General features: G+C 50.2%; 53 protein-coding genes and 2 pseudogenes (1 of these 55 running past the window's edge). 23 read left to right on the top strand and 32 right to left on the bottom strand.

The window, feature by feature from the left end:
* Nucleotides 1-1,440 carry the 3' portion of a DNA repair protein RecN gene (gene recN, locus BMX66_RS10145; protein ID WP_090881802.1) on the top strand. It extends 252 nt beyond the left edge of the window, so the window shows 1,440 of its 1,692 coding nt (coding positions 253-1,692); the start codon falls outside the window, past its left edge; it ends in the stop codon at nt 1,438-1,440.
* Nucleotides 1,441-1,512: 72 nt separating this feature from the next.
* Here recN and BMX66_RS10140 read toward each other — a convergent pair whose 3' ends face one another.
* Both BMX66_RS10140 and folE read right to left on the bottom strand, forming a co-directional pair.
* On the bottom strand, nt 1,513-2,406 hold the full coding sequence (locus BMX66_RS10140) for a hypothetical protein (RefSeq protein ID WP_090881800.1): 894 nt from the start codon (nt 2,404-2,406) through the stop codon (nt 1,513-1,515).
* Between the two features lie 321 nt (nt 2,407-2,727).
* Complete coding sequence (folE, locus tag BMX66_RS10135) at nt 2,728-3,300, bottom strand: GTP cyclohydrolase I FolE (RefSeq protein ID WP_090881798.1); 573 nt, start codon at nt 3,298-3,300, stop codon at nt 2,728-2,730.
* 326 nt (nt 3,301-3,626) lie between these two features.
* Here folE and xth point away from each other — a divergent pair.
* Nucleotides 3,627-4,388 (top strand): annotated as a pseudogene (gene xth / locus BMX66_RS10130) (exodeoxyribonuclease III); the annotation flags it as partial.
* A gap of 181 nt (nt 4,389-4,569) precedes the next feature.
* On the opposite strand, the gene BMX66_RS10125 reads toward xth, so the two are convergent.
* From BMX66_RS10125 to pmbA, 3 genes are all read right to left on the bottom strand, one after another.
* A complete protein-coding gene (locus BMX66_RS10125; RefSeq protein WP_090881796.1) occupies nt 4,570-5,304 on the bottom strand; it encodes a LuxR family transcriptional regulator in 735 nt (244 codons plus the stop codon).
* A 570-nt stretch (nt 5,305-5,874) separates the two neighbouring features.
* Nucleotides 5,875-6,936, bottom strand: a complete 1,062-nt coding sequence (locus BMX66_RS10120) for a phosphoglycerate mutase (RefSeq protein ID WP_090882064.1) — start codon at nt 6,934-6,936, stop codon at nt 5,875-5,877.
* 127 nt (nt 6,937-7,063) lie between these two features.
* Nucleotides 7,064-8,422 (bottom strand): metalloprotease PmbA, encoded by a 1,359-nt coding sequence (gene pmbA, locus BMX66_RS10115; RefSeq protein WP_090881794.1) that lies wholly within the window; start codon nt 8,420-8,422, stop codon nt 7,064-7,066.
* 222 nt (nt 8,423-8,644) lie between these two features.
* On the opposite strand from pmbA, the gene yjgA reads away from it, so the two are divergent.
* Nucleotides 8,645-9,205 carry a ribosome biogenesis factor YjgA gene (gene yjgA, locus BMX66_RS10110; RefSeq protein ID WP_090881792.1) on the top strand — a complete coding sequence of 187 codons (561 nt, stop codon included), beginning with the start codon at nt 8,645-8,647 and terminating at the stop codon, nt 9,203-9,205.
* A gap of 142 nt (nt 9,206-9,347) precedes the next feature.
* Here yjgA and BMX66_RS10105 read toward each other — a convergent pair whose 3' ends face one another.
* Nucleotides 9,348-10,439 carry a transglutaminase-like domain-containing protein gene (locus tag BMX66_RS10105; RefSeq protein WP_090881790.1) on the bottom strand — a complete coding sequence of 364 codons (1,092 nt, stop codon included), beginning with the start codon at nt 10,437-10,439 and terminating at the stop codon, nt 9,348-9,350.
* Between the two features lie 105 nt (nt 10,440-10,544).
* Here BMX66_RS10105 and BMX66_RS10100 point away from each other — a divergent pair, with 105 nt between their 5' ends.
* The gene (locus tag BMX66_RS10100) at nt 10,545-11,231 is read left to right on the top strand and encodes an alpha/beta hydrolase (RefSeq protein ID WP_090881788.1); all 687 of its coding nucleotides are present in this window, start codon (nt 10,545-10,547) and stop codon (nt 11,229-11,231) included.
* 175 nt (nt 11,232-11,406) lie between these two features.
* Here the strand turns inward: BMX66_RS10100 and BMX66_RS15810 are convergent, their stop codons facing one another.
* On the bottom strand, nt 11,407-12,114 hold the full coding sequence (locus BMX66_RS15810) for a PEP-CTERM sorting domain-containing protein (RefSeq protein ID WP_090881787.1): 708 nt from the start codon (nt 12,112-12,114) through the stop codon (nt 11,407-11,409).
* 415 nt (nt 12,115-12,529) lie between these two features.
* Here BMX66_RS15810 and BMX66_RS10090 point away from each other — a divergent pair, with 415 nt between their 5' ends.
* Together BMX66_RS10090 and BMX66_RS10085 are read left to right on the top strand one after the other, a co-directional pair.
* On the top strand, nt 12,530-12,991 hold the full coding sequence (locus BMX66_RS10090) for a response regulator (protein WP_090881785.1): 462 nt from the start codon (nt 12,530-12,532) through the stop codon (nt 12,989-12,991).
* A gap of 26 nt (nt 12,992-13,017) precedes the next feature.
* Nucleotides 13,018-14,553 carry a sensor histidine kinase gene (locus BMX66_RS10085; protein ID WP_090881783.1) on the top strand — a complete coding sequence of 512 codons (1,536 nt, stop codon included), beginning with the start codon at nt 13,018-13,020 and terminating at the stop codon, nt 14,551-14,553.
* A gap of 111 nt (nt 14,554-14,664) precedes the next feature.
* Here the strand turns inward: BMX66_RS10085 and arfB are convergent, their stop codons facing one another.
* From arfB to BMX66_RS10040, 9 genes are all read right to left on the bottom strand, one after another.
* The gene (gene arfB / locus BMX66_RS10080; RefSeq protein WP_090881781.1) at nt 14,665-15,099 is read right to left on the bottom strand and encodes an alternative ribosome rescue aminoacyl-tRNA hydrolase ArfB; all 435 of its coding nucleotides are present in this window, start codon (nt 15,097-15,099) and stop codon (nt 14,665-14,667) included.
* Entirely contained in the window at nt 15,093-16,004 is a 912-nt protein-coding gene (locus BMX66_RS10075; RefSeq protein ID WP_090881779.1) for an SDR family oxidoreductase, read from the bottom strand. Before BMX66_RS10075 ends, arfB begins: the two co-directional genes overlap by 7 nt.
* 76 nt (nt 16,005-16,080) lie before the next feature.
* Complete coding sequence (locus BMX66_RS10070; protein WP_090881777.1) at nt 16,081-17,007, bottom strand: glycosyltransferase family 2 protein; 927 nt, start codon at nt 17,005-17,007, stop codon at nt 16,081-16,083.
* Between the two features lie 177 nt (nt 17,008-17,184).
* Nucleotides 17,185-18,297 carry a glycosyltransferase family protein gene (locus tag BMX66_RS10065; protein ID WP_090881775.1) on the bottom strand — a complete coding sequence of 371 codons (1,113 nt, stop codon included), beginning with the start codon at nt 18,295-18,297 and terminating at the stop codon, nt 17,185-17,187.
* Entirely contained in the window at nt 18,288-19,385 is a 1,098-nt protein-coding gene (gene wecB, locus BMX66_RS10060) for a non-hydrolyzing UDP-N-acetylglucosamine 2-epimerase (RefSeq protein ID WP_304528645.1), read from the bottom strand. Before wecB ends, BMX66_RS10065 begins: the two co-directional genes overlap by 10 nt.
* 11 nt (nt 19,386-19,396) lie before the next feature.
* Entirely contained in the window at nt 19,397-20,116 is a 720-nt protein-coding gene (locus BMX66_RS10055) for a methyltransferase domain-containing protein (RefSeq protein WP_090881771.1), read from the bottom strand.
* A gap of 26 nt (nt 20,117-20,142) precedes the next feature.
* Nucleotides 20,143-23,802, bottom strand: coding sequence for a glycosyltransferase (locus tag BMX66_RS10050; RefSeq protein WP_158593413.1), 3,660 nt, complete (start codon nt 23,800-23,802; stop codon nt 20,143-20,145).
* Between the two features lie 60 nt (nt 23,803-23,862).
* Entirely contained in the window at nt 23,863-24,504 is a 642-nt protein-coding gene (locus BMX66_RS10045) for a hypothetical protein (protein WP_090881768.1), read from the bottom strand.
* Nucleotides 24,505-24,663: 159 nt separating this feature from the next.
* On the bottom strand, nt 24,664-25,905 hold the full coding sequence (locus BMX66_RS10040) for an ABC transporter ATP-binding protein (protein ID WP_255398899.1): 1,242 nt from the start codon (nt 25,903-25,905) through the stop codon (nt 24,664-24,666).
* Between the two features lie 548 nt (nt 25,906-26,453).
* On the opposite strand from BMX66_RS10040, the gene BMX66_RS15365 reads away from it, so the two are divergent.
* The gene (locus tag BMX66_RS15365) at nt 26,454-26,792 is read left to right on the top strand and encodes a hypothetical protein (protein ID WP_143058222.1); all 339 of its coding nucleotides are present in this window, start codon (nt 26,454-26,456) and stop codon (nt 26,790-26,792) included.
* Nucleotides 26,793-27,117: 325 nt separating this feature from the next.
* Here BMX66_RS15365 and BMX66_RS10035 read toward each other — a convergent pair whose 3' ends face one another.
* The 8 genes from BMX66_RS10035 to BMX66_RS10000 form a co-directional block, all read right to left on the bottom strand.
* Nucleotides 27,118-28,065, bottom strand: a complete 948-nt coding sequence (locus BMX66_RS10035) for a glycosyltransferase family 2 protein (protein WP_090881764.1) — start codon at nt 28,063-28,065, stop codon at nt 27,118-27,120.
* A 1-nt stretch (nt 28,066) separates the two neighbouring features.
* Complete coding sequence (locus tag BMX66_RS15665; protein WP_147432049.1) at nt 28,067-28,267, bottom strand: hypothetical protein; 201 nt, start codon at nt 28,265-28,267, stop codon at nt 28,067-28,069.
* Between the two features lie 588 nt (nt 28,268-28,855).
* Nucleotides 28,856-29,704: a class I SAM-dependent methyltransferase gene (locus tag BMX66_RS10025; protein WP_090881760.1), complete on the bottom strand. Its 849-nt coding sequence runs from the start codon at nt 29,702-29,704 to the stop codon at nt 28,856-28,858.
* A 15-nt stretch (nt 29,705-29,719) separates the two neighbouring features.
* Complete coding sequence (locus tag BMX66_RS10020) at nt 29,720-30,835, bottom strand: glycosyltransferase family 4 protein (RefSeq protein WP_199679315.1); 1,116 nt, start codon at nt 30,833-30,835, stop codon at nt 29,720-29,722.
* A gap of 1 nt (nt 30,836) precedes the next feature.
* A complete protein-coding gene (locus BMX66_RS10015) occupies nt 30,837-35,081 on the bottom strand; it encodes a glycoside hydrolase family 99-like domain-containing protein (RefSeq protein ID WP_090881758.1) in 4,245 nt (1,414 codons plus the stop codon).
* 21 nt (nt 35,082-35,102) lie between these two features.
* A complete protein-coding gene (locus BMX66_RS10010) occupies nt 35,103-36,575 on the bottom strand; it encodes a methyltransferase domain-containing protein (protein WP_090881756.1) in 1,473 nt (490 codons plus the stop codon).
* 2 nt (nt 36,576-36,577) lie between these two features.
* On the bottom strand, nt 36,578-38,041 hold the full coding sequence (locus BMX66_RS10005; protein WP_090881754.1) for an ABC transporter ATP-binding protein: 1,464 nt from the start codon (nt 38,039-38,041) through the stop codon (nt 36,578-36,580).
* Nucleotides 38,031-38,822, bottom strand: coding sequence for an ABC transporter permease (locus BMX66_RS10000; RefSeq protein ID WP_369826979.1), 792 nt, complete (start codon nt 38,820-38,822; stop codon nt 38,031-38,033). Before BMX66_RS10000 ends, BMX66_RS10005 begins: the two co-directional genes overlap by 11 nt.
* Before the next feature lie 498 nt (nt 38,823-39,320).
* On the opposite strand from BMX66_RS10000, the gene hemP reads away from it, so the two are divergent.
* From hemP to BMX66_RS09950, 10 genes are all read left to right on the top strand, one after another.
* Nucleotides 39,321-39,506 (top strand): hemin uptake protein HemP, encoded by a 186-nt coding sequence (gene hemP / locus BMX66_RS09995; protein WP_090881749.1) that lies wholly within the window; start codon nt 39,321-39,323, stop codon nt 39,504-39,506.
* A 28-nt stretch (nt 39,507-39,534) separates the two neighbouring features.
* Nucleotides 39,535-39,729 (top strand): (2Fe-2S)-binding protein, encoded by a 195-nt coding sequence (locus BMX66_RS09990; RefSeq protein ID WP_090881747.1) that lies wholly within the window; start codon nt 39,535-39,537, stop codon nt 39,727-39,729.
* Between the two features lie 42 nt (nt 39,730-39,771).
* Entirely contained in the window at nt 39,772-40,236 is a 465-nt protein-coding gene (gene bfr / locus BMX66_RS09985) for a bacterioferritin (protein WP_090881745.1), read from the top strand.
* Nucleotides 40,237-40,342: 106 nt separating this feature from the next.
* Complete coding sequence (locus BMX66_RS09980; protein ID WP_090881743.1) at nt 40,343-41,353, top strand: DUF2325 domain-containing protein; 1,011 nt, start codon at nt 40,343-40,345, stop codon at nt 41,351-41,353.
* 187 nt (nt 41,354-41,540) lie between these two features.
* The gene (locus tag BMX66_RS09975) at nt 41,541-42,551 is read left to right on the top strand and encodes a multicopper oxidase domain-containing protein (protein WP_255398898.1); all 1,011 of its coding nucleotides are present in this window, start codon (nt 41,541-41,543) and stop codon (nt 42,549-42,551) included.
* 97 nt (nt 42,552-42,648) lie between these two features.
* Entirely contained in the window at nt 42,649-43,308 is a 660-nt protein-coding gene (locus BMX66_RS09970; protein ID WP_090881741.1) for a DUF4198 domain-containing protein, read from the top strand.
* On the top strand, nt 43,305-44,057 hold the full coding sequence (locus BMX66_RS09965; protein ID WP_090881738.1) for a PepSY-associated TM helix domain-containing protein: 753 nt from the start codon (nt 43,305-43,307) through the stop codon (nt 44,055-44,057). The genes BMX66_RS09970 and BMX66_RS09965 overlap by 4 nt, the downstream gene beginning before the upstream one ends.
* Nucleotides 44,058-44,333: 276 nt before the next feature.
* The gene (locus BMX66_RS09960; protein WP_255398897.1) at nt 44,334-46,433 is read left to right on the top strand and encodes a TonB-dependent receptor; all 2,100 of its coding nucleotides are present in this window, start codon (nt 44,334-44,336) and stop codon (nt 46,431-46,433) included.
* A gap of 725 nt (nt 46,434-47,158) precedes the next feature.
* Nucleotides 47,159-47,773, top strand: a complete 615-nt coding sequence (locus BMX66_RS09955) for an acyl-homoserine-lactone synthase (RefSeq protein WP_199679316.1) — start codon at nt 47,159-47,161, stop codon at nt 47,771-47,773.
* Complete coding sequence (locus tag BMX66_RS09950) at nt 47,770-48,234, top strand: response regulator (RefSeq protein ID WP_090881736.1); 465 nt, start codon at nt 47,770-47,772, stop codon at nt 48,232-48,234. The genes BMX66_RS09955 and BMX66_RS09950 overlap by 4 nt, the downstream gene beginning before the upstream one ends.
* Before the next feature lie 109 nt (nt 48,235-48,343).
* On the opposite strand, the gene BMX66_RS09945 is transcribed toward BMX66_RS09950, so the two are convergent.
* Nucleotides 48,344-48,580 carry a hypothetical protein gene (locus BMX66_RS09945; protein ID WP_090881735.1) on the bottom strand — a complete coding sequence of 79 codons (237 nt, stop codon included), beginning with the start codon at nt 48,578-48,580 and terminating at the stop codon, nt 48,344-48,346.
* A 279-nt stretch (nt 48,581-48,859) separates the two neighbouring features.
* Here BMX66_RS09945 and BMX66_RS09940 point away from each other — a divergent pair, with 279 nt between their 5' ends.
* On the top strand, nt 48,860-49,078 hold the full coding sequence (locus BMX66_RS09940; RefSeq protein WP_090881734.1) for a hypothetical protein: 219 nt from the start codon (nt 48,860-48,862) through the stop codon (nt 49,076-49,078).
* A 202-nt stretch (nt 49,079-49,280) separates the two neighbouring features.
* Here BMX66_RS09940 and BMX66_RS09935 read toward each other — a convergent pair whose 3' ends face one another.
* The 3 genes from BMX66_RS09935 to BMX66_RS09925 all read right to left on the bottom strand — a co-directional run bounded on the left by BMX66_RS09935 (nt 49,281) and on the right by BMX66_RS09925 (nt 52,259).
* Nucleotides 49,281-49,742, bottom strand: coding sequence for a ferritin-like domain-containing protein (locus tag BMX66_RS09935; protein ID WP_090881732.1), 462 nt, complete (start codon nt 49,740-49,742; stop codon nt 49,281-49,283).
* A gap of 139 nt (nt 49,743-49,881) precedes the next feature.
* Entirely contained in the window at nt 49,882-50,484 is a 603-nt protein-coding gene (locus BMX66_RS09930; RefSeq protein WP_090881730.1) for a peroxiredoxin, read from the bottom strand.
* 212 nt (nt 50,485-50,696) lie between these two features.
* A complete protein-coding gene (locus BMX66_RS09925; protein WP_090881728.1) occupies nt 50,697-52,259 on the bottom strand; it encodes an NAD(P)H-hydrate dehydratase in 1,563 nt (520 codons plus the stop codon).
* 657 nt (nt 52,260-52,916) lie between these two features.
* Here BMX66_RS09925 and BMX66_RS09920 point away from each other — a divergent pair.
* From BMX66_RS09920 to BMX66_RS15660, 4 genes are all read left to right on the top strand, one after another.
* Complete coding sequence (locus BMX66_RS09920) at nt 52,917-53,201, top strand: HU family DNA-binding protein (protein WP_090882056.1); 285 nt, start codon at nt 52,917-52,919, stop codon at nt 53,199-53,201.
* 84 nt (nt 53,202-53,285) lie between these two features.
* The gene (locus BMX66_RS09915) at nt 53,286-54,158 is read left to right on the top strand and encodes a GGDEF domain-containing protein (RefSeq protein ID WP_158593414.1); all 873 of its coding nucleotides are present in this window, start codon (nt 53,286-53,288) and stop codon (nt 54,156-54,158) included.
* A 159-nt stretch (nt 54,159-54,317) separates the two neighbouring features.
* Nucleotides 54,318-54,740, top strand: coding sequence for a PRC-barrel domain-containing protein (locus tag BMX66_RS09910; RefSeq protein ID WP_090881724.1), 423 nt, complete (start codon nt 54,318-54,320; stop codon nt 54,738-54,740).
* A 112-nt stretch (nt 54,741-54,852) separates the two neighbouring features.
* Nucleotides 54,853-55,128 carry a hypothetical protein gene (locus tag BMX66_RS15660; protein ID WP_177168777.1) on the top strand — a complete coding sequence of 92 codons (276 nt, stop codon included), beginning with the start codon at nt 54,853-54,855 and terminating at the stop codon, nt 55,126-55,128.
* Here the strand turns inward: BMX66_RS15660 and BMX66_RS09905 are convergent.
* Together BMX66_RS09905 and BMX66_RS09900 are read right to left on the bottom strand one after the other, a co-directional pair.
* Nucleotides 55,119-55,970, bottom strand: a complete 852-nt coding sequence (locus tag BMX66_RS09905) for a hypothetical protein (RefSeq protein WP_090881722.1) — start codon at nt 55,968-55,970, stop codon at nt 55,119-55,121. The genes BMX66_RS15660 and BMX66_RS09905 overlap by 10 nt on opposite strands.
* A gap of 88 nt (nt 55,971-56,058) precedes the next feature.
* Nucleotides 56,059-56,267, bottom strand: a pseudogene (locus tag BMX66_RS09900) (IS3 family transposase); the annotation flags it as partial.
* Nucleotides 56,268-56,627: 360 nt separating this feature from the next.
* Here BMX66_RS09900 and BMX66_RS09895 point away from each other — a divergent pair.
* Complete coding sequence (locus BMX66_RS09895) at nt 56,628-57,155, top strand: carboxymuconolactone decarboxylase family protein (RefSeq protein ID WP_090881720.1); 528 nt, start codon at nt 56,628-56,630, stop codon at nt 57,153-57,155.
* Between the two features lie 21 nt (nt 57,156-57,176).
* On the opposite strand, the gene BMX66_RS16145 is transcribed toward BMX66_RS09895, so the two are convergent.
* Both BMX66_RS16145 and BMX66_RS09890 read right to left on the bottom strand, forming a co-directional pair.
* Nucleotides 57,177-57,362: a zincin-like metallopeptidase domain-containing protein gene (locus BMX66_RS16145; protein WP_158593416.1), complete on the bottom strand. Its 186-nt coding sequence runs from the start codon at nt 57,360-57,362 to the stop codon at nt 57,177-57,179.
* A gap of 3 nt (nt 57,363-57,365) precedes the next feature.
* The coding region (locus BMX66_RS09890; protein WP_143058221.1) for an ArdC-like ssDNA-binding domain-containing protein at nt 57,366-57,671 on the bottom strand (306 nt) is incomplete at its 5' end.

Here is a 57,671-nt window from a genome sequence, read left to right as displayed (position 1 = left end):
TTCGAAAATCAAGGTGATGACGACGGCGTATGTCTGCTGCGCCGTTTAGTGGATGCCAGCGGCCGTTCACGCAGTTTCATCAATGGACGCTCCGCCACCTTGCAGCAATTGCGCGCAGCCGGGGAAAACCTGGTGGATATACAGGGCCAGCATGCACATCAGTTGCTGTTGCGCAGCGAAGCCCAACGTGAACTGCTCGATGCCTATTCAGGTAGTCGGCAGTTAGCGCAACGGGTGACAGAAGCGTATCGCGTCTGGCAGGAAGTGCGTCAGCGGCGCGTGGCCTGGGAGCAGAAGGCGGCTTCGTTTCTTGAGGAACGCGAGCAACTGGAGTGGCAGGTAAACGAGATCTCCGCGTTGAATTTTTCACCCGAGGAGTGGCAGATGCTGCAAGCCGAGCATGGCCGCCTATCCAACGCCGCAAGCCTGATAGAGGCGGCGCAGATGGGGTTTGAAGCGCTGTCAGAAGGTGAATCCGCCGCGCTTCCGCAGCTCAACGGGGTGATTTCGCGCCTGCATCACCTGCTCGATTGCGACAACAGCCTGAAAGTGGTGCTTGATTTACTGGAGCCCGCGCAGATCCAGCTGCAGGAAGCCGTATATGAGCTGGGGCGTTATCAACAGCGCCTCGATCTGGATCCCCAGCGGTTGCAGGAAATGGAAGAGCGGTTGGCTGCGATTCATGCCGCAGCCAGAAAATATCGGGTTATCCCTGATCAATTGCCGGAGTTGTTGAGAACGCTAACAGAGCAACTGGAAGAATTTGGCCATAAGGAAGATGGCGAATTGCTGGCGAGGGAAGAGGCAGCAGCAAGAGATGAATATCTCAAGCTGGCAAAGAAGTTAAGTGCAGAGAGGAAGAAGGCGGCGATAACGCTTGCGCGGCAGGTCACCGGCGCCATGCAAACCCTGGCGATGGCGGGCGGAGAATTCGCGGTGGGCCTGATCCCGCTTGAGCAGGGCAATGCCCACGGTATGGAGCAAATCGAGTTCCAGGTATCCGCGCATCAAGGGCTGCCGCTGCGGCCCTTGGCAAAGGTCGCATCGGGTGGCGAATTGTCGCGTATCGGCCTGGCGATACATATCATTACGAGTAAGCTGGGCGCGACGCCCACACTCATATTCGACGAAGTAGACGCGGGTATCGGCGGGGGGGTCGCGGAAATGGTCGGCAGCTTGTTGAAAAAACTGGGTGCCGAGCGCCAGGTGATGTGCATCACCCATCTGGCGCAAGTGGCTTCGGCGGGAGATCATCAATGGCAGGTCACCAAATCAATTGATCCGGCCACTGGAAAGGTATCGAGCCGGATCGTTGTGCTTGAAAAGCAGGAGCGAGTCGAAGAAATCGCGCGTATGCTGGGCGGCGCAAGAATCACAGACACTACTCGCAAACACGCGGCCGAATTGTTGCTGTCCGCCAGGGAAAACGGCGCGGCCTGATCCCGGTAATCCAGGGGCTGACCAGGTGGCACATTATGAACCAGTCTGATTCAGGCTTGGTTCATGCTTGGTTCAGGCTTTGCAGTACGAGGGTATCCAACTGCGTTCTATCATGCGAGCAGGCAACTCATTAAAATCAAAGGCAACACCGTCCTTGATCATCTGATCGACATCCAGTAACTGTTTTATTTCAGGAATATCGTTAAAAAACAGGGTATAAAAGGGCCTGACCAGCGCTTTGGAAACTCCCATCCCGATGGGGCCGATAAAATTCCTCCGTTGTCCGACATGCGCGACTTCATCAATCGTGATTTCGTCCAGCAGTTCTTTCAGGCGGTCGCGAACTTCGGGTTCTTCGGTCAGTATTTCATCGAAAAGACGGTACAGGTGGCAATAAAAAGTCACTCCCATCAGCTCAGTGATAAAAGCGGGCGAATCCATTAAAAACCCCGGAAACTTCGGGAATTGTTCGTAAATTTTTTCCTTGATCGGTCCCAGGGGAACCCACTCCACCTTGTCCAGACCGCATGTCAATAACATTTCATTAAAGAGTCGTACATGACAGAATTCTTCGGCCAAATGCATGCGGCTGATCTTATCCTCTATTGTGTGTGAGTTTGCCATATCGGGAACGGCGTCCCATGCACCTTTTATTCCTACCCATTCATGTCTCGCGAATTTGTAAATGCAGGTCAGCATCAACGTCAAGCGATCCAGTGACTTTGGATCATCCCGCATCTCAACGTAATTACGGTAAAAGGATTCGGGATCAGCAATCGGCCGCCGCAGCCTGACCGGATGATCGCGAAAATATTTCAGCCGGGCGCGTTTCTTTGCGAGATCTTTGTCATCTTCGATAAGTTGCCCACCATGTTGCTGAGTAAACTCCCAATAGCTTTCGAAATTTTCCTTTCTTTCCTGCTTTGTAGCGGGTGAAAAAATGGACCGGTATTTAGTTGACGTCATATGCTTGGGCTCCGTGATAGGCACGATGATTTATTTCGTGCGGGATAATAACAATTGGGGATGAATGGAATGTGACAGGCCAGGGGCCCGCAAATAAGGGGTCGGGTTGAATGCTCTTATTGAAAGCCAGGTATCAAACAGTACCGGGGGTGCAGAGAAATTTTCTCCGGTGATCAGGGGAGCCTCATCGGCTAGGAGCCCGTATATTCGTTGGGCCCAGCTCGATCAACTACAAGCGGGTAAGCGGCAGGAGCAATGACATTAGTTGAATTATGCCGAAATTCAGCTTGCATCATGCTGCAGACCGGTAAAACATCCGCGCTAGGGCGCCTCTGCCAGTGCCAGGAATTCGGCGCGCTGAGCGGCATTTTCCTTCAGATCTCCAAGCATGGCGGACGTAACCGTTTCTTCGCCAGCGACAGCAATGCCGCGTGATTCCATGCACATATGGCGGCAACGGATAATCACGCCGACGGCCTTGGGCTGCAGATGCTCAATCAGAGACTGTGCAATTTGCTGAGTCAGGCGTTCCTGAACCTGTAAACGCGCGGCAAAGCAGTTGACCAGTCGCGTCAATTTGGACAACCCCACGATGTGTCCGCTCGGGAGATACCCAATGGTCGCATGGCCGAAAAAGGGCGCGAGATGGTGTTCGCAATGAGAGTAAACCGGAATCTGCCTGACAACAATCAGTTCATCGTAGCTTTCGCCGCCATCCGCAAATGTCTTTAAAATTGTTGCCGGGTCCTGGTGGTATCCGCGCGTCCAGTGAGCCCAGGCGCGCGCGACCCGCCCCGGCGTTTCGCGCAGGCCCTGCCGTGTTGGATCTTCACCAATTGACCGCAGTAGCCGCTGCCAGTCGGCTATGCCAAATTCCGAGTCGTTTGAGCTCATGATTACTATGCCTTTGTTTTAGGTAAAGTATGGATGGTATGTTATAAACGCCAAATATCGACAGGGTCCTGATGCACATCGGCACCAATTCCAGTTAAAGCGGCACGCGTGCATGTTGCCAAAAGAGCAACGCGAAATGTCTGGACTAGTGATAGCGGGCGAGACATAGATGATCCTCCGGTCTCGGTGACTGACGCTACGTTGTCTTTCTTCGGTGACAACGGGCGCTGTTCCATAATAGCACAACGCAATTAAGGAATTATCCAGTATTTGAGCTATGGACCTGTTCCGGCACGCATGAGCAGGTAAATTTGGTAAAATAGCTCATGAAAATTGCTACGTGGAATGTAAACTCTCTCAAAGTCCGTTTGCCACATGTGCTGGATTGGCTGGCATTGAATCAACCCGATGTTTTGTGCCTGCAGGAAACGAAGTTGCAGGATGAGAACTTTCCGATAGCAGAAATTGCAGAGGCTGGTTACCAAACGCTCTATAGCGGCCAAAAAACCTATAATGGCGTCGCCTTGCTCAGCAGACAGTCCGGGAATGAAATCATCACCGCCATACCTGGCCTGGAAGATCCTCAAAAGCGTGTTCTAGGGGCGATTTACAATGATGTGAGAGTGATTTGCATCTACGTTCCCAATGGCGAGCACGTCACATCAGAAAAATACCAATACAAGCTGAAGTGGCTGGCTGCGCTCAAGGATTGGGTGCGTGACATGCTGAGTGAACATCGGAAACTGGTGCTGCTGGGAGACTTCAACATCGCTCCCGAGGAGTGCGATGTACACGATGCGAAATTATGGGAAGGGCAGGTTCTGTTCAGTTTGCCGGAGCGCGAGGCGTTTCGCGACGTACTCAACCTGGGTCTTACGGACAGCTTCCGCCTGTTCGAACAACCGGAGAAATCGTATACCTGGTGGGATTATCGCATGATGGCGTTCCGCCGCAATATGGGTTTGCGGATAGACCATATTCTGCTCAGTAACGATCTTGCGAAAACCTGTACCGCCTGCGTCATAGACAAAGAAACACGACGACTGGAGCGGCCTTCCGATCATGCCCCGGTAATGGTGGAACTGGCAGCCTTTGGACCTGAAGAATCGAAGCGAGAAAGCCGATTTTCTCTAATTCCGGCGCACTGCCCGGGAACTTCTGAACAGGCTCCCGGCTTTACGGGAAACGCGGAATCCACCGAGAGTTATCCGCAGAATTCCTGAGTACCGAGCCGTAGAGTTATTCCAAGGCCTCAGCTAATTATGGCGGTTATATAATGTTTTGCGGCTCAATAAGCCCCATGGAAAGGGCGCGGGAGATCGCCTGCTGGCGGTTGACCACGCCCATTTTTTGGGCCGCATTCTGAAGATGAAAGGTCACGGTGCGTTCCGAGATGCTGACAATGTTGGCTATTTCCCAGCCGGTTTTGCCCTCCGCTGCCCATAACAGGCATTCTTTTTCCCGTTCGGTGAGGTTGATTTTTTTCAGGGGAACCGGCCCTTTGCTGAGAACAATTCGCTGCACCGCCTCCTGGAGATAGCAGGTTAATAGCTGGGCCTTGCCCATCATCTCGACAATATCGTCCTGTGCTTCGCGAGATTCCCGCGAGGTAGCAAGGCTTAACATTGCAGTCTCGCCATGCCCGCCGTGAACCGAGAAACTGGCGCCACTCACCAATCCGCAGTCCCTAGCTTCGCTTCTTACCCGCGCCTCCTTCCGTCCCTTGAAAATCTCATTCCTCCAGATAATGGGTATTGACGTTCTCGCACAGTGGGAAACGGTCGGATCAATATTGGCATAGCCTGCTTCATCATAATGCTTGTGCCATACTTCCGGATAACAGCTCAGAATGAAGCGATAAGGACGGGTGAGCGAAGTATTTACCTGCACCCCGTACAGAAAATGCTCGAACCCCATCTGGCGGGCAATAGCAGTGGTACTGGTATGCAGTTCTTCTACCGTTTCGCAATTCAGCAACGATTCGAACAGGTTTAAATTATTCATGATTTTCTCCTCTCATGATATATCCACTTTGTTGCAGTATTCTTACCGCCTTTTACAGTCGCGCGGCATTTTATCAACGTCCGAAGTACAATGCGCTATTTCCGACGCTGGATTATCCCGCAATGTTATTTTATTTAATAATCCTAAATCCGCCGCATAGCGAACTCACCAAAAAGGTGAAGGTCAAGTGATACAAAAAAGCCTGTGTGGATCATTAACCCTAAACTGAAAAATGAGTGATCAACTGCCGGATTTAGGATAATACAGCGATTCAGGTTTTTTGGACTATGACATTTGCTGATAAAGGCACTGGCTTTAACAATGGTTCAGTGACGGATAGTTATTGTCGGGAATAGGGCATCATGGATTATTATGCGCGATTGCGAGATTTTTCAATCTGCTGAAAAGACCATTTAAAACACCGCTTTTCTTGTCCCACTTTCCCCTTATTGATCCGGCCAGAAAATACTATGAGTCTCGTCATTCCGGGCTTGACCCGGAATCCAGCCCAAGCCAACAATGGTGTGCTTTGAACGTCACTGGATACCCGCTTTCGCCGGTATGACGTTTTTACTGTTTGCTCGCCGGATCATAGCCAGCATACGTGGAGATGGGTTTCGTTCTGCGCCAGAATTTCCGAAAATCGGCTCGACCGGCGGTGAAACTCCTGCTTGTTTTTTCGCCAAGTGCAGTGAGGGATATCTGGTCGAATTTACCTAGCTTTGCCATGGCCCACAAAGGAGCAAACCAGTTCCGTTCCAATTCCCTTAAACTTTCGCGCCAGCCATAGGCATCCGCGTACTGGGCCTGGCCATGAAGTGCACCAAGCAAGACAAGATGATTGCCCGCAATGTGGGATTGTTGCCAGATCCCGGCGTCCGGGGGAAGCTGTGCGTGATTGACACCACACGCTAGAGCCAGGGAACCGGAGAGAACATCATTGCTCCATACATGGGTATAGGAGCAGGTCAAAGATTGCGGCACGATTCCACCTCCCCAGAACCAGACGCCGTTAATAGCAGGCTCCCCGCGCGCTTCCCGCAGTTCATTGAGTGGATGCTCATGCAGCAGCATCTGGACTTCATTGAAGAGGCTGCGCCAGAACGCACTGTTTATGCCTGATGGTAATAGTTCGTTGATGCCTTGATTCGCCGCCTCGCTGAGTAAATGTGTTTTTACCGGTTGTGTTTCTGTTGCGCGCAAATACCAGCGATCGGGTCGTAGCGGCAGGAATTCGGTTTCCTGGCCGGCGGCCCGAAAATGCCGGTTAAGCAAAGCGGTAAGCTCATCGGCTTCTTGTGGCGAAATATGGAAAACACGGCTGTCGGCCAGAACGACCTGATTGCGCTCGATGCGCAAATGCACGGGATCCGCGCGGATCCAGTAATCGCTTCCTGCCTTGATATGTTCTGGGCCATCCGTTTGCAGAGTAATAGGTGCCACTGGCCAGTCTTCTTGCTTTGCGATGCCAAACGTGCGGCACAGCCAGGCCTCAACCTCTTGCGGCTCACCGTCAGCGTATGAACATTTTGCCAGCAGGTTTTCCAACGCAGACAGGGGCAGATCTCGGTAAAGTTCGGGAAGGGCGGGTTCCGGCCAGAAGAGTGAGGGAACAAGCAAATGCAGGTTCATTGTAGCGAAATCCCGAAAATCCAGCATTGCGGCCAGCCAATTGAGGCACGAAACGGACGAGGGCCTTATTCGGAAATAGGTTGTGCGGGAATCGGGAAGGGATGGTACAGCTAACAGCGGACGCTTGCTAGCCGCCCGCAACCGTCATCCGGTCTATCAGCAGAGACCCGCATTGTTTTGAACCGCGTACAATCACATCATTACCCACTGCGGAAATGCCGCGCAGCATATTTTTCAGGTTGCCGGCAATAGTGATTTCCTCGACCGCGTGGCGGATCTCGCCATCTTCCACCCAGTAGCCCGCCGCTCCCCGGGAATAATCTCCCGTAACGGGATTCACCCCCTGACCGAGCAATTCGGTTACCAGAACCCCTTTGCCCATTTTCTTGAGCAGCGCGGAGAATTCGAGCCCAGCGCCATTATCCAGAATCAGGTTATGGTTGCCGCCCGCATTTCCCGTTGTGCGCAGCCCAAGCTTGCGAGCGGAATAACTTCCCAGAAAATAGCCTTGTACTACGCCATTCTCTACTACCTTGCGCTCATGGGTGGCCACTCCCTCATTATCAAACGGCTCGCTCGCGAGGCCTTTTTTCAGATGAGGCAGCTCCCGGATCTGAATGTCCGGCGCAAATACCTGTTTGCCGATACTATCCATCAAGAATGACGATTGCCGGTAAAGACTGCCGCCGCTCACAGCACCGACAAAATGGCCTATCAGACTGACGGCAACCGGCGCTTCGAATAGAACAGGTACTTCGCAGGTGGCGATTTTCCTCGCCCCCAGACGCGCAACACTACGAGCTCCTGCTTTCCTGCCGACACTATCGGCCTGTTCGAGATCAGCGGCATCTCGCGCTACACTGTACCAGTAGTCGCGCTGCATCGTGTCATCCTCGCTCGCAATCACCGCACAACTGATGCTGTGACGCGAACCAGGATAACCGCCCATGAACCCCAGGCTGTTTGCATACACAAACTGTGATTCACTGAGCGAGACACTCGCGCCTTCGGAGTTGGTGATACGTTTGTCGACCGCAAATGCGGCAGCTTCGCAGCTCTGGGCAAGCTCTATTGCCCGCTCTACGGGCAGATCCCATGGGAAATACAAATCAAGATCGGGGAATTCTCGCGCCAGTAGATCAGCATCGGCCAGTCCCGCGCAATCGTCCGCCGCTGTGTGACCGGCAATCGACAGTGCTGCTGCTACTGCGGCGCTTATCGCTTCGGGGGCGAAATCCGAGGTGCTTGCATGGCCCCGCTTCTGGCCGATGTATACCGTTACCGACAGTCCCTTGTCGCGGTTGTACTCGATGGTTTCCACTTCCCCCCGCCGCACTGTGACATTCTGCCCGAAGGCATCCGATATATCGGTTTCACAGGCAGTGGCTCCGCTCTTCCTGGCCTGATCCAATACATCCCGCGCGATTTTCTGGAGTACTTCGGAAGGATAGGAAAAACGAGGCGAGGACTTGGCGTTATCGTTCATGAGGGGGCGTTAGTGACATTACGTTGATTAGCTATCAAAATAGCACCTGCGCACTTATTTTCAGGCGAATATAAGCAGGTAGGATTGGCCGAGATTATGTGCGGAATGACGCTATGATAGCAGTTTCTTAACGCGGCATTAAGGAACCTTTCGCATACCTCCCCGCAAAGCTGCTCGTTCCTTACATGGAAACAATTAGCGGATATTCTTAACCAGGACATAATGCAAAAAAATCCCGCAAACGATTCCGAAGAGCTTTCTCGGGAATCCGAAGTGTCTTCTCCACCCAGCAAGACGCGCCGCAAGCAGGAAATGCATGCGCTGCAGGATATTGGCGAACAATTGGTGCAACTCGATCTCAAGCAATTGACCGAACTTGATTTGCCGGACACGCTCACAGACGCCATACTCGAAGCGAGGGGCATGCGGAAACATGGTGCGATTCGCCGGCAGATGCAATTCATCGGCAAATTAATGCGTCATGTGGATGCCAGGCCGATCCAGGAAAAACTCGATTTATGGAGTGGCCTGAACCTGCAGCATTCCGCACGGCTGCACCTGCTGGAACGCTGGCGCGAGCGATTGCTCGCGGATGAGCAGGCGCTCGGCGAGTTTGCGCAAAAATACCCGGGTTCAGACCTGCAACACCTGAGAGCGCTTATGCGCAATGCCCAAAAGGAAAAGCTTGCAAACAAGCCGCCCAAAAGCTTCCGTGCGCTATTCCAGGAATTGCAGAGGATTATTCCGGAAGATTCCGGAAGAAATGATGTAACGGGAGAATGATGGCCAGGAAAAGGCTATATGGAAATAACTGTGCCGCTCGCTGGATCTTGCGCAGTTGGAGAAGAATCTAAACAGCATGGCGAGAAGGTGTCCGGCCCGATAATATCGCCGGGTCTTCCCGCCGTAGCTTCCTGGGTTCCAGCTAAAACTTGATGCCGGTACCGACTAATTGCAATGAAACAATCTTGTAAGTAAACTCTGCCGGCTCCAGGCTATCCTGCTGGTGACCGGAGACTTCAGCCTGGGGATACATGAAAAACGACAGTTCGCCGAGAACACTGTCCCTTGCAAGCGTGATGTCCCTGCCATGATTAAACGCCACCCAGTTCATTTCCCATGAGCCGAACAGTTTTTCGCGCAGATCAGCCACTCGCGGGTGTGTAATCGGCAAGTTTTCGTCCAGCGCCAGTTGGCGCACATCGGCGGGGTCTACCGGCACCCAGCCCAGACCCGCAAGATAAAATTCAGCCCGGCAGTGCTGCGCGGTGCTGACATCGTCGGATTGCCCGAGGCTTTTGTGCGCGGCGGACTCATCTATGCGAATTCCATAATGATCCCTGGCGGGAACGCCTGCTGCGCGTGTCAACCCCACGAACAGAGCGTTGAGGTCGGCGCTTTTTCCGCCTAGATTGCCGCTTTCCAGCATGGACTTGATGTCGCCTCGTCCGCAGCCGCGGGCTGCCGGGTCACGGTAGGAATTATCCACCACCCAGTTGTATACAGCCTGCGCTTTCTGCAAGGGCGACTGGGCATTGGCCTCTTTAACGATCGATAAAGCAGTTTTGCGCACAATACCATCCACCGGAATATGCTTTGTGGGCTGTAGAAAATGCTTGGCATCCGAAGGAATTGTTCCTCGCTCCGAATAACGGCTCAAATCGACGAATCGATCACTAGTCTTGACGACACTGCTCACGGAAACAGTGCGCGGACCGGAGCCGCGCCACTCACCATAAAACATCGGCGAAGTTGTTCCGGGGACGTTGTCGAATCTTGCGATGTCGGCGTTGCCACTCCATACGCTGCCTTGGGAAAATTGGTGGGGAGTGTCGTTGGTATCCGGCAACGGTAGCCATAAGCGCGCTTTTTTCCCTGTGGCGGGAAGATCGATCTTATATGTCAGGCGATAAGTATGTCGCCGTGGCGGGATAACTTCTTGACCGAACACGGATGGTGCAACGGGAAATAATGCGGCGCTTACTCCCGCTAATTTGATAAAATCCCTGCGTTTCATTGCCCTCTCCCGCTATATGTGTTATCTGAAAAATTGTAAGTGCGAATCTAATCCTGTGTTCCTGCCAAGTCAACTAGTTCTATTAGTGAATTTTCATTTCTCCTGATGACCGCTATTCCTGCGGAGTTGCTCCCCGCTATCGAACTTGAAACTGGTGTGCATCCCACTCACAGCATTCTGTGGATGCATGGCCTTGGCGCGGACGGCAGCGATTTTGTTCCCATTGTGGACGAGCTCGCGCTGCCGCCGGCATCCCGCATCCGTTTTCTATTCCCGCATGCACCGATGCGATCGGTAAGCATTAATCGTGGGATGGTAATGCGCGCATGGCATGACTATGACATTATCGTGGAAGCTCCGGGCCTCCGTGAAAATATGGCAAGCTTGCACGATTCGCAACGCGCAATCGAAGCATTGATTGCGCGCGAAATAGAGCGAGGAGTCAAACCGGAGAATATCGTTCTGGCCGGGTTTTCTCAAGGAGGCGCCCTGGCATTGCAGACAGGCTTGCGTTATTCGGAAAAGCTTGCCGGTATCATGGCCTTGTCCTGCTATCTGCCCATGCCGCAAACGCTTGCAGAGGAGGGGCATCGGGCCAATTTCTCCACACCGATATTCATGGCGCATGGCGATTCAGACAGTACCATACCGCTGATATTCGCGTCCGCATCGAAACGGCAGTTGCTTGAATCGGGCTACAAGGTGGAATGGCGTGAGTATCGGATGGCACATTCCGTTTGCAAGGACGAAATGGCTGATATCAGTAAATGGCTACAACGGATATTGGTGTAGCCACAGCCTCAGCGAAGGTATTTCTCGGGGGATCAAATCGGCGCTTCGTATAGTTCTGCCAGCATGATTCCTGAAACATGGCCATGCGGTGCGCGCCCAGAATCTGTTGAGGTGTAGTGCAAATAAAAAACCCCGGCGCAACGTCAGGGCGCCAGGGCTTTGCTTGCCTATCGGGTTATTTTTGTTTGCGGCGGAAAGCGCCCAGACCGGCAAGACCCAAACCCAGGAGAGCGAGGGTGCCGGGTTCGGGAACCTGTGCCACCTGTCCCACCTGGACGACGATGGCAGAGCGGTCAACCTCCACACCTTGCCCGTCATATGCCGCCAAGGCGAAGCTGTACGCACCGGAACTGTTTGGATCAAAAGCGCCGAAACTCGGTGGCAGGAGCCCCGGCATGGCGTTACCCAGGAAATCCATGCCCAGGTTCCATGAATCCTGAAATGAACCTACAAGACTGATCTGGCCATGATCAGATTCCTCGGTATTCAAACCGGGATCAAAATCGTAGAAGAGCTTGTAGCTATAAGAGTCTACATCTGTCCCGTCCACGTAAAATGCGAAATTCCAGGTCCCGTATGGATTTGCGGGAGACGGGGCATGAGTATCTACGCCGGGGCTAGCGAAGAATGTCCCGGCGCCATCATTCGTGAGTTCGGGGTTGAAGTACCGCTGATGGGCTGTCAGGCCCAGCGTCACATCAGTGCCCGCCGCCGGACTTCCAATATTGGTAATCGCAACCGCATCGTTTGGAATACCGGTGCCGCTGAAAGTGGCGCCAGTCAGAGTACCGAATGTATCAAAGCTCTGGGTGATGGGTGCGGCCAGTGCATTACCTGCAAGCAAGCTGGCGGCAAGCAGACTGCACTTTATAGTTCTGTTCATTATTCTTCTCCAAAATAAATATCATCAGTAAGCTCGCGTGACATTATCCACATTTGTATGGTTTAAGTTGCGCGGCTCAGCCCGTTATAAGCAAGCATCGTGCCAGTATCAGGTTAAACAATGGTAATCGTATATGTAATAACGCGTTGGGGTGAATGTAAGGCCAGGACTTCTCTGTTGACTGTAAGTGTTCCCGACATTCCGGTACACATAGCAGGCAATCCCGGGTTGGCGCAAAAGTAGCAGGGCGCTCCCGATCGTTTCCACGTTCCCATGCAAACTCGGCCCGCTCACGTATAAACGGCCATCTTCACAAAATCTTTATACCTGTCTGACACTTCCTTCACACAGACTGCTTTACGCTGTGTATGGTAGGGTAATTCTCACAATTTAAACCTGAAGCGGAGGGAATCCAATGCATGCGCCTATCCAACAAGACACCGATAAGCTGTCGGGCAAATTGCCGAATGCAATATCAGCTAAAGAAAGTGGTGCGGCACAGCGGATTGCGCATATCGATGACGACCCGGATATTCGCGATACCGTCAGGCGTATTTTGATCACAAATGGATATGAAGTTGACAGCTACCAGACAATGAATGATTTCCTGGTCTCACTAAGGGATTCCCGGACGCCGCCCGATCTCGCAATTCTCGACGTGATGGTGGAAACGATGGATACGGGACTGGAAGCTTATGTAGAAGTCCGCAAACGTTTCCCGGAACTTCACATGATATTCATGACCTCTCTTGGCGAAGAAATCCGTCCCTATTTCACGGGTATATCCAACGAGTGGATATTAATCGTCGAGAAGCCGGTCGAGCCGGTCAGTTTCTTGTCCATCATTCGCAGCCGGCTGGACGATTCTGAACCTTAAAGCAGATTTTTCCCGGAGAATTTAACATGGCAATTGCCGAATTTTCCTGGGATGTATCCAAAAAGCGCTTCGCATTCCCTGGCATAGGGGTGACGGGATCGAAGCTGAGCGACGAAGTATTGATTGGCAACGCCCGCTGGTTCATTATTTTTCGGTGGGCCGTCGTCGTCGTTCTCCTTCTTTTTCAGATCTTCGCCCTTATCGCCTCAGATACCCTGACGAAAATCGGCATCACTCACCAGCAAGGATGGCCAATTGCCGTCACGGCGGTGTTATGCGTTGCAAATATTATTTACATCTATGCCCTTGATTTCCGTCGGCAGACAAAATATAACTCTCCCTCCATAAATATCTGGGTGCAAATCATTATCGACCTGCTATGCCTGTCGGTAGTCGTCCATTATGTTGGCAGCACCGCAACCCCCGTCCCGTTTTTTTATGTGTTGCATATCGCCTTATCGTGTATTTTTTTCTCGACCGTAGAAAGCCTGATTGTCACGGCACTGGTTTGCGCGATGTATGCAATTGTTTTGATCATCGAGAATCCGCTTCTCTTTCTGGCGCCTCAATCCGTACTCGTAGATTCCGGCACATCTGTCGTTACCCCGCTTAAAATCAACATTCTCTTATGGATGTTTACACTTAATGTGCTCTTTGTCATTGTCTGGTATGTGGTTTCAAGGCTGTCCATTGTCGTGCGTACCCATGAACGCCATCTCATGGATGCCTACGAGCAGATCAGTCGGGCGCAGGTTGAGAAAGACCGGTATGCCGTGTTGATGACACATCAGCTAAAGGCGCCGCTGGATGCAATCCGCAGCAAGATCAATCTGATAAAAGGAAATTATTGCGGAGAGACGTCGCCCGAGATAAAGGACGTACTGGTAAAGATCGATAATCGCGCTTCCGGCATGGCGGGTCTGATTCTGGATGTGCTCAAGCTCGAACGGCTGAAAGCCGCAGCGCGGGACACTGATAATCTGGAGTGCGTCAATATCGAAATGGTCATTCGCAAGTGCATCGATAAATTAAACCCCATCGCTAATTCACGGCACATCAATATCCAGGCATCGACCGTCGATTTCGCCGTGGAATGTATTCCCAATCAGCTTGAAATTCTTTTCGAGAATATCATTTCAAACGCGGTTGCCTATTCATACGATGGCGCCTCGGTCGAAATCGTATCCTCCGTGAACAAGCAAAGCTTATCCGCTGTGGTTACAGTTATCGATCACGGGATCGGAATCGGGGATAAGGACTTGCCGCATATCTTTGATGAATATTTCTATACTCCCCGAGCTGCCCTGCACAACAGAACGTCGAGCGGAATAGGCTTATCGATAGTCAAAACAGTAGCCGAAAATAACAAGCTGCACATCAAGGTTTCCAGCGAACAAAATGTGGGAACAGCTTTTTCCGTTATCTTTCAGCGTGTAAAAAACGAATCTGTTCCGGAAAAGGATACGCAGCAACCATCAAGTCAGATTGCTCGTCCGGTAAACTCACAAGTGGAATCGCTGGAGTCAGGCAAAAGCGGCGGTCAACTGGCGTCAACGCATTAAAAAGGCGTTGGGATAACAAGGGAACCGCAACGTTATTTTAAACACGGCGGCATCCTTTTTCCGTTCGCGCCTCACCCCAATCTACAACTCAACAGCAATTAGCTTGCCTCGTCACGACACAGGCTCAGTCAGCAATTTTTTTCTCATGATCTTGAGCTGACCCCTGTGTATCTTACTGTCGAGCCGTTTCTTTTGCGAACTACGCGTTGGTTTCGTCGGTTTACGTTTTGCGGGCAGCTCGGCTATGCTATCAACGAGCTCATACAGCCGCCTTACCGCTTCCTCGCGGTTTTTCTCCTGGCTGCGATACTGCTGCGCTTTGATAACGATAACGCCTTCCCTGGTAATCCGGTGGTCGTTCAGTTTCAGCAAACGCTCTTTGAAGTGATCAGGCAGCGAGGAAGCGCCAATGTCGAAGCGCAGATGAATCGCGCTGGATACCTTGTTGACATTTTGTCCGCCGGCTCCCTGAGCTCGAATTGCCCTGATCTCTATCTCGTTTTCTGGAATAGTAACCATATTAGATAGCTTTTCGGCACTCAACATCCTGTCAGACCCTGTTTCCGCAGATCTTCGGGACAAGGCAAAAACGGTCTCGGCGAGAAGCCGAAATCTCGCGTTGCATCAGCGTGGCTAAAGCACAGATCGGCATTCATTCGCATTGCCATTTCCGGAGTCATGCCTCGCTTACCGGGAAGCAGCGTCATGGCACGTATCGCGCCGCGAAACATCCATGTGGGCAGGATTAAAAAATGTACAGGCTTTCCGAGCGAACTAAAAATCCTCTCGACCATTTGCCGGTACGCTAACGTTTCTCCTCCACTCAAATTATATGCCTTGTTAAAGGTGGCCGGCTTCTCAAGCGCCATAAGGCATGCCGCAGCGAGATCATCGGCATGAACGGGTTGACGCAGCCCAGAAGCTTTTCCCAGCAATGGAAAGAAACCATAACGTCTGATAAAGCCAGAAATTCGCCTGACATTTTTATCCCGGACGCCATCGTAGACCAATGTTGGACGAAAGACCGTCCAGTTTATTTCAGAAGTGCTGCAAAGACGGTTTATGGCCTCTTCCGCTCCAGAGAAACGAGCCGCCAAAATCCGTTCACCTGGATCAGCAGAGTTCGCTTTGCTAAACAGACTGGTCGAACCAAAGCCGATCACGCGCCTGGTCTGGAATCTGTCCAAAACAGGCAGCAGCATTGGCAGCAGCCACAGCGGGGCCAGATGAATGAGCGCGTGTGCGTTAATCCCGGGCAGTTGTTCCGGATGACTTATGTCCGCCTGATGCCATGTCAGTTCCTGGCTGATCGTTGCCGGGTTTTTTCCAGCAGTGCGGCTGATGGCATGAACCTCGTAACCGGCATCCAACAGGCGCGGCAGCAAAAAATGTCCAATGATGCTGGTCGCGCCGGTAACAATAATTTTATGTGGGGAGGCACGTTCAGACATCGAGTTGTTCAACGCCGGGTTCAGGCTTCAAATATGAAACATTCTGGCATTCTGGCTCGGGGAGGCCAGCATTATTTTATTCTCGCCTCGGTCCAAGCAACCGCCCAGCTCGGCGAGCGCTATAAAATGCCGCCACTGCTCCAAAGCGCAACCATACTCCCAGCGCCACCAGCCACATAACGACGCCGGGATACTCATGCTGGAAGAACTTGCGGTAGAACCGCATCATCCCCTTGTGCTTGTGCCATTCCACAAAGACAGGGCGAGAGCGGCTGCATGTTCCCTTATAGTGCACAACGGGGGCATCGGGTACAAAAAGAATCTTCCATCCCTTGTTCCGAAAGCGCATGCACCAATCCAGATCCTCGCAATGGAGAAAATAACCCTCGTCCCACAGGCCGACATCCTCAACTGCCTCGCGGCGCACCAGCATGAGGGCGCCCGAAACAGCCTCCACCTCAAGCGTATCATCCGGCAAAGCCTGCTTGTGCAGATGGAAATCAAGAAACAGTTTGGGCCAGTAAGTGCTGAGGCGGTACAGCCCAAAGGCACGAACAAAGGAACGCCAGGGGGTAGGTACCGCGCGCCGGCCACCTGCCTGCTCAGTGCCATTCTCATTGATCAACAACCCGCCCACCATACCCGCCTCGGGGGCCGTTTCCAATACCTGAACCATGCGCTGCAACGAACCGGCGCTCAGAATACAGTCAGGATTGAGGAATAAGAGATAAGGTTTTGTAGCCCGGGCAGCACCGATATTACATGCAGCGGCGAAACCGAGATTGGCAGCGTTGCGAACAATCTTCAGTTTCGGCTCTTCAGGAAAACATTGAGCGCAAAGTTCCAGGCTCAAATCAGAAGACGCATTGTCCACCACAAGCACTTCAGCTGCCTGTGGCAATGCGGATTGAATGCACGCTGCCAGGAATTGCCCCGCATTATAATTTACGATGATGACTGAGACGGGGAGTCGATCCGTATAGGGATTTACCTCAGCAACCATCTATTTTCCATCTTCCTTGGCGATCCTGCTCGACGAGAAAGCGCAGCACAGGAGCACCATAAACCATGCGGGCCGCCCGTGCAAGAGATCAGCTATACCCTTTTCCGGGGAAATAGGGTTCAGGAAATTGGAAATAGATGACACCTGTTTTTCTTTCCTGAAGGTTATCCAGAGATATCAGCTTCCAGAGCGCCGAGCGAAAATATTTGCCTGACTAAATCGGCTCTCCCACGAATTATCCTTTCGGAATTGCGCCGTGATTTCTTGTTCTGTGCAGTTGGACAAGGCTTGCTCCACCACCTTTGCCATATTAGAGTTCCGATCGATAAGGTATACACCATCACTTTCCCCCTTAAACGACATCTCCCCAAAAGCTGAGCTTATTACCGGCATCCCCAGCGCCCGATATTCATAAAACTTGATAGGGTCTACAGAAGCGGTAAGTGTTGTTTTTTTGAATGGGATTAAACCGACGTGGAACTGATTCATGGCCTGTAGTGCTTCCGAGTGAGGAAGCGGAGGCTCCAGGCAAATATTAGGGGGAAGAGCCGGAGACCGCACATACATGGGGCCGATTAGACGAAAACGTGCTTCGGGAGTCGCTTCTGCCAGTGCAATGACAAGCTCCCAGTCGAACCAATGCCCAATCGTTCCGACATAACCAATCGTTGGGACTTGTGCGCCCTTCGTCCATGCTTCTGGCAGTTCAGGCAGTCTATCTGCGGCACATGCGTTCAGAACCAGGCGGACGTCGCCCGCCAAATGCCGCAACCGATCTAGTAACGCAGAAGATGATGTTAAGATCGTTGATACCTTACTTATTATCCTGTCTTCCCTGCTTGCAGTTGCGAGTCGAGACAAGCCTCCATAAAAGGCTGGATAATCGTCCATTGCATCATAAAAAGATGAACTGAAGCACTGTTTTGAGAGCAAGCGCAATGCCAGAGTTGTCGGTTTCCCAATACCCAAAACGGTTGAGTTATCTGCAAAACAATCGGCTGTCAATTCAACATGATCCCACAACAAGCGGTTAACCGCATCGGAAAATGGCAATGGTTCGATGGGTAAGGCCTTGGGTCTTATGACTGTCAGCCAGGTTGGAATATTGCAATCCATGCTGCCCGATTTTGGGCGCTGGTTCAGCAAATCGGACAGCGCCGGGAATCGACCCGGATAAGGATCAACCCAAAGAACTTCGCCATTGGTAAACGAGTGAAAATATCTGACCAGTTCGTGCGGACGCTGCGAAAAACTATTCCAGGGAACCGGGGAAAGATAAATCAAACGCACGCGGCAAAATGGTCCCGCAACACTGCGGCAATGCGTCCTGCCGCCTTGCCATCGCCATAGGGTGAAACGCCACGCGCCATCTCAGCGTAGACCATTTTGTCATCCAGCAAGTGTTGCGCTGTGCTGGTGATTTCATCAAAATCCGGCCCCACCAGCCTTACCACGCCTTCCTGAACTGCTTCAGGCCGCTCGGTCTCGCGTCGAAGAACCAGCACAGGCTTACCCAATGCGGGAGCTTCTTCCTGTACCCCACCCGAATCGCTCAGGATCAGATAAGCATGTTTCATGACCTCGACAAATGGCAGATAGTCCAGAGGTTCGCAAAGGGTGATTCTGGGATGATCACCCAGAATCTGAGAAGCCACCTCACAGACATTAGGGTTGGGGTGCAGCGGATACACAACCTGCACATCTTCATTGCGTTCCGCCAGCGCCAGAATAGCTCGACAAATCTCCCGGAATGGCTCGCCAAAATTTTCCCGGCGATGTGCCGTCACGAGAATCAAGCGCCTATCCGGATCCAGCCTGAATGGAAGGGGGATTTTGCGTTCAGCGGCGCTCAGCAACGCATCAATCACCGTATTGCCAGTCACGAATATATCACGGTTCTCAATGCCTTCCTTCAGCAGATTCTGCCTCGCGCTCTCGGTAGGGGCAAAGTGCCACTTCGTCAATCTGCCCGTCACCACCCGATTCATCTCTTCAGGAAATGGCTTTGCCATATCACCGGTGCGCAAACCCGCTTCAACATGCCCAAATGGGACCTTGTGGTAGAAACAAGCAAGCGCAATTGTCATCACTGTCGTGGTATCGCCTTGAGCAAGCACGACATCCGGCTTCTCGGCTTCAAGCACATCCTCAATGCTAAGCAACAGACGTGCGGTAAGAGCCGGCAACGCCTGATTGGGACGCATGATATCGAGGTCTATATCTGGCTCAACTTCAAAAATTCGCAGAACCTGATCCAGTAGACCTCGATGTTGTGCTGTGGCAAGAACTCGGACGTTTGCCCAAGTTTCGTTTTTCAAAGCCAGAATGACCGGTCCCATCTTAATGGCCTCCGGTCTGGTGCCGGCAACGCAAAGCACCTTCACAGTACTCACCGTAATGACTTGGTGCCCCAGCACATAAAGAAGAACTCGTTATCAGCAGAGGGCTGATTGCTTAGCTCATACTTAACATCCTTACTAACAGCCTGAACCCAAGAATGGATCCGATCAAAAGTCAGCGGGCTAGGATGCATCGACTCGTGCTCTACCGTCCGTTTTAACTCCTTCCTGATCGTGTTGACCTGTATTAAGAAGGCCCCTCCCTCTACGATCTTGGATAGCAACAGATCGAAGCAGGTTCTTGCATCAGGCGTATGATCTAGAACATTAAAGCAAATACCCAGGTCTGCCTTCGGCATTTCATCGAGTTGACTTTCGCATCCAAGATAATCGATATCGCTGCTTCTAGCATTTTTAAACAGCTTGGAATAATGTTGATTCAAGGGATCGAAAGCGTAACGCTTCAAAGCCGGAATATACTCAATCATGCCAAGGGGACCGCACCCTAGCTCAAAAATAGTCTTATTGGAAAAGCGATTTTTAGCCCAACCCGTCTTGTTATAACAGCTCGACATGAATCGCCGCTGGTGCTCAGGAAAACTTCTGGGCGGCTGCCCATTGTAGCCTTCATAGGCAACCCATCGCCAGAAAGCCAATTCCCGCAACTGAGCATTTTCGTTGCTCGTTTCAGGGGCATAGGTACCACCTAAAAGGCGGGAGATCTTATCGAGGGTTTTACGGTCAATATCTTCGCCTAAACATGGATTCATCCTGAAAAAAATCCTTATTTGCTTTATTAATGAGTAAATTTACCCGCCTTTTCTAATGCACGAATTTGAGAGAAGAATGATGCGTAGTCTTTATACGCGATTTCGCGATCCAATTTTTGCCTCAGATGCTCATCTATTTCCAACCGTGGCTTGTCTGCTGCTCTGACCATCGAATCAGCGAGCTGTTTTTCAAACTCAATATTTCTGCCGTAGACATAATTACCAAGATTAAGGTAATTTAGCCGCGTGATGTCACCAAATGGTGGCTTTATGATCTCTACTCTTTCGTACCCGTAAAACTCGTACGATGACCCGACTTCGGTTATTACACAGGGCAAGCCATTTACCATTGCTTCGCCCAAAGATAAGCTCCAACCTTCCCAATATGATGGAAGCACAAAAACGTCTGCAGCGTGATAGTATTTCGCGACACTTCTATCATAACCGGCAAGTATCACTCTGTCCTGTATATCCAGGGCGGCAATTTGTTTTTCAATCTCATCTTGGTATGATGATTCCATAACACTTCCCAATAGAACCAAACGGGCGGAAGGTTTTGTCTTTAGTACTTCTGAGAATGCGCTAACCAAGGCCAGCTGAGCTTTAGTGGCCATTATCGACGCCACATTCAAGAAAACAGGGGATCCAGAATCGATATGCCAGCGATTTCTTAGATTTTTACGATTCAGCTTGAATTTGGTATGCTCAATAGAGTCTGGATCAGTCCCGTTTGGGATAATCTTCATCTTTGAGACGTCGAGTCCCAGGACAATATCTGCATATCGTGCAGCGGTTGCGGATACACAAATATATGCAGATGTATATACGTCTGAATATTTGTATTTTGCCGTAACGTCAGGGTCAAACCAAACATAGGAATTATGAATCGTTTGTAAGAAGGGAATATTCAGAGCCACACATACTTCAGCCCCGAACACGCTGAAATGCGCATTAACTAAGCCAATGTTTCTCTTTTTAAGATAAGCCTCATACGCTTCCTTGGCCGGAGGGCAGCCGAAAGATGTTACATCCAGATCTTGCTCGCGCGCTACAGCCGCAGCGTTGCCCTCCTTTCCGAGGATAGCAATTGACACCTCAGTGCCTAGTTTCTTTAACGATACGGCCAGATCGATGACGACATTTTCCATTCCGCCCTGAGTAAAATTATCCACTTGAAGCAGGACACGATGCCGAGCATTGCTGGAAAATTGCTCCTTGGATGGTAGCCTATGCCGCTCTTCCGCCTTTCTTGTCGTATTCAGGAGACATTTATTTTTATAAAATGCGACCACTGCGGTATGTGCCCGAGCAGAAGTGGCGTCAAATATCGGCAAATCGGTTACCAACCGAACGCGTGCTGCAATTTTCTCGTCGCCCGCGAGAACCATAGTGCTTTCTGGGCATAGACGTTTTAGTTTTACGTAGTCTGCGGCCATATCGTCAAAAATTACAACCAGGTAATTTTCAGCACGATGCGATACAACGAAGTATTTTTCAAGTGTGTTAATTCCGATTATTATCAAGGTCGACTTGGGGGTAGATTGATTATCCACGTCTTCAATATTACTAATGCTGTGGTGGTCGACACCGAATAAGGTCAACCACTTGAAACCAACATCATCTACTGCGTACGCTATCGGCGTTTTATATAGCTTCGCCCGTTCCTTTTCGTACCCTATCAGCGCGCTGACTTTTTCAAAAATCCGGTGTCCATGCGCATTCGCACTCAGGGTATTGTCGTGAACCCTGTACCGATATAGGCATTTCTCTTTTCCTAAATGATCTATTTTGAAGAACGCGTTGATCCGCATCCAATAATCATAATCTTCCACTCCTAGCTGGGGGTCATACTCACCCAGACATCTTCCAATCCACCCCCTATACATAAAACAAGGCCCGATAAAATTATCCTGAACTGTATTTAGCGTTCTGACTGACCTGGGAAGACGTATTTCACCCGTAGTTGGAAAGGGGCGATTATGAGCGCGCCATGTTGGGTCTTGAAGTAACTCCCCGCGGTCATCAATAGCTAGGTAATCCGCATAGACCATATCAACCGTTGGCTCCGACTGTAATTTCTCAACCAACAGTTCCAGCATCGTCGGCTCCATGAGATTATCAGCAGACGTCCAGGTCCAAAATTCACCTTGTGCATAGGCAAATCCATTGGTCAGTGCCTTAGGTAATTTCTGGTTGGGTTGACTATATATCCTCACTTTCAGATTATCGGCATAACGCTCAAGAACAGCCTCTACGTCGTCTGTCGAGCCATCATTTATTACGATGAGTTCAAATTGCTTGTAAGTCTGCGCTAAAACGCTTTCAATCGATTCGCCAAGCAGGTTGGCTTGGTTATATACGGGCAGTACTACGCTTACTAAACCCACCTTCAGGCCGCAGCATGCAGGCTTCATCGTTGGATCTAGTTGGCCTAGTGCTTCAGGAGTAGGCGCCTGAATTCCTGGCCTGGAGCTGCTTTGACCAGAGTAAACAAACTCCAGTAGCGCATTTCTGCAAGATGCCTTAACCTTTAGTGGAATCGGCAACTTTCTTCCTGCGATTCTTACTAACTGATATAAGAGTTGCTTCGACGAGGGAAGAGAAACTCCATGTCGAGCGGCCCTTGAAAGTCCTCTAAGTGGTCTCGTAAGTTTCCATGAATTACTTTGAAGAATATTTTCAAGCCTTGCAAATAAAGCCGCAGATTCAGCACGGAGTTGACTGTTAACGGAACTCAGTTCATGAATATGGTTGGAGCGCTCTGTAAGAGTCTGCTCAAGGTTTGCGATCTGCTGGCTATGTTCAGCAATGATCTTATTAAGTTCAGCTTTGGAATATTCGGCGATTTTGGTTTCTGAGGTCAGGCAATTGGGTAACACTTGAGGGTTAATAAGAAGCGAAGGTTCTGTTTCAACAATGTGCGCGATTGAGGTAATTTGATAGCTCGGCTCATCATTGTCAATGCATAAGAAATCGGGGGTACTTCGATCCTCTAACCGTTGAAGTTCACGTAGTGTGCGATAAAGCGCTTTAGCGAGTGAATGAATATCCGTGTTTGCATAAACCTGCTCGTCAGTCTGTTTATGATGAACCAAGGTATCCGCGAATTCAGGTGCGGCGCCAGAACTGGAAGCAGTACTATCATCTATAGATAGAAATTCTGCGAGTTCCCTATCGAGCTGAAGCGGCGACTGGCTCGCATTCTCAAAAAACACAAATTTACGCTTGAAGCCTCGCGTGTTAGCTATCGCTGAGGCCACGTGTAAAAACCAGAGTTCACTGCCATGCCGTATCGCAATACCGTTACGCCGCAGTAACGACTCGGCGACCGCCAGTGGGTTTCTGATGGTTATAATATAATGGGTGGGGAGGAAGATTTGCCTCCAAAATGGAAGCAGGAGGCTTGTTCTCGGGTCTTTCCACCCCCAAGCCGGGGATGTTCCGAACTTCGTATCTACAAGAAGTTTCGCTTTAGCCCTGAAAGGATCGAGCAAAGAAGACGTTTCCCAACCTGATTCGAGAAAAGGCGGACGCATATGATCTCCGCCGAGCGCAATTAATATTTCTTCTCCGAGGTAGGATAGGTCTTTATTTTCATGATAGCCGAGTTCGTTATAGGCGTCTCCCTCAATAAGTTCCTCGTCATGCCCAAAGTCGATTCCCATTCCGCGGATACGGCCAGCCACATACGAGCTCCCAGACCGATGCATTCCCAATATGCAAACGATGGTCTTTTCCATGAGCGCCTATAACTTTCTGAACGCAGCAATATGTTGACCGCGGGGATGTCCCCAGTCACCAATATTTTCAAACTTGAAACCGGCTCGCTGGGCAAGGGCCGAAATTTCATTTACGGTGTAGTGAAAGCAAGCATGAGAATGCGACCTTGACGGGTTTGAAGCCCGGGTCTCACTCGGGAAATAGGTTGCGAATAGCACAAATCCTTCGTGCACAAATTCACGCAAGTTTTTCAAGCAAAGGTCGATATCATCCTGCGTAAGATGCGTGAAAATCGATTGCGCAATCGCCATTGTCGGAATCCTCGAGAATTTGACGAACTCAAATTCCGCAGATATCACAAACTCGGGTTTTTTTTCCAAATAAGCTTCAATACCAAGCTCGGTGGCAACGCCCAGGATAATTAGCGATAGTTCCTTGTCTATGCCAAGATAATTTTTCTCGGCCAGGAAATTTATAAATAGGCACCCTCCACGCAAGGATCCACAACCAATATCCAGGAGTAACGTATCTTCGGTAAGCCCGTTTTTTAGCAGAAATTCGAACTGAAGTCTTCCAATTTCATCCCAATATTGATCATTGCCGCCCACATAGCTTCTATGGCCTTCCGCGGCAACTTGTATAATACCTTCCCCACGAATTTCAAACATATTGTCTTGGCAGTTCGATAAAGAGATTTTATATTCCCGCTGGGGCTTTTTTATCAAGGAGCACATCAACAAATGTAATATCCAGACGTTCAACCCTTTTCAGGGTTGAGTTATTGCTAACTGGAATATGGAATTTGAGTAACAGCTTAATAACAGAACTCATACTGATATTTCGGTAATCACCATGTTAAATTCAAGGTCAGCAAGGCCATAAAACTGATTGTGCGGCCGAACGACAAAATGTATCGAGTCATAACGCCGATCATGCGGGATTGTTTCCTCATTTTCCCGCGTAACAACGCCTAGGGAAATAAAATAATCACCTGGACCAAGTCCGCATCTAAACTCGGACTCCGCGTGCACTACTGACCCAATTTTCAAAAGCACCTGCAGATCCCGAAGACCGACAAGTTCCGAGTTGGTTCCGGCTACCGTTACGCCATCCTTTGTCTTGATGGTGATCCCTAGCATCGGACGTAGCATATTACGGTGAAATTTCACTGATATTGCGAGTGTGACGCTTTGCCCAGCAGTAATTGCTGAGGGATAGGGCTTATCGTCCGCTGCCAGAAAAAAATCGAGAATAGACGCTGTACCATCGCCCCAACGGTATTCGTGGGAATTGTATCCCGCACGGGTGGCAAAGACGTCATCCGCTTTGCTTAGTTGATAAGCAGCTTTAACCTTGGCGGCAACTTGCGCAGATTCATCTGATGGTTGCACTCGCGAAGTACCAATGTCACGTTTTTCCTTGCCAAATAGCAAATCCATATACCGGTTTATCACCCGTCTCGGTTCGCCTGCTTCAAGCTGCATTCCACCGTTCAGCAAGATCGCGGAGGAGCAATGTGTCACTATTTGATCGCTTGAGTGAGTGACAAGCAAAATGCTTGTGCCACCCTCCTTAAGTTGTTGCAGACGTGTGAAACACTTGGCCTGGAATTTTGCATCTCCAACAGAGAGCGCCTCATCAACAATAAGAATATCGGGGTCGATTTGGGCCTGTACGGCAAAGGCCAAGCGCACCGACATGCCGCTAGAATACGTCTTGACGGGTTGATCAATAAACTGGCCAATATCCGCAAACGACACGATGGCATCAAAATACTCATCGACCTCATTGCGGCTTAATCCAAGCACAGCACCGTTCATGTAGACGTTTTCTCGCCCTGTAAAATCCGGGTTGAATCCCGAGCCCAACTCCAGAAGGGCTGCAATACGGCCTTTGGTTTCCACACTGCCAGCAGAGGGCGCGAGCGTACCGCAGATGATTTGCAACAGAGTAGATTTACCCGAACCATTGCGCCCGATGATGCCTACGGTTTCGCCTTTTTTGATTTCAAACGAAATATCCCTTAACGCCCAAAATTCACGAAAATATTTTTTAGGCGTCTGCTTCACCAGCCGTTGCAAGCGAGGAACAATAAACTGCTTGAGGCGGTCGCGGGGGACATCATAAATCTGGTAGCATTTGGATATATTCTGGACGCGGATGACGATATCGCCAGGGAGGGCGACGTAACCGGAACTCATTAGAACACTTTCAGCGCAGAAGCTTTTCTCTTCATCCTGCTATTTTTGCTCTTCTTCTGAAGCCGGTATGACGCAGGGTGTATTTCGCATGTTGCCGGTTTCAGAGAACATTGATCAAATTCCTTTCTGTCTTGCGCTTGTTATCATCTCAATTTGCAGGAACTGGCTCCAGCATAACTGGCAGCTTCCGGGGTTCCTGTAGGTATGCGAGCTGGCGCGCTGTGCTCAACTTTTTGAGGTTTACGTGCATGACACTCTTCTATGCTGGTCGATGCCAATACGATAGCGAAAAAACTGGCATCTGCCAACATACATTGTAGATACTTCAAGTGATGGGTAAAGCCACTGTTGGCAAATAGGCCAGAGCTTGCCTGTTTAGGCGTAAGGATAATCAAGTCAATATTTGTGGATGTAAAATGTCAGATATTCCTTGTGGCGATCCGCCAGTTATGCTGGTTTCTCAAGAGAATGGTCAAGAAATTGGAAATGACGCTCTATTTTTCTTTTTTGGAGGTAAATATCCCGTAGAGATGTCAGCTTCCAGAGCACAGTGTGAAAATATTTGCCAGACTAAGCCGAATCGACCACGAATAATTCTCTCGGAATTGCGTCATGCTTTCTCGATCAGAGCAGTTGGCCAAGGCTTGCTCCACCGCTTTTGCTATATCATACTGATCGGTTGCAAGCCATCTTTCTTAACGCCATCAGAAAAAGAGGCTCATTGTATTGCGAAGGTCGCGCCGGGATGGCGTTGATCTGGTAGGTTGTCCCCAATAGCCGGATGGAGTACTTGCGCTGATAATCGTACACCGAGCGGAACCTCGCCAGTCCTGCTCTTGTCAGCCCGTCTGGTCTTACGATAGCGACTACGTGTTGCCTCAAGATAGATCCGTTTCTCATGTCTTACCCATGTCGGTAACCCCCGTTTGATTCGGTTACCAACAATTTGAGGCAACGTATCCTCTTAATGGCACTCCTTCGGTTACTTTTTTTTGAGGCAATTCGACAGTACTCTCTCTGAAAAATTGCCGTTTCAGTTAAGCTATAATCGTAACGGCATTCAATATCGAAACATTTGCGCTAGAACGGCCTTTTATCCAGAGCGCGCCAGATGTCCACAATAGTAGCTCGCCGATTAGCTTGAATTCTCCGCCGCTTGTGCCACATTCGAGGAATACCTTTAATTGCGTCCCGCTTTGCCCGCCATATCACTTTGCCTTGTCCGCGTGTGGAGAAATGTACTATGGTTACAAAATTTAAAAGTATATGTAGTGGAAGTAGTGCCCAGAACAAAACCCCCGGCATATTCTTGATAAATGTCCAGACCAGATTTCGATGGCCGTGATAAACAGAAAAATCACTATGTCTCCCACCAGAACTTGCTGCTCCAACGTGATGCACTACCGCATTCGGGACATATATAGAAGTGTGCCCTGCAAGCCGCAATCGAAACCCAAGGTCAATATCCTCGACGTAACAAAAATAGTCTTCATCAAACCCGCCCGTTCTTACTAAAGCATCGCGGCGATAAAGTACCGCGCAAGCACACGGAGAGAAAATTTCACAGGCAATATCATCCCCAGCGCATTTGACACGACTATGTCCATCACGCCAGACTAATCCGGAAATGTGATAAATATCTCCGATACCATCCAGTTTGGTGGGTGCCTCATGTACCATTTGCCGTGATCCGAAAACAGCTACATTGGGGTGTGCACGTGCAGTAGAGACCAAGTTCATTAACCAGTCCGCGGCGGGAAAGGCATCCGGGTTCAGTAAGGCTACAAGGTCCGTATCACACTCATCCAGTGCGCGGTTATTAGCCCCCGCAAAGCCCAGGTTAGCGCCAAGCATTCGCACAGTGACCCTAGGTACTTGCCGTGCTCGTTCAGCTGAGCCACCAGTACTGCCATTGTCCATGACGAGGATGCGAGCGGGTAGAAGTGATTGTTGAGTCAAATGCACGAGGCACTTATCCAGTAAAGTACCGCCATTCCAGTTAACAATAACAACTGTAACGGTACCCATGTCAATGAGTAATTTTTATAAGATAATTTCCCGCATCGCGCAGGTTATCTATGCTATTAGTGTATGGTGGCACGTTCTGCCCATTTCTATCTGACCGGTACAGAATATTGTGTCCCACTCCAGCATCAATTCCTGCTTCTATACCTGATTTGACTAGAGTAGATAATGCGAGGTTTAGCTCATGTTCCTGTGCAGCTTCCATAATTATGCCTAGTCCGGATTTACGAAAGATTGATTCCTGCATATAGTCGTCTATTTCATAGTCAGGGTGAAAAGGACAAAAATAAGCCTGTTCAATTTTTATTCCTTGAGCCAGAAACTCACCGCATATCCAGTATGTAAGCTCATGGAATTTTGTTCCGCATAATGACCACGGCCAATACCTGCTTGATTAGTGACTATAAAGATAAGTAATTAAGCTCAATTGCTTTTCGACAAAAATCGAAAATGCCCTCGACAATTCAAATCGCTCTCAACGGTAGGCATACCCATAATCGATATTGATCACATCGTCATGATCAATAAAAAGTGGACGTGGTTTGATTGCCATGGGAAAGAAAATCATATTGAGCGCGGTCGTAATCATCGGAAATGCTAATGTCTATCAAATAGGCATCTGTCAGGAATGTTCTCAGTGATAGTCACCGCAGCGGCGTTGCAGCAATTTCAAAACTGAACTTACCCGATAGGTTAAAGGTGGCGGATTCAACTTTGAATCCGAGCCTTTATTCGAATGATTAATAGAGATGGAGCAAGAATATTTTCACATTAACTGTCGACTATGCGAGACTCATACCGGCTTCAAAAACACGATCCTCTGAAATGGATCCGCAGAATACGAGCGCTCCCCGACAACCTCCCAGCTATTCCAGTGCTTGGAAATGTAATCGCAAGAAATAGATGTATCACCATAAGTCACCTCGCCATCAATGGGAGGACGAACGTGTGGTGTAAAGGCGAAACCACCCAGCCTGTGCTCATTCTTCATCTTCTCGATATCTACAAGGTTTTGTTTCTGATCATGAGCGTCCCAGTATTCGATTGGTCTCGTGGTTACAGCAAGCAACCCTTGCGCAGAAATTACATCGCGTAATGCGGATGTAACGGCAAGGCTAGTTCTTTCGGATAAGTGGGTAAACACAGAAAAAGCGTAGATAAAGTCAAATTTCACCCCGTCGTAAGGAACACGCTTCGGGATTTCGTCACAAATTTTCAAATTTCCGCGCACATGGGAATCTGTGCATAAATTCAGCGAACGCTCCCAAGCATCGCAACCGTAGATATTTTCTGGGAGGCTATATTTATACAGAAGTCTAATCAGACGCCCCCATCCACATCCATAGTCAAGGATTTTAGAACTTTGTAGGCTTGAGTCGATATTTTGTCCATAAAACTCAGCTACTGTTCGAATAAAAGCAATCGATTGCTTCATTAATGCCTTGCCAGAGTTGCCGGTCCAAGCCACTTGTATTTCATCTGCCGGCATTGAGGGGAGAGAGGCCTTGAGGGACGGATAGTGCTCAAGAGGATCGAGCAATAGAATCCCCAGATCCTCCAGAGTCATTTTCTGGATTGCCTGGTACAACTTTACTTCTGATTCTTTAGAAATTTGTTCGAGCTCTACATAATTCATATTCATGCCTTTCCTTTCGGTTCATCTGCTTTGTAAAATATTTTCGATACGATCCCTATACCGCAACCCTATTTGGCGATAGCTGAAATTCATCAGCATATGAAGCCGTGCCTTCCTGCCAATATCCCGCCCTCTTTGCGGATCATCAATTAATTCGGCCATGTACCGACTTGCCTCATCGATATTGGGCTCTGCCCAGAACTGATCCTGGTAGTATGGGTAATCCCCATCAAGCAATGGAATCAAGTTGTAACTGACGTTAAATGCAACATCCGCATTCATGAATTCCATGTTGCCCGAAAAAGCTGTAGCAATGACAGGCTTGCCGAACACCATAGCCTCCGCGATGCCACGGCCAAATCCTTCTGATCGGTGGAGAGAGACAAAGCAATCACAACAGCGCACCAAATTTTTTACTTCATTGTCAGACATCACCCGATGGAGGAAAGTGACATGATGAATCATGTTGCTCAGCTCCTGTCGCAATTGCGATACGATCTGGGGGGCTAATTCTGCCCCATTAATCTTCAAGACCAATCGAGTTTTGGCGAAAGGCCGTAGTGACAAAAGACGTCGGAAAGCCTCAACTACTGCTTGAGGGTTCTTTCGTTTTGAATACGAACGTACATCGAAAAAGAAGAGAAAGACATACTCCGACTCGGGGATTCCGAAATAGCGTCTTGAGAGAAATGATGAAAGCAAAATCTCGCAAGCCAAGGGCATGTGGATAACCGGCTGAGTACAAACCGACTCAAGCGCTTCTTGTATAAATCGCGATGGTGCCCATATCTCGGCAAAACGATCAAGCTGGGCTGCCCATTCTTTGGGATACCTCTCCAGTTCCCATGCTGGATAGACAATATTGTAGCCGCTCCATTTCCGATGGTATGATAAATGATCTAAGGATTGATCGACCTCATCTCCATTAATGTGAAAAATGTTGATATCAGACGGCGTATCTTTGCACGCGTTAGAAAACTCAGTTAATTCGTCTGTATCTGGGGCGATCAATCCATAAATATCTCTTAGCGCAGGTTTCATTGCGGCACTTCGCAACGCCCGATAGGTGCAACGCACATCTTCTCCACGCCCAGTTGGTGCGTATGGATGTCCCACTAGGCAGATTTTATGGCTCAAGCTACTCATCCTGATTATTTCCAAACCCATATTTATCTTTACGTAACAAACTGGCAGCATCCAGTGCATTACGCACTGCCTCTAGGTATGTGTGACCAAATCTACGGTCCGGCTCAAGGTAGGCGCCTTCCGCCCACTCGTTCCAGGCATTTACGAAAATCAGCCTTTCATCCCCGTATTGCTGCATACGGGTCTGTTCAATCATCTCCTCCAGCCAAGCCTGAAACGCGCCCGGCGTTGCGCGTTCAAAGCAGAAGCTGTTGTTTTGTCGCCGTGCCGTGTTATCCCATCCAGGTATAACACCCCTGAATCGCGTGTACGCTGGCGCTTCGCGAGTTGCGTAGCGCACCGCAAGATCGCGATAGTCGCCAACGCTTCCTGCAAAATCCGGGTTAATAATTTTCCCCGTAGGCGCCTTTTGTTCAGCAAGCCCTTGCGGCGGAAACTCCACGGCAGCATCGCATCCATATTCCTTGGGGTGTTTGTTGGCATGAACCATCTCCATAGATTCCACCATTGCGATATAAATCTCACCAATACCTTGCTCTATGCAAATGGTGCGCCAAAGCGCTGCTGTTTCGGAAAAATTCGGAAATAATGTGACACGATAGACGAGAATGAGGGGGCGTCCATCAATCCGGATATAGCGCCCATCCCGGAAGTACCTGATCAGATCCATTACAACCGCCTCGTCATCGCCGGAGGAATGTGATTGATCGATTAACACCTCTTGATCCTGACCATCCCATCGGCGCGTCCAGTTTTCGTTAGCCCAGCAAAGGCAGAATGGGAAGTCAGGCTTGCCGGTTTCAAGCATCTGCTCTATAGGACGATCGAGAAGGCGCTTGCCGTCGAACCAGTAGTAATAGAAACAGAAGCCCTCAACGCCGTAGCGACGTGCGAGCTCAGCCTGTTGTTTCATGACTTCAGGCAGGCGCAAATCGTAATAGCCAAGGTCGGCTGGGAGACGTGGCTGGTAATGGTTCACAAAATTAGGCAGTGCTTTGGTAACATTAGCCCATTCTGTAAAGCCGCTACCCCACCATTTATCATTCTCTGGAATAGGATGGAATTGCGGTAGATAAAAGGCTATAACCTTGGGCACCATTGAACCCTCCAGGCGATTTAGCCATTTGTTTTGAAGTGTGACGAGATTTTTTGAAATACAACGCAGCTTGAAACTTGTGTCAATCGTGCCCGTCGTTTTGGAAAGATGATGCACGATGGTTGTCGCCGGGTTGTAGTAGACGTAATATCCGGCTTCCTGAACTCTCAAACACAGGTCGCTATCCTCGCAGTAACAGGGTAAGAAATCTTCCGAAAATCCACCGAGTTGCTTTGCCAATGAAGTTGGCAACATCAGGCAAGCACCAGAGACATAATCCACTCGTCGTGTATAAGAGAAGCGTGCCTGAGAAGAGTCTTCATTGAGACCGACCATGTCAGCGGTTCCATCCGGGCGAAATACTGCACCAGCTTCTTGCAAATGACCACTGGGATAAACAAAACGAGGCCCCACCGCACCAACATTCGGGTACAAATCAAACGTGCCTAGCAGGGTGTTCAACCACTGAGGAGTGGTTTGGACGTCGTTGTTCAAATACACAATAAAATTCCCCTGCGCATGCTCAAGAGCATGATTACAGTTTCGCAGGAAACCCAGATTGCTTTCGTTACGGACAACGCGCAAATGAGGTATCGAACTGATTACCTGCGCTGTTTCATCGGTGGAGGCATCGTCAGCAACGATAACTTCATAAGAAACTCCAGGATCAGTATGCGCTGCAATCGAAAGCAGGCATTCAAGTGTGAGTTTAAGGTTATTGAATACCGGGAGAATGATGGAAACGTCCGGCGCAGCTATCAGGGCGGGTAATTTCACTCTTGCCGCCGCAGATGCAAATGACTCATTCCCAATGTCGATCAGTTCCAACGGAGAAGGCGATACTTGCGAAAGTCGGTGAGCCTTAATTTGGGAAATGCGCGATTTTACGGCGTTATAGTCGTTCCATTCCCATGTGCCATCGGTGCAAGGGAGAGTGGCAATTGCCCCGGGAACCATTGAAATAGTCGGCGCTATTGGCTCTGAAGTAGGCCAGTCCGTTTGAATCCGACGGTGCTCTTTCCAGCGTTGGTAGGCATCCAATCGCACAAACGCGAAACCAAATACGCGGAAAACGGTGGTTTTCAGCTTTTGTTTTTTTAGAGGCGCAATGGGTAGCGCACGATATACGGCAATTGCTCGGCGGAGAATCGAGGCTGGTACACGGTGAGCTATATAAAATGTTTGATTAATGAAGTGCTTTGCCTGTTGCGGATTTAACAGCCGATAACGGACTTCGCGCTTGGGAAGGGTCAAGCGTCGGCGAACTTCGCGCAAGGGAAGGGTCAAGCGCCATGAGTTACTTTGGGCGATGCTGGAGATTTGCTCTTGCGATTCTTTGAGCTTTGCTGCAAGTGTGTCGCGCTCGGCTACTGCCGCATTTCGTTCAGTCACTGTCGCAGTGCGCTCAGCCACTGTCGCAGTGCGCTCAGCCACGATATTAGTAGGCAAAGACTGCTCTGGCAACCAATTTAGAAACTCTTCTGATGAACACCCTCCCACTTGTTGCTGAACGGCAGTCTCCAATTTAATGAAGCGTAAAAAATCTTCATCTGTATAAGAATAGCCTCCCGCATCTAACGCTGATTTAATAAATGTACGCCGTGTAAAGATGTATCCTGATGAATTCTTGCCGAAATACATGACAGACTGCATCATCAGTAATAACGAACGAAACAGGAGCCAGCCGAGTTCCATGTCAATCTTCAGTGACCATTCGATATCAATGACAACAGGTCGTTCGTCATGATCGACAATGATGTTCTGCGGAACTATGTCAAAAAAATTACCGGGCAATTTATCAGCTAATAGTGACAGTGATGTAGCAACCGAATTTCCCTTTTGATTAGCAATCAGGGAGAGCAAATTTATATAGCGGCGAATGAAAGCGCCTACCTCTTCAATAGACCATCCGTCGCGGGTAACTATTTTGACAAACTCCCAAGACAGAGGTACGCCTTCTGCATAGATCGTTTTTTGTGGGCATGCAAAGTTGATGATTTTGTTTATCCCATCATCATGATCATCATGCTGGCGGCAGCCTATCATGTGATAGTTCACTATTATCGTATTCTCGTCAAAATGCTCGAATACGGTTTCTTTGCAATAGTGGGGAGCTCTGCCAGTACTGTAGTGATACCCTAACACCTGCGGCCTGATGACTTGTTGTTGCAATGGCGATGCTACAGCCAGGAAAGAGTTGGCCATATCCAGAGCTAATCTATTTTTGAATACTTCCGGCCAAGTCAGTTCCAGTGAAAAGTTCGTGTTCGACGGGAGCTGAGGGTCGCGCCTTATACTTTGCCATGCCAAGGCAGCGCCATCAAATCTTTTGCTGGAAAGACCCTCAACTGTCAAAATCGAAACGGGCAGTTTGTAATCAGGAAACGGAGCCAGGAATTCGATCGTAGCGAAGTCTGCTTCTTTTAGTAAATCAGCCAGTACGGCCCGGCCAAAAGTTTGCGGTTGATTTGCCGCATAGCGGCCCTCAATGCCATACATGGGTTGGCCGAGATGATCTTCCGGTGCACCGGCAAAGTATTTCAGTCCTAACTGGTTTTCAATGGCAATTATCAACTTGCCTTCCGGTTTTAGCAGAGACCGAACGCGTTGGAGCATGGTAAGCGCCGGATGCTCGCTGACTGTAAAGAGATTGGCATATTCCAGGACCCCGATAAGGGTAATCACATCAAATTGGCGGTCACTTTGAAAATGATCGAATCTTTCTGCCAGCACCATTACATTTTCAAGGTCTCGTGTTCTGGAGCGAGCGATTCCTGCGCGCCGGGGGCCGCCCTCAAGGGCGAGAATGTTTGCACCAGATTCGCCAAGGTAACGCGTGATTGCGCCGCAGCCGGCGCCGATCTCAAGAATGTCGCCCGTGAGCGCAGCAGCAAATGGTCGCAGAATATTGGCGCGAGTGCCCGATAGATGATAGAGCGACGGCCAATCAGTACAATGTTGCCGTAGCTCTGGAGAAAAAACCGTAATATCAGATGCGCGATCAATAATCCCGGCAATACGAAGCTCGGCTTCATCGCCGTCGCTGTACGCGATTCCGGCGTATTCAGAACGAGTCCATATCTTCAAATCGGTATCAAAAATATAACCTAATGCTTGAAGGTAACTTTCCTGAGAACTCATTTTGACTTCAAAAAATTTAATTTAATTTTGCAACCCAATGCCGCTTATTCTTTCCACTAGGAATTCACTCATGAAGTAAGTTGAATGCCACGGCACGAGCGTATGCGAATCCCAACCGTTAACGGCACCGTTTTCTCCAAATCCATCATATTGCCGATGCCAACCAAAAGCCTTTCGCTCAGCCTCCATGCGGGGAAGCCTATCGTGAAAAACTTTTCTATTTGCTTGTAAAGCATTTCGCAACGGGTAATGTTTCGTCAAAAACTTCAGGGGAAAAATATTCCTTCCGTGAAATACTGCATCATGTCCGCCACTGCTGGCCAAGTCCACCTTAGCCATGTTCTTCCATGCTTTAATTTGTTTGAAATGTCCGGGCCTTCTACCAAACTCGAAATGATTTAAATTATTCTGATAGTTATTAGATACCTTGGACTGACGCGTCAAGAAGCGAAAATCAATAACTGTAAAATCAATAGCGCTATATCCAAGTCTATCCACATGTTCGATCGCATCCTTTAATGAAATGCCGCTCCACGGGCTACAGCGTATTTCATCGGCGTCATAGTGCATCACCCAGTCTACATTTAGTTTTTCTGAATATTCTGCTGTTTTTTCCAGTTGTAATTTCCACTGATATTCACCAATACGTTTATCAGGAAATCTTGCCGCATGCTGCACTTTTCCTAAACTTCCCAGTTTATTTATAAGTTCCCATGATCCATCCGTAGACCAGTTATCAAATACGTGCACCTCTACACCTTGCAAGTTCAAGTACTCAATAACTTCCGAAAGAATATCCGATTCATTGAAAGTATGAATTACTGCTGCGACACGAAATTTTTGTGTACCGGATACAGGACTGATCGCATGCGTTCCTGCTATCGTTAAAATCGTTGATTTTAATTCGTGAATATCTGTATTGATTGTATGGCCATAAAAAGGAATATCTTCAAACCCAGAATCATGCATGAATCTCACAAACTCTGAAGCGTTCCATTCCATCGTGTGCGCAGGGTTTGCGGGCGGTCCATTATCCAGCCAACCGCGTGCTCGATCGCGATCCGGTGTTGAGATCAAAACATAGGGAACTAATTCGGCCAGACGGGCAAGAGCCCTCATTAGTTGATCCGGTTTTCTAAGGTGTTCTATCACGTCGGAACATATGACGATTGATCTTTCGAGTATTTTGCTTGGAATTATTGGGAGTCCATTTTCAAGATCGAATTCTATAAATTCAGCGTGAGGTATGGACTGTCTAGCCAGATCAAGCGCTGGAGCATAATCAATGCATATAATTTCATAGTCTTTGCCGAATACTTTGAGTTTTTCCCCGGAACCACATCCAATATCAATAATTGATGTTGCTCCGCACCTTTCTGCTAAAAAACAAGCTAAATGATAAACATGTGGCTGATATGTCAAATGGTTAGGTGAATCAAGGTAATGATCATGATTTTGGCGAATTCGATATGTCGAAGGTAAAAAATAGTTCATATTTAGATATCCCTATCTGTACGCATTTCTATAGTAGCATCAGCTACCGCAACATATCCACTTTGCATATGTAGTGGATCCTCAGTCCGAACGCGAAAAGGAAATAGATCATAAATATGACATAACACGGTGCTCGCATTTGATACGCCGTCATCAATGCCGATTGTTATCAAGTATTCACCAGGGCGAAGCGGAGGCATCGTAAATTGATATTTAAACTGAACTACTTCTCCAGGCGCTATCTTGTCCAAGCTGCACCGAGTCGCGAAACTATTGAAATGAATAACAGGTTCATTTAAATTATTAAGGATCCCCAAAGCTAGCAGTGGGGATGATACAAACTCTCTAAACTCAGCTTCAAATTCAACGATTATGATTATTGGCTGGCTCTCTACTTCTGTTAAACCAAACCCCTCATTAAATCCGATACGAAAGCGGTTAACGTTAACCATTCCAGGATTTTTTATGTTTTTGCAATTACTCAGCGACAACCAATTTTTATTGCTGTTACTAGGTTTCTCGTCTTGAGGTTGAGCCGCCTTCTCATCACAATTATCTTGTTGAGTTATATCACTGGCCGTAGATAGTCCATGGACCATTAGGTTTGTATAAGCACGTGTTAAAGATGCAGGCTTGCCTTGGGCCTTGAGGCATCCCGCCTCGAGCCATAGGGCGGATTTACAGTAGGCGTCAACTTGACTTAAGCTATGCGTAACAAAGAGAATGGAACAGCCGTTTTCTCTCAATTCATCAAATCTTCTAAAGCACTTATTTTGAAAACGGATATCACCCACTGATAACGCCTCATCTACGATAAGAATGTCCGGGTCTACCTGTGCCTGTACGGCAAAGGCAAGGCGTACCGACATGCCGCTCGAATAGGTCTTGACGGGTTGATCAACAAACTGGCCGATATCGGCAAAAGACACGATGGCATCAAGACGGTCATCGATTTCTTTGCTAGTTAACCCGAGCACTGCGCCGTTCATGTATATGTTTTCGCGCCCGGTAAATTCCGGGTTAAAACCCGAGCCCAGTTCCAGCAGGGCCGCGATACGGCCATTCGTTTCCACAGCTCCAGCGGTAGGTGCCAGGGTGCCGCAGATGATTTGCAGCAGCGTGGATTTACCTGATCCATTTCTTCCAATGATACCAACAGTTTCGCCCTTTCTGATTTCAAAAGAAACGTCTTTAAGAGCCCAGAATTCCCGATAATATTGTTTCTGGGACTGACCGACGAGCTGTTGCATGCGCGGGTACAGTGATTGCTTGAGGCGATGATGCGGTTTGTCGTAAATCTGATAGCACTTGGAAAGATTCCGGACGCAGATGACGATATCATTCGAACTTACTATTGCATCCCCGCCCCCGCCGATCTTCTCATTACTCAGCGGCTCTCTTTTTCCTTCTCTCTCAAGATGAGATGATCTATCAGAATTTTCGATATTTTCAGCTTCAGAGAACATCGGCAAATCCCTTTCGCGTCTTTTGGAACCAGGCAAAACCAGCCCAGGCAGTTAACATCCCAGTTGCGGTCATCACGCCCCATTGTCCAATATCGGGTAATTGTCCAAAAACGAGCACTTTTCGCCCTTCCTCAATGATAGAAGCGAGCGGATTCAGTTGCAGCCAGCCCTGATATTTGACCGGCAAGGCACTCAAAGGGTAGAACACTGGGGAAAGAAATAATAATACGGTAGTGAACATTCCAGTGACCTGCCCAACATCGCGAACAAATACACCGAAGGCCGCGAGAAACCATGCAAAACCCATCGCAATCAAAATCAACGGAAACAGGACGAAAGGGAAAAGAATCACAGTCCAAGGTATAGGGTGGCTTAGTATCAACTGTGCAAGCAATAACACGCCAACGCTGATGGCCGCGTGGAACAGCGCCGAGCCGAATGCGACCCAGGGGAGTATTTCCAGTGGGAAAATCACTTTCTTGACGTAATTGACGTTAGAAAGGATCAATGCGGGGGCGCGGTTGACGCATTCCGCAAACAGTCCGTGCACAATCAAGCCGACGAACAGAATAATGGCGAAATCCGCTTTGCTTTCTTCTCCCCCTACACCCCAGCGCGCTTTGAACACGACGGAAAATACAAACGTATAAATTACGAGCATGAGCAAGGGATTGAAGAATGACCACGCGATGCCCATGACAGAGCCCCGATAGCGTCCTATGACTTCGCGTTTTATCAAGGCGGTGATCAAGCCTCGATTACGCCAGAGGCTTGCAGCCATTTCACGCGGCAAGATGGAAAAGTTTTGCATTGGATTGGATGATAAAGGATTTGGCTGTACTACTTCGGCAGCAAACTGAACGACATTGGCTGCGGGTATCGATTGCTTGAATTCAACGATTCCACCGCGTGTCTTATTGCTCCTTGAGTCATGCCAGTATGCCGTTACGCGAAAGTATCAAAAGCGAACGGCGTCTCGGCCGGATAGGATCGACACCCATCCAATCGATGATCCGTCTAGGCAGACACAGCATAACAAAAAGATTTTACCCCATTCAAGTAACTTTCGCGGTTAACTTTCGGGTTGCCACGGGAAAATGTTCAGCTCTTGAGACAGGCAATTCCCCCTGCCGCTTCATCTACGACTACCCATCGGCCCATCAACTTCATCAACTCCCAAAAATAACCATGCAAATATTTTTTCGCACACGCTTGCTTTTCGTTGAAACTTGAATATAATTACGAATCATTCTCATTAATAATTGCGGAAGTGACCCAAATGGCTAATTTACTCACAGTTCCGGAAACCAACGCCGATAAACAGAAGTTCGCCATGGTGGATCGGACAAAGCGCATCTACAGCGATACCCTGTTTTCGCATGGCGACGAAGTATTTATTCAGCATCAGGGCGAGCAATACCGTTTGCGGCGCACCCGCAACGGTAAGTTGATTTTGACCAAATAGTATAAATAGTAGACTTAGGGCGCTCATCATGTATATTTGTGTCTGCAAAGGTGTTACCGATTCCGCAATCCGTGAAGCTGTCCGCCAGGGCGCCGACCGGATGCGGGATTTAAAGACCTGCCTGGGCGTGAGCGAGCAATGCGGAATATGTGCCTGTCACGCCAAGGAGGTGCTGGAAAAAGCACTGATGCAAAAAACCTTGACGCAACATCATCCCACATAAACCCACTCGTTTATTCGAGATTCTCGCCTGAGGAGGCACAATATGAAAAGCAGCGCAGACATCATCCAATGGTTAAACCGCCAGTTACAACATGAATTGACGGCCATCAATCAATATTTTCTTCACGCCCGCATGTATAAAAACTGGGGGTTCGACAGCCTGGGCAAAAAAGAATACGAAGAGTCCATAGAGGAAATGAAGCATGCCGATGCACTGATAGAGCGTATCCTTTTTCTGGAAGGATTGCCCAATCTGCAAGAACTCGGCAAGCTCCTGATTGGTGAAAAGGCTGAAGAGTGCGTTGATTGCGACCTCAAGCTCGAAATGGTTTCGCGCGAGACTTTGCTTGGCGGCATTGCCGCCTGCGAAGCAGCCAAGGATTACGTGTCGCGGGAGCTTTTCAAGGAAATTCTGGAGGATACCGAAGAACATATTGACTGGCTGGAAACGCAGCTGGACGTCATGCAGAAAGTCGGTATTCAGAACTGGCTGCAAAGCCAGATGTAAATGCATCCGTTGCCGCTGGTTGCTCCTCATCCAGCGGCTTTTTAGCCAGCCAGCCCATGCCAGGGCAAGCCAGCTTTTTTTTCTGCCTTGCTTCGGAGTATGGGCTGTGGAACAGCTTGACACAACGACCTCAGCGAACGTGGCGGCCTCTGCCGCCTCAGGCGCCGCTGCCTCTTTTCCGATTGCAGAAGCACCTCACCCCGACGTTATGCTGCGCGCTTGTCTTCGTGGTGTAGATGCCATATCCGCTTATTTGCTATGCACTCTGGGACGAGAGGCCATTAGCGGGGCTGCGCGCAATCACTCCGATAACGCTCACCGTTCCCCCGGTTTCCCCAGTGTCCCCAGTTCCCCCAGTTCCCATATTCTCAATAACTCTTTCACCAGTCGCACACAGAAATTGCTGGGAAAGAAGTTCGGCCGCCTCGTTAAATGGTTTTTCGGGACCGACATGAAGGCTCTCTTCATAGGGCGGACGGGGTTGACCAGGACAGCCCGCCTTGGGAAAAGCAAGTCTCGCATTGCCGAATTGAAATCAACCAACAATCAGCAAGCACTGCTTGAGCGTATTGATTTACTTGAGCGCAAACTAGCCGATGCTGAAGCTCGCCTCGTGTGCCCGACCCCCAATACAGGTGAAACAGGCGAAACGGATTGGATTCCACTGGTCAAAGTCTCTGCCCCGGCTACCGTAGCGCCCACCGCAGAGTCCGGACAATATCGCAACACTTGCGATGAGACACAAGCAGGAGCGTGCCAAGGTTTCAATCTCGCCGGACGTTGCGTGCTGTGCGTAGGCGGGCGCGCCGCGCTGTACCCAGCATACCGCCGGGTTGTGGAGACTTCCGGCGGTAATTTACTCATCTACCGCAGCCCGCGAAATGGCGCCGACCATCTTCCTGCGCTGCTGGCTCACGCCGATATGGTGGTTTGTCCGGTCGATTGCGTAAACCACTACACTTATTTTACTGTAAAGCGCTACTGTAAACGGTCGGGCAAGCCCTGCGTATTGCTCGACCGTTCCGGCCTGCCCACTTTTCGCAAGGGAGTTGCCACACTGTCTGCATTAGCCGCTTCCCTCGCAGGCAGCGATAAGCTCTCTACGGCCGCCCCTTGATATAGGCAGTTATCTTGCAGAATATTAGTCGAAACGCGAACTACGGGCAGCTATCCCTGAAACTGGGGCTGGAAGCCATGACAAAGATGGCAGGGAACGGCAAGGATGGAACGAGCCGCGAGGGGATGAGTTGCGCTTCGCTTCGCCCACGCTGTAAATATAATAACTTTTTGCGATAATGATAACTATGAAACTTGAGGGAAAAAAGAATTCCGGTTATGCAGGCAGAATTACCGCACAGATAGCATTCGCCATGGCCTGCTGGATTTGGTTTCCAGTGCAGGCGGCGCAGGCGGCGGTGAGGGAATACTGGATAACGGCGGAAAAAACCTCCTGGAATTACGCGCCTTCAGGAAAAAACCTGATCAAGCCCGATCACGGGCTCGGCGTCTGGGGAACAACGCTCACATACCCAAAGTACCGTTATATCGGTTACACGGACGGGAGCTATACCAAGCCAATACCACAGCCGCAATGGATGGGAATTCTTGGGCCCCAGATTAGAGCTGTCGTGGGCGATACCATCAAGGTTCACTTTCTGAATAAAACGGACAGGCCCCTTTCCATGCATCCGCATGGGATGTTTTACGACAAAAAGAATGAAGGTGCGGATGGCTCCGGTACGGGCGCAGGCGTACCTCCCGGTAAATCTTTTACCTACACATGGGTAGCCGACGAAGATGCGGGACCTGGGCCGACAGATCCTTCGTCGATCATCTGGCTTTACCACTCGCATGTAATGGAAGAGGAAGAAGCGAATCTTGGACTGGTCGGCACCATCGTCATCACACGGCAGGACATGGCGCGTTCAGCATCCGATCCCGCGCCCCGCGACGTTGACCAGGAATTTACCACCCTTTTCATGATTTTCAATGAAGAGGGGGGGGAAGAAAGCGGGATGAAGCACACAATCAACGGCCGTATTTTCGGCAATCTGCAAGGCTATGAAACAACCCTCGGGAAGCGTGTCCGCTGGCATGTCGTGGCGCTGGGCAACGAAACCGACAATCACACCGTGCACTGGCATGCACAGACCGTACTCGATCACGGACGCCGGACAGATGTTGTTGAAGTCTTGCCTGCCAGCATGACTTCGGTCGACATGATTCCACGTTCGCCTGGCGACTGGCTGCTGCACTGTCACGTCGATGACCACATGATGGCCGGGATGTCCACTCGCTGGCGCGTCCTGCCATGAACAACTGGATGCAAGCGCTCAAAGTACCCCACTTCGAGTAGTCCACTTCGAGTAACCCTCCGTTTCTATTTAAACAATTAATAAGGAAAAAAACTTAATGAAACTCAGGCATATTATCCATGTTTCTAGTATGGTTATTGTCGGCGCCTTGCTTAGCTTCAACGTGGCAGCCCATGCATTGTGGCTGGAAGGTGACAACGCCGCTACCAAGCTTTATTTCGGCGAATATCCCGAGAATGTGCGCGAAACCTCACCCGGCCGGCTCGACAGCATCATTGCCCCGAGGGTGGCCTTGATCGATAAGAACGGGGTCGAAAAATTGGTCGAAGCAAGCCGCCAGTCCAATTACTTTTCGATACCTCTTGGCGCAACCGTCGGTGCTACCGTATTGGTGCAGGCGCTCAAGCAATCCATACGCGAGCCGCAGGGCGAAATCCCATCTCCTACCTACAGGCGGTTTCTCTATGCGCGTCTGGGCAAGGGCGGCAGTTTGCCACTCGACATACAGGATACCGGCAACGTGCTGCGCTTGACCTTCATGGGCAAACCCGTGCCCAAGGCTGAGATCGTTGTTATCGCGCCAAACGGTTGGGAGAAGCATCTGCGTACGGACGAGAAAGGGGAGGCAACCTTTACGCTGCTGGAGCCGGGCCTCTATGTGGTCGAAGCGAAATACGAGATGAATAAGCCGGGGGAGTTCGAGGGCAAGGCATACGCCATCGAAAGCCATAAGGCTACGCTTAGCCTTTATAAATGAGCGCACTGCAATCCAGCGCCCAGGGAACCGCGCCGGCCGCGCCAACTGTACAAAGCATGCCCCAGCCACACCCTGCACGTCCTGTTTCCGAGCCGCGCGGTTACCTGTTCTTGTCGCATGGAATGAAGCGCGGCCGTTTTCTTGTCTGGCTGCGCCGTACACACGCCTGGATGGGGTTGTGGGGGGCGGCGTTGGGCTTGCTGTTTGGCACATCCGGCATTTTGCTTAACCATCGCAGCGAGATGAAAATCCCCCTCGCGGCACAGCATGAAACCCGTCATACGCTCGCTCCGCCAATTGGCAGCCTCCAGTCGCCCGAGGCATTGGAAGCATGGCTGCGCGTGAAATTCAAGTTGCCCCATGCCAAGTCCCGTATTCAGAAAAAACCCGGCGGGCCGGTTCCATGGGGCGGTGGGCAGGTCATACAGCCGGAAAACTGGCGCATCACCCTCATCGCTCCCAATCTCAGCCTTAATGCGGAATACTGGAGGGGCGATGCCGAGGTGCATGTCGAGCAAAAAGAGGCCAACGCCTGGGCGACTCTAGCCAACTTTCACAAGGGAAGCGGGATGTCCAATGTATGGATATTGCTCACCGACACATTGGCGGGGGGCCTGCTGGTGCTCGCAATAACCGGCACATTGCTGTGGAGTCGTCTGCACGGCCCCCGGCTTCTGGCAGCAGGATTGATCGGCACTACCCTTACTGCTGCCGCGGTTCTTATGCTCACCACCCTATCTTTATCGTAATGTAATCCGTCTCCGGTGTATCGCAGGATAGCAGGATCGAAAATTGAGGCAGAACGACACCATGTAAATTACACCCTTCCGCCCCGCGTTCTACGGGAAAAGACATCCAAAAGACCCACAAAAGACCCCCATAGCCAGCCAAAGCCTCCCCGCTTGTAGCACGCCAATAATTAAAAAAACAGAGGCATTTTTTCAATGAAACATTTGTCAGGATTCAGATTGAGATACGCTCGCATGGGTCTAATACCCATATTTGGAGCATGGATATTAACACCCTTGGATACCCTAGCCCAGGATAGCGCTGCCGCAGCGGGAAGAGGCGCCGCATTGCCGGAAATCAAGATTACGACTGGCCGGGTCCGTCCCGGCACAATCGAGGATGTGGCGACGACAGGCAGCAAGACAGACACGCCATCGCGCGATATCCCCGCCAGCATTGCCGTCGTGCCGGCCGCCGTACTGAAGGAGCAGGGTGTAATCGAGATGAACGATGCCATGCGCAACGTAAGCAGTGTTCAGCCTCACATGGGCGGGGGCTATGGGTTCGCGAACGCTTTCACTTCGCGCGGATTATCCCTGAGCTTTTTGCGCGACAATATTCCCGATGGGAGCCACCAAAACAACTATTTCCGCACCATGTACGATGTTGACCGTATCGAAGTATTAAAAGGTCCCGGCTCGGCACTGTTTGGCGTGGCCGGACCCGGCGGCAGTATCAACATGATCACAATGAAGCCGCGAAACGATTTTGGCTTGTCCGCAGGCACCATGCTGGGCAGTTTTGGTACGCGCAACGGGTATGTTGACGTGACCGGCGCGATCCCTTATGTACCGAACGTTGCCGGCCGACTGATTGCCAATATGGAGCATACCGATGGTTTCCGGGGGCTGGAGCGCAATATTGTCGAGGCTTCCCCCAGCTTCATCTGGCGTATTGCACCCGATAAAACACTTTTGGTTGACTACGATCATCGGGAGATCAAAATCAAGCCGGATAATTACGGCATACTTTTCGATATCAATTCCAATATAGCGAACGTTTCCCGCGAGACCCGCTATTACAGTCCGTTCAACAAGACCGATCATACAATCAATCGTCTCGGTCTGACTCATAACTGGGCAATATCGGATGCGTTAACCATGCGAACAGCATTTGTCTACGATGCGCGGACGCTGGAGCTGCTGCGGAATGCCGGGGGCGATCAGGGTGACGCAAACGGGATAAGCAGAAGACGTACCGCATATCAGCAGTTCGACAATGCCGGTTACACCATATTGCAAAATGAGTTTATATGGAAAACAGCCACCGGTTCGGTGAAACACACACTTTTAGGTGGCTTCGAATACAAAAATACAGCTATTGATCTTGTTCGCGCTACCTACGCCTTATCCCCCATAAACATCTTTAACCCGGTGCTCGAAACTTCACTGAATGATGCCGTCAGCCGCACGCAAACTTTCGACCGCCGGATCAACAGTAATCAAACGTCGTTTTATGCCCAGGATCAGATCGATTTGACTGACCAGTTCAAGCTCCGCCTCGGCATCCGAAACGACCTCGTGCAGTACAGCGACAAGGGTTTTCAGCTTGTTTCCGGCAATTATGGATACCGGGAAATAGTGCAGACGAAATCTCTGACGACCTATTCCACCGGCGGTGTCTACCAGCCCACTAAAAATTTGGCCTTTTACGCCGGCTATAGCACCGGCGCCTTCATCAATCTTGCAACCGAATCCCAAGCGCTATCCACGGCGCCTGAAACATCGGATCAGATAGAAGTGGGCGCAAAAACCATGTTTCTGGATGGCAAAGCGGACTTGAACGTGGCTTTGTTTCAAACCAGCCGCAACAATTATTTTGTCATCTTGCCGGGTTCCGGCGGTCTGCCGACTCAGGATGGCAAGGATCGAACACGTGGAGTAGAAGTGTCCCTCGGCGTGCGTCCCGTTAGCGGCCTAAGCATTATAGGCAACGGGGTATGGATGGATCCGGAAACGCGAGCAGGCACCGTTGCCACCAATTCGGTACTCGGTGTTACAGGAAGCGTTTTCGGAAACAGGCCGACCGGGGTTGCCACCCACATGGGCCACTTGTGGTCCACCTACCAGATACAAAGCGGTCTTGCACGCGGTTTGATGTTTGGTTTTGGGGTTACATACAAGGGAGATGCCTATGCCGACAGCCTGAATCTTCTCAAGGTGCCCTCCTATGTCGTGCTGGACGCTGCCGTTTCCTATCGCATCAAAAAGGTCGATCTCGCAGTCAACATAAAAAACCTGACGGATAAAACCTACTTTACCAATCCCACGTTTGCCGGCGCATTGCCCGGCAATCCGCTTAGCGCGTTCGGTTCTATCCGCTTCAATTTCAATTAAAAATTGATTTTGAAGAACCCGGATGGGAAGCTGCATATGGCGACTTCCCATCCCATGGCTGAGGGCTGACGAGCGATGCGCGTCCTTCCTGGCATGAGGCCACGCATCCCCACACACCGCCACACCGCACTATTCGCTTCCCCCGCCTCTTGCCCAAATTGGGTTCATTTGCCTGAAATGGACCCGAAATCTCCACAAGCTCTATCGACCAGCCAGCACTTGCAAACCTCATACTGGCAAGGCCACCTTTGGTTCGGATTGAATTATTCCGGATCGAAGCCCGGATGGCGGCGTCCAGCGTATTTCTCCTGGATAGTGGATTAGCGGATAGAAGTCCTCTTTTAAGCGCACCGTCCTGCTCACCGTCCGGTGCGAAAAACGTTTCCACCAACGGTCAATACGCTCGTGCCGGCCATTGCCCCTCATGGGCTGTCTTGATCGTTGTCTTCACTCTTTCATATGACGCTGATATATTTCTCGAGCGGAAGGCTAAATGTCCAAGTGTAATAAGAGTACGTAAAAAATACTTCATCTGCATTAGGTTTCCAACAGGAATTAATGGGAAAAACAGTGGCTGACAGAGCCTTGTGCTGACATGTGAAAGCCGCTCCAGGCAAGGACCTCAGGCGATATCTTCCACTTGGTCCTGTAAGATTTTACAGCTATTCTGGATTCTGGTTCCGTTGTCTCATAGCACCGTCATAAACAACCGACGGGTGCAAAAAATGGGACAGATTATGCTTGCGCAACATGGAAACGGTTCGCTGGATCAGCAGGCGGCAATGGGAATGTACCGACTGAGACACGAAGTTTTTCATGACAGGCTGGGCTGGGAAGTTACGACAGATAACGGAATGGAGCACGACGAATTCGACCATGCAAATCCGGTTTATGTTCTGGCGAAGGGCGATGAAGACGAGGTGCTGGGTTGCTGGCGACTGCTGCCTACCATGGGGCCCAACATGCTAAAGGACACTTTTCCTCAATTACTGCACGGGCAACCCGCGCCACAACAGCCCGACGTATGGGAATTGAGCCGCTTCGCGGTTACGGTTCCGAAATACGAAAGTGCGGGCTTCGGTTTCAGCGACATTCCGGTAAAAATGATGCAAACCCTATTTCTCTTCGCACGGCATAACAAGATCGAGCGTTACGTAACCGTTACCACCGTTGCCGTGGAAAGGCTGATACGCAAGCTTGGCGTCAATGTCTCAAGGCTGGGCGCCCCCATCAAGATCGGTCGGGTTTTAACCGTAGCCTGTTATATCGAGATCGATGCAATCACGGAGTTTGCCCTGTTCGGCACGCTTCCGGAAGAAGCACAAAGGAAAGCGGCATGAATATTCTATTGGTTGGAGAAAGACAGGACACCCGCCAAATTCTGCAACTGTTACTTGAGAAATCAAAACACAGACTGGAGCGGAAATCACTGGACAGCTTCCCTGAACCGGACCTGGAAGCCTACGATATGGTGGTTGTCGACGGCGCGGTGCACGACTGCACCCAGCAAGTGAATCTGCTGCAGTGGATACGGGAAGCAAGGCGTCGCTACCCACATCTACCGGTGGCGGTAATGAACAATGTTGGGCCTCATGTATTCTCCGAAGGTTATGATCAGAGCCGCGACCCCTTGCATACCTGTGGTGTTTTTGAATCGGGCAATGGATCTCTGAACATGCGCTGCCGCTTGCGGGAGATCGCGTTGGGAGAGACGGCCGCACTGATGCGTGATGACTGCGAGCGGCCGTTACTGGAGCCTGTTACGTTTGAATATTCGGGAGCGGGGCGAAATGCGGGTTGAACGTAAAACGCACCGGGAGGCGGATCCGGAACGACTGTTTTAAAAATTTCATAAAACTGTCATGGGAACGCCATCTGCTGCGGGTAGCCTGAGCATGCTAATCAGTTTTTCAGGAATAATTTGGCCATATCCGTTCATGATAGGAGGCAAACGTGAAATCCAGGCTACCCGCATTAATGATGCCGTTCTCTGCGGCCGAGAAAACCACCCGGGCAGGCAATACCGGGCAAGGATGCGCCGCTTCGCCCAGCGGCGACTTCGCTTCAGCCCCAGCGCCAACGCCCATTTCCGCAGTACGTAAGGATAGTGGCTTGGGTGACGGCTCTGCGGCGAATCGATCCGGCACTAACGCTCTTCCTCTTCTTCATATGCCAAGCGGTTTTGAGCCGCGGCTCTACCCAACCGCACCACGCGTAAGAAGTAAAAAGAAGCGGTTTGGATGAGATTCAGGTGCGTGCCATATTTTCCATTTCAGCCCGCGCAGATTCCATCCCGGAGACCTCTTTTTCCCGGCGGTCCCGTTTTCTCTCCTTCCCTCCTCAATACGGGCTGTTCAGAAGCCCGACGATGGATTTCGCCAGGGACAACGCCCGGTGTACGGCATCCGTGCATAGCGCGTTTCTGAATGACTATCCGTATTAAAGCGGCGGGCATGAACCTTGCTGAGGCCGCATTGCAACCCGATCATGTGTCAGCGTCAGTGGATACGAACGACATTGACACTATGTGCTCGCTGATGGAGTTCTATGAATCCGATCCGGTCCTGGATGAAGAAGAAAATGAAATTGACCTGATGATCCAGCTGAGCGGCATGGTTTACAATGAAATGCGAAGCGACGAATAGCTCTGATGAATAGCCACATTTACACTTGCGATCCGGCTTTAGCTGCCAGACGTCCTGCCGGAGATGGGGATAATGCCGCCTCCTGTTTTCCCCCTCATCCTGAAGGAATTGGAAATAACAGCTTATCCCGCCTCTCGAAAAGTATTCTTTCCGTAACTGCTGGAAGAATCAATTCCCAAATCACTCCGCAATGCTCCTGCGATCAACTCTTCGGAATCTCGTACACACCTGTTTTACCCGTCCTGCGCAGCATTTTATTGACTTCGTCGGCATGCATTTCCTCCTCGACGATGAGACTGCGCGCATAGTCCTCCAGCAGTACCGATTTGCCTTGAGTCAGTTCCAGCAACTGGTAATAGGCTGCGCATGACTCGCTTTCGTGCGCCAGCGACTCCCTCAGGATATCGCCAATGTCCTGGTGATGCTTCTCCAGCAAAGGTCCAATGGCAAGCGAAGGATAACCGCCCAGCAGAGTAACGAGTTCACCTGCTTTATGCGCGTGCAGCAATCCCTCTTCCGCCTGTTTCTGAAGCCATTCCACCACCGGAATGCGGTTGTAGCCGTAGACCATCAACGAATAATGCGTATAACGCACCACACCGGCGAGTTCCAGCTCCATGATCTTGTTTAACAGTGCAATTGCCTTGTCTTTATCGAAGTCCATGAGTTTCTCCTTTGCAGTGGCAGGAGTTGCAGGATGGGAACGGGTTGTCTCGTAAGCCGCAGCGAGCTGCATGCGCGCAGTTCATCGATTCGGCCCACCTTTCTTGCTTCTCAGCTTTTATGGAAAGGCTGGCTGCCCTTCACAGGGTTTCGCCATGTGTGTCAAGATATTCGGCGACACCCGCAGGACTCGGTTTCATGCCGGGGTCGCCTGCTTTCCAGCCGGCAGGGCAGACTTCACCGTGACTCTCATGAAACTGCAATGCGTCGACCATGCGCAGCATTTCGTCCACATCGCGCCCCAGCGGGAGGTCGTTGACCACCTGGTGACGTACTACGCCCGTTTTGTCGATCAGGAAAGATGCCCGCAGAGCAACATGATCAGGGTGACTGATGCCGTACGCGTGCATGATTTCTCCCCCCACGTCGGATACCAAAGTAATGCCCACCGGACCGATGCCGCCCTTGTCTATGGCGGTATTGCGCCAGGCATAATGGGTGAACTGGGAGTCCACCGAAACGCCGATTACCTCCACGTTTCGTTTGCGGAACTCTTCCACCCGGTGGGAGTGGGCGAGGATTTCCGAGGGGCAGACAAATGTGAAATCCAGCGGATAGAAAAATAGCACCGCATATTTGCCCGCAATTTCAGCATGAAAGTTGAAAGCGTCATTGATGGTGCCATCCGCCATAACAGCAGGTTTGGTAAAGTCGGGTGCGATACGCGTAACAAGTACAGACATTGACATTCTCCTATTTGATCGGTTGAAATCGCCGTGTGTTCCACGTTTTCAATAAGTATGCGACTCGGCCTCCATAGTCTATCTTTTTCCTGGAGTTTTTTAACTGTTTTACCGGATCAATTATCACATTTTTATACTCCATATCCTGTGCTCTCATCTGTGCGGCGCACCGCATAACATTTGCAAGTTTCCGTGAGAAGCAGTGTGCAGAATTAAAAATTGTAAATCCACCGGTTCAATAGATCGCGCGCCGCCTCGGGAATTTCGGAAGCAATCATTCCTATCGGGCCGCCATGCTGTGCATGCAACACGTCGGCTGCCGCCCCATGCAGATAAACGGACAGCAACAGTGCATTTTCCGGACTTAATCCTTGTGCCAGGAAAGCACCGGCGATGCCGGACAATATATCGCCTGTGCCCGCGCTGCTCAAGCCCGGATTACCGCTGATATTGATATACCGTTTACCGCCCGGTACGGCGCAAATGCTGCCGGCGCCTTTTAACACCACACAGCAGTTGAAATTCTCTACCAGGCTCGCCGCAGCGGCCATGCGGTCACCTTGAATTGTTGATATATCGGTATTAAGCAAGCGTGCCGCCTCGGCCGGATGAGGCGTGAGAATGGAGGGAGCCTTACGTTCGTGTGATCGTTTCCGCAACAGATCTGCAACTCTGGAGTGCGTTGCGATAAGATTTAAAGCGTCGGCATCCAGCACCAGCGGCAGGTCCGATTCCAGCGCATAACTCAGCCAGAAGCAAGCGTCCGGCCCCGACCCCAGTCCGGGACCGACAACCAGGCAGTTCAGATGACCCAGCTTGAATAATTCGTGGATCGGTCGCAGCATCAACTCGGGGTGTGCCATGTCTACGCCGAGCGCATCGCCGGCAATCAAGCCGAGATACACACGGCCCGCGCCTAGCTTCAATGCCGTAGTTCCAGCGAGAAGTGCCGCCCCGACCATTCCCGCCGATCCGCCGATTACGCCGGTGCTGCCAAACATACCCTTATGACTATTGGCGAGACGAGGCGGCGGCAGCAATTTTTGAGCGTAAGCGTGATCCACCACCCACGAACTGGGTGCCTCATTTAACCGGGGGGACGACGGGGTCGGCAGGGACGACACATCAAGATCGAGGTCGCGCAGAAAAATTTCCCCGCAGTAGTCGGGACCCTGATGAGTCAGGAGGCCGGGTTTCAGGCCAATGAACGTGACTGTCATGGCAGCCCTGACAGCTGCGCCGCGGACATTTCCCGTATCGCTGCCCAGGCCGCTCGGGATGTCCAGCGCGAGCACCGGCAGCTTCATGCTGTTAATTGTATGGATCAGGGAGAGATATCGACCCGTCAGCTCCCGCCCGTCCCGAGGGTCAAGGCCAGTGCCGAACAAGCCATCTATCACCGCATTCCATATTTTGCCGCCAGGAATTTCCGATAGTATCTCTCCCCCTGCGGCAAGCCACGCATCCAGCATTTGCCTCGCGTCATCCGACAGCCTTGCGCGCTCTCCGGTAAACACAAGCGTGACCTTGTACCACCAGGCGTTCAGATAGCGGGCAACGACAAAAGCATCGCCGCCGTTGTTACCAGGTCCCGCCAACACCAGCACCCTGGTTCTATCCTGGATTAGCAGCTTGTCCCGGGCAACTTCAGCAGCCGCCAGACCGGCTTTTTCCATCAGGGGAGGACGATCGGGTAACGCAGCGGCAAACCGCTCGATTTCGCGAATCTCGGCGGTAGAGTAAATGGCGGTGGAATTATGTTCTGGTGCGCTCATGCTAGCGGCTTATAGAGGACGCCTCTGTATAAATATCATTTTTACCTGCGTCCGACCGGCAGGATTGCCGTTGTTTAAACTTCGTGGATGGCAGCGTCATTCCTTCCTAAGGAAAGCGTGCGTCTTCAAAATCGCCACTCTGCAAGTTTCCCACATTTTAGGCGGAATATCGGTATTTTTGCCCTGCTTTACGAAAGGATGACATGGAGAATGCTAAAAAATAAACTGGCAAAATAAAGAGATGAATATAATAAAAAGACGTTCCCAATAATACCGAGACGGGGTTTTCGGAAGAGAGGGGTTTTTAGAAGAATGAGCGATGCGACCCTTGGGATTTGAAGGCTCAGAAAAAATCTCCCTGGGTGGCAGCCTTCATGAATATTATTCCCAGTGCCCGGAATGACTCATACTTTCGAATTTGCTGCCCGCCTCGTCAGCGTATCATAGCGAGAGCGGATTCATTATGGATTGATCCGTGGTTTTGACTGGCCGGAATTTAGATCTCCTGAATATTGGGTGCTCAAGAATGGAGCGATGTACCTATTGCTCAAGCTCATTAACTGTGTAAGCTGGTAAAGCATTTAAATAGAATGTTGCGGCAATCCTGCCGGATATGCCGTGATGCCGATTACTGATATTGGAAAGGGAGATTCAACCATGAATAAGAGAGAACTTGTTGATGCAATGGCCGCCAAGACCGGCGGTAGCAAAGCTGAGACGGAACGCGCGATCGGCGCACTGATCGAGGTCATTTCCGACACGCTGAAAAAGGGCGATTCGCTATCCTTGCCTGGTTTCGGTTCCTTTGAGGTACGGGAGCGTCCCGCACGTATCGGCCGAAATCCCAGGACGGGTGAAGAGCTTAAGATTGCTGCATCCAGGGTTCCTGCATTCAAGCCGGGTGCAACGCTCAAGGCTGCGGTTAACGGCAATGGCAGGTAAGCAACGCCATCTCCCTTTCAACCGCTCCTCCAGATGAATCCTGAAAACGACTCGGCGGCGCAATCCGCAGGAGGGCGCACCTTATTGAAGACGGCACTGGAAAAAAACCAGGACGTGAGGGAAAAGATAGAGGACTGCGCTGCTGAGCTTTCGACTGTTAATGAAACGGTTAAGAAGGAGATGGTGGCCGGCATTACGTTGCAGCAGGCAAAAAAAGCATTGGCACAAAGTGAACGGGTGGAAGATAAGGTGCAGGATTGCGCCTCCAAGCTTGATGAAGTCAATAGCGTTCTGGCACAGGAGATCGACGACCGCAACAAGCTTAACCTTGAATTCATGGAAATCAAGGGAAAGTTGGTAGCAACGGAAAATATCCTGTCAAATACTCAAGACGTTATGGCGATTGCACAGGAGGTGGCGGAGGAAGCAAAACAACGCTCATTGTGGGATGTTGCTACAGGCATCCCGAATCGGGAGTTGTTCAGCGACCGTCTTGAACAGGCAATTGCTCTCGCCAGGCGGAACACATGGGTTTTGGCAGTGATGTTTATCGATCTGGATCGCTTTAAACTGGTTAACGATACATATGGACATGCCACCGGTGACAAGGTATTGCAGACCGTGGCGCAACGATTGCACCGGCGGGTTCGGGGTGAGGATACCCTTTGCCGCTACGGCGGTGATGAGTTTCTTTATTTGCTGGTGAATCCCAAAAGCCTTCAGAATATCCAAAGGATAGCGGCCGAGGTGTTCGATTGCATCGCACAACCTGTAATTATTGATGATCTGACCCTTACCATGCAACCTAGCATCGGTATTGCTGTGTATCCACATGATGGAAATACAGGTTTGGAATTGGTGGCGAATGCCGATGCTGCCATGTATCGGGCAAAAAAAACGAAGGCGGGTTATACATTGTTCGATAACGTCGACGATCATTCTTCACTTCGACCCTGACATCAGGAAGTGACGCTACTCCAATATATACCCCCATAAGTTTGTTACCGAACAGATTCAGCATGCACATCGTCTTAAAATACTTCTTGACGGAGTAAGTTGATAAAGTTATTCAGAAAGGCGCAAGAGAACTTTTTGTCCTCATTCCCAGGAGATGATATGAGCTATGAGCATAATGCTGAAGGTTTGGATAAAATCACCGAAAGTAAAGGGCCTGGCCCCAGGTTGATGGGTGCAAACTGGCCGATAGGAGAGAATGTCTACAACAGCAAGGGCGAAAAACTTGGGGACATCAAGGAAGTAATGCTTGATGTCGACAACGGGCGCGTTGCTTACGCAGTATTATCCTTCGGAGGGTTCCTCGGCATCGCCGACAAACTCTTCGCCGTGCCCTGGAATGCGTTGACTCTGAAACTGGAGACGCTCGATCAGCGTTTCCTGCTCGAGGTGGAGAAGGAACGCCTCGAATCGGCGCCGGGATTCGATAAGGACAATTGGCCGGACATGGCAAACGAAGCCTGGAGCACCCAGTTGCATTCGCACTATGGGAGCAGACATTATCTAAGTAATACACACGAGTAGACGGTTTATGCGTGCTGGCGACGAGAAGGGAGTTTTTAGAGTAGTTGATGAATAAGATGTCGTAAGTAGTAGCGGTTAGTCTGACGACTACGTTCGATACTCTTTCTTGTGCTTGCACACCCGTAGACTGCATGACCGCCATCATCCTACCGGTGGTTATCATCATTATCTGGCGCCTATTAGCGTCGACATGTTGCTGTTGCTTATAGCCGGTTGGATACTGGCTTATGCTCGTATCTTCTTCCTGGACTTTGGCGTACGCTGGACCTCCGACATGGCGAGCAACTATTACAAGACTGTAGTGGAGGGTCGCGGTATCACTATTTGCGCGGTATCGCCCGCCTTGACGCGTAGAAGAGGTGCTACGCCTTCTTCAATTCAGACATAGACTTCGGATTGCAGGGTGGCCGTAACCGTGGTGCCTCTTAAAATTCTCGTAGAAAAAACGTAGTGGGACAGGGCATGGGACGCAAAGACACACTCAACTTGGAAGGTCAATGGCTCGGATGCTGCCACAAGGTGAAGCGCATCTATATCGAGCTTGATAACCGTGTAATCCACCTCATCATTCAAAATGTGGTGAAGGAGCTTGCTCCTCACCTGTGATGCTGCTTCCGCCATTATTGCGACTGGCCAAGTAGGATATTCAGGAAAATGGCCCGCAAAACGATCCACAGATAAGGGACGGCTATGCGCAATTAGAGAGAGGCCCATCGGGGATTCGAATTCCAATGCAATGGGCTCTTTATAGGGAGAGCTATCATCTGCCGCGACCGGGTCAGTTTGATAGTGTTTAAATAAGCGTGAGAAAACGGATTCTGGCAATGCCTTGTATTCGCAGTGAAGAAAGGCAATGGGTTCGCCATTCATGACAACCGCTTCCGCGATCAGGGATCGCCGATCTTCGGAAATAACCTCTGCGACTGCTTTGAATATCCCCGTCTTTCTTCGATTCTGCGCCCCTGGCAACATTCGGAGGTGGCCTTTCGTTGCAAGATAATATGTGCGCTGGCCGGAGTGCTTCAACATTGCTGCGCAGGAACCCAGAATTGCCAAGTGGCGCCCGGCTTCAGCCAATGTCAGCGGTCCTCGCTCATAACCAACATGTTGTTCAGCAACAAAAGTACCGCGGACTGAAGCGGCGCCCTGTTTCTCCAATTCGTTGAAAGCAAAATAGGGTTTCTGTACAGCGATATGTTCGCAAACCGTGGAAATATCCATCTTCTGCATGAGCTCGATCTCCTAAACTCAGATTGTTATCCATCTCCCTGAATTGCCCGGTTTTAGTAGATACTCTGCAGTCGGTTAAAATGAAATACTAGTTTTCTAACTCTACCGGAGAAACACTGTTCGCATAACCGTGACGTCGTTTCGGGTTGTAGAATATCTCGATGTAGTTAAAGGCATCACGCTGAGCTTCGCCCCTCCCTGTCGAGATAGGTCTTGCGGCAGATTCGCTCTTGTTTTAGCAGTTGGAAGAAGCTCTCTGCCAACTGCATTGTCGTAGGAATTTCCCCGGCGGCTCACTCACTGAAAACAGTGCTTTCGGGGACGTCCCATGGCTCACCAAATCATCTCTGGTGAAATCCGATATGCATCACGCCTATAAGCTTGAGTCGATATCCACAGGGAATACGAAAATAACAAGTTATTCTTGTTTGTCAATGAAGGGGTTGATTTAAGCTGAAGGTTAGTTATACTTTACTTTAATGTCAAGTTGATCTTTATTTTGGGGTGAGGAGATTTTCTCGAGCTCACAGAATTAGTGATTGCCGGGTTTTTGCCAGTACCTAGGGAGGTGGCAGTGCCAAGACCGAGTCTCCAGTCTAGCCATTGGCATACACAGCGTTACTGTTCCTGGAGGAACCAATAGGGGATTGATCATTTATGGCGCGAATAGAACTATCCGATGTCTCGACTTTTGATGATGCTGAATCTGCGCAGCACTGTCGTTTTCCTGCTAACTTAACCCGAGCACTGTTACGGACAGGTGGCTGCACTGCAGCATTCCTGGATCTTGGAATTGCACTTCGCACCACTCATCTCGATGCAAAACAGTATGAGTTGGTTATCTTGCGGGTAGCAGCATTGAGCCATAGCGCTTATGAGCGGATGCAGCATCTCGAACCAGCTCGACAGGCAGGATGGTCTGAGGCGGAGATTGCCGCAATCGAGCAAGGGGATGGATCTCTCCTGGATCCTCGCTCAGCAGCATTGGTTGTCTTTGTGGATGATTGCGTGCAGAACGTGCGCGTATCTGATCAGTCATTCATGGGTATTCGAAAATATTTGTCGGAGAACGCCGTTGCGGATGCGACCCTTCTGGTAGGGTTTTATATGATGACAGCCAGGTTTCTGGAGACGCTTGCCGTCGATCTCGACGAGGTCGCGTGCGATGTTTTATTAAACCGATGACAAAAGCTTTGCCGGAAAGATTCAGCACAAGATTGAGGAAAGGCCAAGATCGATGAGGCCCATCCAGTGCGTCAGCTCATGCAGGGCCACACTGTAAAACTCAATCTCGGAGGCAAAACGGGTGCGTACCGGCACGTAAGTTTCATCAGTCGAGGGACGGTAAAACGCATTTTCGCCTGCTTCATGGATAACGGCGCCAGAATGAATGAATTAAAACTTCTTGGCTGCATCGATCTGCTGAAACTCATTACGCGGCTCGTCGGTCTGTGGCTTTTCAATACCGTCTATCTGATCAAGGTTGAACAACCAGAATGGTTTTATCAAGCGAATCGACTCGGCTTTTTCGGTGCTGTCGCCTTCGTTCTCCGACTCGCGCTCAAGCGTCTTGAAAAAAACGCACGTAATGCTCTTCTCACCTTTGCGCACTTGGCCGCCCATCTCTGCCGCTTGTTTGTAGGTCAGCCACCGGTCGCTTGAATAGCCGTGAGTCATGGTCGATGCCCACAACAAAAGCAC

It is taken from the genome of Nitrosovibrio sp. Nv6 (assembly GCF_900110495.1).
In the GTDB taxonomy this organism is placed as follows: domain Bacteria; phylum Pseudomonadota; class Gammaproteobacteria; order Burkholderiales; family Nitrosomonadaceae; genus Nitrosospira.
This window is presented reverse-complemented; position numbering and strand designations above follow the sequence as displayed.

Excerpts from the sequence above, each read along its gene's own strand:
- BMX66_RS10140 (WP_090881800.1), bottom strand. The coding sequence starts at position 2,406 with ATGACGTCAACTAAATACCGGTCCATTTTTTCACCCGCTACAAAGCAG.
- folE (WP_090881798.1), bottom strand. The coding sequence starts at position 3,300 with ATGAGCTCAAACGACTCGGAATTTGGCATAGCCGACTGGCAGCGGCTA.
- BMX66_RS10125 (WP_090881796.1), bottom strand. The coding sequence starts at position 5,304 with ATGAATAATTTAAACCTGTTCGAATCGTTGCTGAATTGCGAAACGGTA.
- BMX66_RS10120 (WP_090882064.1), bottom strand. The coding sequence starts at position 6,936 with ATGAACCTGCATTTGCTTGTTCCCTCACTCTTCTGGCCGGAACCCGCC.
- pmbA (WP_090881794.1), bottom strand. The coding sequence starts at position 8,422 with ATGAACGATAACGCCAAGTCCTCGCCTCGTTTTTCCTATCCTTCCGAA.
- yjgA (WP_090881792.1), top strand. The coding sequence starts at position 8,645 with ATGCAAAAAAATCCCGCAAACGATTCCGAAGAGCTTTCTCGGGAATCC.
- BMX66_RS10105 (WP_090881790.1), bottom strand. The coding sequence starts at position 10,439 with ATGAAACGCAGGGATTTTATCAAATTAGCGGGAGTAAGCGCCGCATTA.
- BMX66_RS10100 (WP_090881788.1), top strand. The coding sequence starts at position 10,545 with ATGACCGCTATTCCTGCGGAGTTGCTCCCCGCTATCGAACTTGAAACT.
- BMX66_RS15810 (WP_090881787.1), bottom strand. The coding sequence starts at position 12,114 with ATGAACAGAACTATAAAGTGCAGTCTGCTTGCCGCCAGCTTGCTTGCA.
- BMX66_RS10090 (WP_090881785.1), top strand. The coding sequence starts at position 12,530 with ATGCATGCGCCTATCCAACAAGACACCGATAAGCTGTCGGGCAAATTG.
- BMX66_RS10085 (WP_090881783.1), top strand. The coding sequence starts at position 13,018 with ATGGCAATTGCCGAATTTTCCTGGGATGTATCCAAAAAGCGCTTCGCA.
- arfB (WP_090881781.1), bottom strand. The coding sequence starts at position 15,099 with ATGTTGAGTGCCGAAAAGCTATCTAATATGGTTACTATTCCAGAAAAC.
- BMX66_RS10075 (WP_090881779.1), bottom strand. The coding sequence starts at position 16,004 with ATGTCTGAACGTGCCTCCCCACATAAAATTATTGTTACCGGCGCGACC.
- BMX66_RS10070 (WP_090881777.1), bottom strand. The coding sequence starts at position 17,007 with ATGGTTGCTGAGGTAAATCCCTATACGGATCGACTCCCCGTCTCAGTC.
- BMX66_RS10055 (WP_090881771.1), bottom strand. The coding sequence starts at position 20,116 with ATGAATCCATGTTTAGGCGAAGATATTGACCGTAAAACCCTCGATAAG.
- BMX66_RS10045 (WP_090881768.1), bottom strand. The coding sequence starts at position 24,504 with ATGTTTGAAATTCGTGGGGAAGGTATTATACAAGTTGCCGCGGAAGGC.
- BMX66_RS15365 (WP_143058222.1), top strand. The coding sequence starts at position 26,454 with ATGTCAGATATTCCTTGTGGCGATCCGCCAGTTATGCTGGTTTCTCAA.
- BMX66_RS10035 (WP_090881764.1), bottom strand. The coding sequence starts at position 28,065 with ATGGGTACCGTTACAGTTGTTATTGTTAACTGGAATGGCGGTACTTTA.
- BMX66_RS15665 (WP_147432049.1), bottom strand. The coding sequence starts at position 28,267 with ATGGAAGCTGCACAGGAACATGAGCTAAACCTCGCATTATCTACTCTA.
- BMX66_RS10025 (WP_090881760.1), bottom strand. The coding sequence starts at position 29,704 with ATGAATATGAATTATGTAGAGCTCGAACAAATTTCTAAAGAATCAGAA.
- BMX66_RS10015 (WP_090881758.1), bottom strand. The coding sequence starts at position 35,081 with ATGAGTTCTCAGGAAAGTTACCTTCAAGCATTAGGTTATATTTTTGAT.
- BMX66_RS10010 (WP_090881756.1), bottom strand. The coding sequence starts at position 36,575 with ATGAACTATTTTTTACCTTCGACATATCGAATTCGCCAAAATCATGAT.
- BMX66_RS10005 (WP_090881754.1), bottom strand. The coding sequence starts at position 38,041 with ATGTTCTCTGAAGCTGAAAATATCGAAAATTCTGATAGATCATCTCAT.
- BMX66_RS10000 (WP_369826979.1), bottom strand. The coding sequence starts at position 38,822 with ATGGCTGCAAGCCTCTGGCGTAATCGAGGCTTGATCACCGCCTTGATA.
- hemP (WP_090881749.1), top strand. The coding sequence starts at position 39,321 with ATGGCTAATTTACTCACAGTTCCGGAAACCAACGCCGATAAACAGAAG.
- BMX66_RS09990 (WP_090881747.1), top strand. The coding sequence starts at position 39,535 with ATGTATATTTGTGTCTGCAAAGGTGTTACCGATTCCGCAATCCGTGAA.
- bfr (WP_090881745.1), top strand. The coding sequence starts at position 39,772 with ATGAAAAGCAGCGCAGACATCATCCAATGGTTAAACCGCCAGTTACAA.
- BMX66_RS09975 (WP_255398898.1), top strand. The coding sequence starts at position 41,541 with ATGAAACTTGAGGGAAAAAAGAATTCCGGTTATGCAGGCAGAATTACC.
- BMX66_RS09970 (WP_090881741.1), top strand. The coding sequence starts at position 42,649 with ATGAAACTCAGGCATATTATCCATGTTTCTAGTATGGTTATTGTCGGC.
- BMX66_RS09965 (WP_090881738.1), top strand. The coding sequence starts at position 43,305 with ATGAGCGCACTGCAATCCAGCGCCCAGGGAACCGCGCCGGCCGCGCCA.
- BMX66_RS09955 (WP_199679316.1), top strand. The coding sequence starts at position 47,159 with ATGGGACAGATTATGCTTGCGCAACATGGAAACGGTTCGCTGGATCAG.
- BMX66_RS09950 (WP_090881736.1), top strand. The coding sequence starts at position 47,770 with ATGAATATTCTATTGGTTGGAGAAAGACAGGACACCCGCCAAATTCTG.
- BMX66_RS09940 (WP_090881734.1), top strand. The coding sequence starts at position 48,860 with ATGACTATCCGTATTAAAGCGGCGGGCATGAACCTTGCTGAGGCCGCA.
- BMX66_RS09935 (WP_090881732.1), bottom strand. The coding sequence starts at position 49,742 with ATGGACTTCGATAAAGACAAGGCAATTGCACTGTTAAACAAGATCATG.
- BMX66_RS09930 (WP_090881730.1), bottom strand. The coding sequence starts at position 50,484 with ATGTCTGTACTTGTTACGCGTATCGCACCCGACTTTACCAAACCTGCT.
- BMX66_RS09925 (WP_090881728.1), bottom strand. The coding sequence starts at position 52,259 with ATGAGCGCACCAGAACATAATTCCACCGCCATTTACTCTACCGCCGAG.
- BMX66_RS09920 (WP_090882056.1), top strand. The coding sequence starts at position 52,917 with ATGAATAAGAGAGAACTTGTTGATGCAATGGCCGCCAAGACCGGCGGT.
- BMX66_RS09910 (WP_090881724.1), top strand. The coding sequence starts at position 54,318 with ATGAGCTATGAGCATAATGCTGAAGGTTTGGATAAAATCACCGAAAGT.
- BMX66_RS09905 (WP_090881722.1), bottom strand. The coding sequence starts at position 55,970 with ATGCAGAAGATGGATATTTCCACGGTTTGCGAACATATCGCTGTACAG.
- BMX66_RS09895 (WP_090881720.1), top strand. The coding sequence starts at position 56,628 with ATGGCGCGAATAGAACTATCCGATGTCTCGACTTTTGATGATGCTGAA.